The sequence below is a fragment of the Streptomyces sp. ADMS genome (assembly GCF_033441795.1).
Classification (GTDB): domain Bacteria; phylum Actinomycetota; class Actinomycetes; order Streptomycetales; family Streptomycetaceae; genus Streptomyces.
In genome coordinates this window covers 113758-170525 of sequence record NZ_JAVFVX010000004.1, presented here as the reverse complement: position 1 = coordinate 170525, position 56768 = coordinate 113758, and the positions used below count along the sequence as shown (strand labels likewise).

Below are 56768 nucleotides of genomic sequence, written 5' to 3'. Positions count from 1 at the left end.
TCGTACTCACCCAAGAGACTCTCTCAGGCTTTCCTCCGGGCACTTTCCCTTCGGTGTTCCAAACTCTATCAGTGTTTTTCCGTCTCCCTGACCACCGTTCAGCAAACATGCAGAACGAGACCCCGGGATAGGATCTGACAAGTTAGGTACTGCCAGGCGAGGACGCTTGATCGTGTCCCCTCGGCCTCGGGCAGGAGTAAGACTGTACACGGGCACTCGGAGCAGGCGCAAATCCATTGCGTGGCGCCCCATGAGGTCAACCCGCGTCTCTCGCACGGAACCGGCACTTCATATGACATACGCTGCTCAACAGTGTGCCGTCCGGGACAGGCAGTGACGGCTCGTACGAATCTCCACCCCGGGAGGCTTCCCTTGACCACCGTGACGTCCCCTCTAGCAGGGCGTGCCATCGGACTGGCTGCCGTGCCGGACCCTGTTTTCTCCGGGGCCATGGTCGGCCCCGGCACTGCGATCGACCCCGTGCGCGAGCCCGCGGAGGCCGTCGCCCCGGTGGCCGGAGTCATCGTCTCGCTCCACCCGCATGCCTTCGTCGTCGTGGACGACGAAGGCCACGGTGTGCTCACTCACCTTGGTATCGACACCGTGCAGCTCAACGGCGAGGGCTTCGAGTTGCTCGTCAACAAGGGCGACACCGTGACACGTGGGCAGAGCGTGGTGCGCTGGGACCCGGCCGCCGTGGAAGCTGCCGGCAAGTCCCCGGTGTGCCCGATCGTGGCGCTCGAGGCCACGGCCGATTCCCTCTCCGAACTTATCGAAGACGGTGTGGTGAAGGCGGGCGACAGCCTCTTCGGTTGGCAGTGACGTCAGCGCCGGTCCATGACAGCAAGCAGGAAATCCACTGTGGCGGCGAGGCCCGCCGCACTATCGGAGACGGGTGAGATGGAGACAACGCTGCGAGGCGTCGGCGTGAGCCACGGTGTGGCGATCGGCGAAGTTCGGCACATGGGAACGGCAGTGCTCGAACCGCCTGCCAAGCAGATTCCGGCGGAGGAAGCGGAGCGGGAACAGGGGCGCGCCCGCCAGGCCGTGGATGCGGTGGCGGCCGACCTGAACGCGCGTGGCAATCTGGCGGGCGGCGAAGCCCAGGCGGTGCTCGAGGCGCAGGCCATGATGGCCCAGGACCCCGAGCTGATGGCGGACGTGGAGCGGCGTATCGCGGTCGGCAGTACGGCCGAACGCGCTGTGTACGACGCGTTCGCCGCATATCGCGCTCTACTGGCGAATGCCGGTGAGTACCTCGCCGGTCGCGTGGCTGACCTCGACGATGTGCGGAATCGTATCGTCGCGCGGCTGCTCGGGGTGCCCATGCCCGGCGTCCCCGACAGCGACGAGCCGTACGTCCTTATTGCTCGTGACCTCGCGCCCGCAGACACTGCGCTGCTGGACCCGACTCTGGTGCTCGGATTCGTCACCGAGGAAGGCGGGCCGACCAGCCACAGCGCGATCCTGGCGAGGGCTCTCGGTGTCCCGGCTGTGGTGGCGATGCCTGGTGCGTGTGAGCTTGCCGAGGGCACACTGGTCGCCGTGGACGGCAGCAGTGGCGAAATCTTCGTGGAACCCAGTGCGGAGAAGAAGGCGCAGTTGGAAGCGGCAGCGGCCGAACGCAAGGCAGCGCTGGCAGCGTCGACCGGGCCTGGGGTCACCTCTGACGGTCACAAGGTGCCGCTGCTGGCCAACGTCGGCGGTCCCGCAGACGTACCGGCTGCCGTCGAAGCCGGGGCCGAGGGCGTCGGTCTCTTCCGTACCGAGTTCCTTTTCCTCGACGACAGCAAGAACGCGCCGTCCGAGGCAAAGCAGATCGAGGCGTACCGGCAGGTTCTCGAGGCCTTCCCCGAGGGGCGTGTTGTCGTGCGGGTCCTCGATGCGGGCGCGGACAAGCCGTTGGATTTTCTGACGCCGGCCGACGAGCCGAACCCGGCTCTCGGTGTGCGCGGCCTGCGGACCCTGCTCGACCACCCTGATGTGTTGCGTACACAGCTGACGGCGCTCGCGAAAGCCGCAGAGGGCCTTCCGGTCTATCTCGAGGTCATGGCTCCCATGGTTGCGGACCGGGCCGATGCCAAGGCGTTCGCGGATGCGTGCCGTGCGGCCGGGCTGCGGGCGAAGTTCGGTGCCATGGTGGAGATCCCGTCGGCCGCGCTGCGGGCACGCTCGATTCTGCAGGAGGTCGAGTTCCTGTCTCTGGGGACCAACGACCTGGCGCAGTACACCTTCGCCGCAGATCGTCAGGTGGGGGCGGTTTCCCGTCTGCAGGACCCGTGGCAGCCCGCGCTTCTCGACCTGGTCGCGCTGTCCGCCGAGGCGGCGCGGGCCGAGGGCAAGAGCTGTGGTGTCTGTGGTGAGGCGGCATCGGACCCGTTGCTCGCGTGTGTTCTGACCGGTCTGGGTGTCACCTCTCTTTCCATGGGTGCGGCTTCAATTCCGTACGTGCGGGCGTCACTGGCCAAGTACACGCTGGCGCAGTGCGAGAGGGCCGCTGCGGCGGCGCGGGCTGCGGACAGCGCCGAAGAGGCGCGCGACGCCGCTCAGGCAGTGCTGTCGGGAGAGTAGTCGGCCGATCGCCCGGGCCGTCGACCAGACCGGTTCGGTGCAGACCGTTCGTCGGTCGAGGGGCGTTCCACTTCGTGTGGGGCGCCCCTCGACCGTTGCCCGTTCAGTGAGTGTGTCCCCTCGTGGGTTCCTCCCCTCCGAGGTCCGGGGGTGTGCAGTAGTCGACATCCGGTTCCGGGGAGATGAGATCACCTGATTCGGCGTCGGTGCAGTAGGCGTCGAAGACCTCGCCGGCGGTCAACGGATCGAGGCCGTTTCCGCGAACGCGCCAGCCGTAGATGCGGTCGGTGGCGCTGGGGGAAGTGGTGCGCATGACAAGACCGCCGGGGCACTGGGTGGCGATACCCAGAGCCAGGATCGTGGTGAATTCGAGGACTTCGGCCTCGTCGAGATCCGTGGCGCCCTCGCTGTCGTCATCCGCGTGGAGGACGGCGACCAGAGTTTCGGCTGGTGTCATGACGCTGCACACGAGGTGCCTGTTTCCGTGGGGTGCCGTGTCGATGATGCGGTCGAGGAGGTTCGAGGCACGGGTGAAGGCTGAGCGTCCGATGTCCTCCCCGCAGGATGCGCAGGCGCCGATGCGCGCCAGGAGCGTGGCGGCGTACTCCCAGGTCGCCTGGCGAACGGCCTCGTCAACGAGGTCGGGGACCAGTTCGGCGAGAGGTTGGCCGTCGTAGGGAACGGTGGGCCCCGTGGTCGCGAGTTCCGCGGTGAAGCGGGTGCGGCTGGACGGGGCGTCCGGGTCGAGGCCGGTGGCAGTGCAGAACTCGGCGTATTCCTCAGGATCGAATAGGGCGACAGTGGTGTGGCTGCCCTGGGCGGCAAGGCTCTTCAGCAGAGCTTCCACCTCGCGGAGGTAGGCCGTGTGGTTGTCGAAGGTGAAGGTGCGATAGCGCCTCATCGCCCGGAAGTCGTGCTCGTCGGTGAGCAGACCGATGGTGCCCGCGATTTCGCGGCGCAGAACGCGCCGCATGGTCGGGTGCTCGGTGTTCGCCATGATTCCCCCTGTGTGCAGTGGATCAATGCTCACTCACAGTAATCGGAGCCGCTGACAATGGCTCTCGGTTCAGAGCGCGTGCTGACGAGGCCGTGCTGGATTACGAAGGTCACAGCGATGCGACGCCGAAGCCGGTCCAGCCCAGGGGTGGTGGCGGTAGTCGCAGCCACTGCCAGTAGTCCGATGTTGCGCTGGACGGCTTGTGCATGTCCGTGAATCCCGAGGTACGCGCCCTGAGCGGCGTCGGATGCGAGGGCGACTGACAGTTTCCAGGAGGCGATGGCTGGAGCACTCGGCCACGGAGATGCCCGCCAGGGCGAAGGCCGCGGGCGGCGGCAGCAGGAGAGATCGAGCGGCCTTGGTGGTGGCGCCGAAGCGGGCCACGGGTACTTGCGGGGCCATCACCATCACGTTGTTGCGGACTGTCAGCAGCGGTGTGAGACCAGTCGGTGCGTTGCCGGTGTGGGCAGGCCGACCTTTATCAGCGCGTGGTCGGGGAAGAGCACCAGCTCGGTCCTACGCCTGGTGGCCCGCGCTGCTTCCGGAGCGGTCAGGCGCGCTCGCGGGCCAGCTCTTCGTAGAAGCGCAGCAGGTCGAGATTGTCGATGGAGCCGGGGTTGACGGCCTTCTCCAGGGGGCTGCCCTGGAGAAGGCGCTTTACCGGGACCTCGATGCGCTTGCCGGTGAGGGTGTGCGGAACTCCGGGCACCTCGATGACCTCGTCGGGGACGTGGCGCGGGGAGAGCTGTTCGCGGATGGCCTGTTTGATCCGGTTCAGGAGAGCTTGGTCGAGGACGGCTCCGGGCGCGAGGTGGACAAAGAGCGGCATCCAGTAGCCGCCGTCGGGTTGTTCGACGCCGATGACAAGGGATTCCTTGATCTCGGCAAGCCGTTCGACGACTTCGTAGATGTCGGCCGATCCCATGCGTACGCCCTGGCGGTTGAGCGTGGAGTCGGAGCGGCCGTGGATGATCACGGAGCCGCGCGAGGTGACGGTGATCCAGTCACCATGGCGCCAGACACCGGGATAGGTGTCGAAGTAGCTGTCGTGGTAGCGACTGCCGTCGGGGTCGTTCCAGAAGTGGATGGGCATGGAGGGCATCGGATTGGTGACCACGAGTTCGCCGACCTCGTCCACGAGTGGTTTTCCGCTCGGGTCCCAGGACTGGAGATCGGTGCCCAGTCCTGGCGCCTGGAGTTCGCCGATGTATACCGGGAGGGTAGGTACAGCTCCTGCGAAGCAGGAGCACACGTCCGTGCCACCGCTGACCGAGGCGATCCACAGGTCGGCCCCGCTCTCCGCGAACTCGTCGTGCAGCCAGCGGAATCCGTCGGGAGGCAGCGGCGATCCGGTCGTGGCGACGCACTGCACCTTGGACAGGTCGAAATCCCGGGACGGGTGTACGCCGGCCTTGCGGCAGGCCATGACGTACGCCGCCGACGTACCGAAAAGGGTCGCCCCCGTACGTTCGGCGATCCGCCACTGGGCGCCCGTGTCGGGGTACCCGGGGCTGCCGTCGTACAGGACGATCGTCGTACCCGTCAAAAGGCCGGAGACGAGGAAGTTCCACATCATCCAGCCGGTGGACGTGTACCAGAAGAAGCGGTCCTCCGGCCCCAGGTCGCAGTGCAGGCCCAGTTGTTTGAGGTGCTCGACGAGGATGCCGCCCTGGGACTGGACGATGGCTTTGGGGAGACCGGTCGTGCCCGAGGAGTAGAGCACCCACAGAGGGTGGTCGAAAGCGACCTGTTCATAGACGGGGGTCACATCCGCGGAAGTGAGGGCGGACCATTCCACGGCCCCTTCGGGTGCCTCGGTACCCAGCAACGGGATGTGGACGACGGCGCGCAGGGTGGGCAGTTCGCGGCGGAGTTCGGCGACCGTGTCACGGCGGTCGTGCTCCTTGCCGCCGTAGCTGTAGCCGTCGACAGTGAACAACACCACCGGTTCGACCTGCTGGAAGCGATCGAGAACGCTGCGGGCACCGAAGTCGGGGGCGCAGGACGTCCACACGCCGCCCACGGCGGCTGTTGCGAGCAGGGCGACCACGGCTTGTGGAACGTTCGGCAGATAGCCGCTCACTCGGTCTCCTGGCCGTACTCCGAGCGCGCGCAGTTCGGCAGCCAGGGAGCCGACCTGGCGGCGTAGCTCGGACCAGGTCACCGGGCGGGGTTCATGGGTCTCGTCGACGTGAAGGAGTGCCGGTTCGTCCGCGCGGGTGTCGGCGGCGCGCAGGGCGTGCTCGGCGTAATTGAGCCTCGCCCCGGGGAACCATTGCGCGCCGGGCATGGAGCGATCGTCGACCACGCACGCGTAGGGCGTCGAAAAGCCCACGTCGAACCACTCGGTGACGGCTTGCCAGAACGTTGCGAGTCGGTCCACGGACCAGCGGTGCAATGCTGCGTAGCCGCCGTCGGCGGGGGCTCCGTGCCGCTCTGCCGCCCAGGCCTGGAACTTGGTGATCCGCGCCCGGGCAATGCGTTCTCGGTCGGGCTGCCAGAGGGGCGTGGGGTTGTCGGTGGACATGGGGCGGCTCCCGGACTGTGCGCGTGACACGGCTGACACGGACCATGCCATGTGATCGACTCCGGCACCAGGGTGCGCCGCGCGGGGGTCGTGTCGTGGAGATGAAGATGTGATCCCTAGCAGGGTGAACGGCTTCTGAACAGTACGCGCATCGGGCGAACTCAGTGGCAGGCTGAGCAGCATGGAAGGTCGTGACCTGGTGCGTTCGTTGAAGGCAGTCGGTTCGGCGGGGGCTGCCCAGGGGGTGCGTACCGTACGGGCGGCGTGGCGCAGAAGGCGTGCCGATGCCGCCGGGCTGCCGCCCCGGGGTACCGAACGCGCGCGGGTGCCCGGGCCCGTGCGGAACGTGGAGCCGGGACCGGGCGGCGGTGTCGTCCGGTTCGCGAGGTCCGAGCTGCGGATCGCTGTTGCCGTCAATGGGGCGGTCTTCTGGGGCTGGGACGGGGTCGGCCCCGAGCCGTCGTACGCACTGGCCGGCTGTCCTGAGCCGGATCCTCGCGCGTCGCTGGAGCCGGACAAGGACGGTGGCTGGCGGGTCGTGGCAGAGCGGGTGACCGTCGTGGTCTCGCGGCACGGTGCGGTGGAAGTGCTCACTCCGGGAGGGGTGAGCCTGCGACGAGAACTCCCGCCCCGCTGGTGGGAGCCTGTGGGCGGCGGCGGCACGAGCCGCTGGATGCAGCGCTCCGAAGTGGCTGCTGACGCACGGTTCTTCGGGCTCGGCGGGCGTGCTTCGGGGCCCCGGTTGCGCGATGGGGCGTACCGCCTGTGGAACACCGATCCCGGTCGGGCCTTCGGTCCCGGCGACGATCCGCTGTACATCACCATGCCGGTGCAATTGGTGGTGGCCGACGCTGCGACCCATCTGGTGTTCTATGACACCTCCTGGGACGGCACGGTGACTCTGCGGGAGGGTGAGGAGGGCGCGGGTTCCGGGCACGACAGGGCCGGAACGTGCGAGCTGCGCATGGACGGCGGGCCGCTGCGCTGCTGGATGATGGTGGGCACCCCCGCGCGCGTGCTGCACACCTGGGCCACGCTCACGGGTGCGCCCGCGGTGCCGCCTTCGTGGGCGCTGGGCCACCATCATTCGCGCCGGGGCTTCGGCGGCGAGCAGGAGGTGCGGCGGATCGTCGCGGGCTATCAGCAGCACGATCTGCCGCTCGACGCGGTGCACCTGGACATCGACCACCTCGACGCACACGAGGTGTTCACCGTCGACGAGGAGCAGTTCCCCAAGTTGCCGGTCCTCGCCGAGGATCTGCGGCGCGACGGGATCCGGCTGGTGTCAATCATCGATCCGGCGGTCAAGGCCGAGGCGGGGAACGCCGTGTACGGCAGTGGGAGAGCCGAGGACGCTTTCGTACGGGATGCGTCGGGGCAGCTCGTACAAGGGGTCTTGTGGCCTGGGGAGTCGGTCTACCCTGATTTCACGCACGCGCGCGTGCGTGCGTGGTGGGGCCGGATGTACGAGGAGCGGCTCGGGCAGGGATTCGCGGGTTTCTGGCACGGCATGAACGAGCCCACGTCTTTCACCGCCTTCGGGGAGTCGACCCTGCCGCGTTCGGCCCGCCACGCGCTGGAGGGGCTCGGTGGTGACCATCGTGAGGCGCACAACGTCTACGCCCTGTGCATGGCCAGGGCTGCTTACGAGGGGCTGCGTGAACTGGCACCCGAGGAGCGGCCGTTCATATGCTCCCGCTCCGGGTGGGCCGGTTTGCAGCGCTACGGAGGGACGTGGTCCGGGGACGTGGCGACAGGTTGGCCGGGGCTGCGGGCGTCGCTGTCGCTGGTCATGGGTCTCGGGCTGTGCGGGGTGCCCTACTCGGGCCCGGATGTGGGCGGCTTCCACGGGAGTCCGTCGCCTGAGCTGTATCTGCGGTGGTTCCAACTGGGCGCCTATCTGCCGCTGTTCCGCACGCATACGAGTCTGCGGGCGGGGCGCAGGGAGCCCTGGGAGTTCGGTGCGGACGTCCTCGCCCACGCGCGCGTGGTGCTCGTCGAACGTCGGCGCCTGGTGCCGTACTTCATGACGCTGGCGCACCTGGCGCGACGTACGGGGGCGCCCTATGTGCGGCCGTTGTGGTGGGGGGCGCCCGAGGACCGGGCCCTGCGGGGCTGCGAGGACGCCTTTCTGCTGGGTGACTGTCTTCTGGTGGCGCCGGTGCTCGATCCGGGTGCGGACCGGCGTGCGGTGCAGCTGCCTCGCGGGCGCTGGTACGACACGGTGACGGAGCAGGCCTACGAGGGGCCTGGTCAGGTGCTGGTCGACGCGCCTCTGTCGCGGATTCCGGTGCTCGCGCGCGCGGGGGCCGTCGTGCCCGTGCGGGGCGACGACGGCGGCCTGGAATTGGAGGCGTGGGCGCCCGCCCGCGGACGTACCGGGGGCGGGCTGGCGGTGTCGGACGCGGGTGACGGGTGGGCGGAGCCGGAGATCGAGCGGTACGTCACACGCTGGAAGGGGCGGCGGGTGGTCGTGGAGCGGGACGGGGAGGACGGCATGAGCGAGCCGCCCCGCCCCGTACGTGTACGAGGACTCCACGGGCGCTGAGCGGGCTCAGTATCGGCCCTCGAACCAGGCGCGTACGGCCACCGTGTGCAGCGGAAAGGCAAGCTCCTCCGGCCTCCGCAGAAGGTGCCAGCCGTCCGTCTCGTCGGTGGCGGCGGACTGCGGGAGGTGGTCGGCGGGGCGCTCCGGCAGGACTCCGAAGAGCAGCAGGTGCCCGTCGGGTGAGCTCATCGCGTCGACGAGGCGGACGTCGCGGCTCGCCGCCTCGATGCCCGTCTCCTCCCTGAGCTCGCGGACCAGGGCCAGCCGCCAGTCCTCGCGATGGTCGACATACCCCCCGGGCAGGGCGATGCCTCCGCGGGCGGGGGCGATGGTTCGGGTGATGACGACCAGGGCGGTGCCCTTGGTGTCGTACACGGGCTGGAGTGCCACCGCGACGGGCAGCGGGTTGCGGTAGGCCACCGTGCCGCAGGCGGGGCAGGTGCGGGGCCAGCCGGAAACGCCCTCTCCGTAGGGCGCTCCGCAGCTCGAACAGTGAGAATCCGGCGCGGAGTTGTCGGTTGACAGTTGTTTTACGGACACGCGGCGGACTGTATCCGATCATAAGGACGGAGTCCCTCCCGGGGCGCCCCGGGACACCGCCGTACAGCGGGGACGGCCGGAACCACCCCCGTGGGCCCCGGCCGTCCCTACCCATACGACGACGCACGGGGGGCGTGCTCGGTTCTGTGCGACGGCTGCCCAATCCGAAGTGACCGTGCCACACTTCTGACGTTCCGTCAGATTCAGCTTTCTGGAGGGAATGTGGCACATACCCGAACACCCGTGGTCGCCGGGTGGTTCACGGCGGACGAGGACGGCTTCCGACTCCTTGGCACCCGTTGCTCGACCTGCACTTCGGTCTTCTTCCCCCGCGAGGACGTCCACTGCCGTAATCCGGGGTGCCCGGGCGGCGAGTTGGACGAGGTTCCGCTGTCCCGGCGCGGGCGGATCTGGTCGTACACCGACGGCCGGTACCGGCCTCCGTCACCGTATGTGACCGATCCGGAACTTCCATGGAAGCCGTACGCGTTGATCGCTGTGGAGCTGGAGAGCGAGCGGATGGTGATACTCGGACAGGCGGTTCCCGGGGTCACCGTCGCCGATCTGACGGTGGGAATGGAGGTGGAGGCCGTCCCGGGGGTGCTTCACGAGGACACGGAGACGACCTGGACGACCTGGCACTGGCGGCCGACGGGGGTGGTGAAATGACCGGCGAGGTGGCGGTGCTCGGGGTGGGCATGCACCCCTGGGGCAAGTGGGGGCGCGGCTTCGCCGAGTACGGCACGGCCGCCGCGCGCGCGGCACTGGCCGACGCGGGGGTCGACTGGCGGGACGTCGACTCCGTCGTCGGTGCGGACACCGTGCGGGGCGGCTATCCCGGATATGTGGCGGGGGCGACGTTCGCCAAGGCGCTGGGCTGGCAGGGCGCCCGGGTGACCAGCGTGTACGCGGCGTGCGCGTCCGGGGCGCAGGCGGTCGCCGTGGCACGTGCGCAGATCCTCGCCGGGCTCGCCGAGGTGGTGCTCGTCGTGGGGGCGGACTCGGCACCGAAGGGGTTCTTCCGGCCGGCCGGCGGAGACCGGCCCGACGACCCGGACTGGCTGCGGTTCCGGGTCCTGGGGGCGACGAACCCGACGTACTTCGGGCTGTACGCGCGGCGGCGAATGGCCGTGCACGGCGACACCCTGGAGGACTTCGCGCAAGTCAAGGTGAAGAACGCCGCCCTGGGGGCACTCAACCCGAACGCGCGCTACCGCAAACGGGTCACCGCCGACGAGGTGGCCGCCTCCGCGGTGGTCGCCGATCCGCTCCGACTGCTCGACATCTGCGCCACCTCGGACGGCGGGGCCGCACTGGTGCTGACAAGCACGGAGTTCGCGCGCCGGCACGGAGTGGCTGAGCCGGTGCGGATCCGGGCGGTATCGACGGTGACGCCGCGGTACCCCACCACGGTGCTGGACCTGCCGGACATCGCCACGGACTCGGCTGCGACCGTGGAGCCGACGGATGGAACTTTTCGGGCGTCGATCGCACGGGCGGCTTACGAGGAGGCCGGCATCGGACCCGAGGACCTCTCCCTGGCCGAGGTCTACGACCTGTCCACGGCCCTGGAGCTGCAGTGGTACGAGGATCTGGGTCTGTGCGGTGAGGGTGAGGCGGCGAAGTTGCTGAGGGAGGGCGCCACAGCCCCGGGCGGGCGGATACCCGTCAACTCCAGCGGCGGCCTCGCCTCCTTCGGAGAGGCCGTGCCCGCGCAGGCCCTCGCCCAGGTGTGCGAGCTGACCTGGCAGTTGCGGGGGGAGGGCGGTGACCGGCAGGTTGCGAAGGCGCGCGTGGGCATCACGGCCAACCAGGGCCTGTTCGGACACGGCTCGTCGGTGATCGCGGTGCGGTGAGGTGGGACCGAGGGCAGTGCGTATGCCGTGTGCGCCCAGCCGGTATCCCTTCGCGCTGTGTGATCAACCCGGAATCGTGCGTGAACACCTCGTGAACTGCACTCAGGCGTAAGCCTGCAGCGCGATCATGCTGCCGTGCACCCCTGGACGGACGCTCTTCGATTCACCTTCCAGCCGGTCGTCAACCTGACGACCGTCGGAGTCGCGGCGCTGAAGATACTGGCCCGCCCGGAGAGTGGCGACATCCTCGCTCAGGCTCGCCGTGACCCAGAACTCGACGGCCGACTGGTTGCGTTGGCGGTACGCGCGGCGGCCGGCCGGGAGACGCTGCTTCCGCTCCACGTCAACGTCTTCGCCGGTACCCTCGCCGGCCTCGGCGAGCTGACCGCCCTGCACGACGCCCGTGCGTGAGGCGGGGCGACTGCCGTGAGAACTGACTGTCGACGCGGGCCCGCCGTACACGCACGTGCCGCAGCGGGCGCCGCTGGATGCGGTGGCGGCGTTGCGCGGCCAGGGTTTCCGGATCTGCGCGGACGGCGTCGGCGACGTACCGCTGAGGCTGCTCACGGACCTGGCCCGACCTGGTGAAACTGGACTCGTGCCTGCCGGCCCGGCCCGCGGCGTTGCGGGCAATGCGGACACTGTGCGAAGAACTGGGCGCGCTTCTTTCGGTGGAGGGCGTGGAGACCGAACTGCAGTGCGCCGCCGCAATGTCGGCCGGTGCTCAGCCGGCCCAGGGCGAGTTGTTCGCCCCGCCGGCCCGGCTGCCCGTGGCGGACGTATACGTTCCGTCGCTCTCCCCCGGGATGGCTGCCGCGCCTCGTTCCGGACCGTCGGTCCGGCAGTTCGTGCGGCCCGCCGCGCTGCTGTCGGCCACCACGTCCGCAGGCCGAGTGGGGCGCTGCTGACGGGGCCGCCCGACGTGTCCGGGGTGGTGCTCGTCGACGAGGCCGGGGTACCCGTCCGGTCGGTGTACCGGTCCCGCTTCCTGCTGGCGATGTCGGGCCGCTACGGGCACGCCCTGCACTCCGACCGGCCCGCGCCGCCAGGCTGGGCGACCCGCCGCGCACGGTCGGCGTCGACGCGACCGCCTGGGAAGTCGTGGACGTAGTCGCGGACGGCGCACGCGACCGTACGTCGGACGATGTGGTGGTCCTCGACCGGGACTGGCGCTGCGTGGGCGTCGTACGGCCGGCCGATCCCGTACGGGCGCTCGCCGAGAGCCGGGGGGAGGAGGCAGCGGGGCTCAATCCGCTGACGCGGCTGCCCAAATCGGACACGATCGCCGGCGAGGTCGACCGGCGGATCGCGAACGGGCTGACTTGCGCGCTGAGCTGGCCGGATGTCGGCCAATTCGAACAGGTCAACGACGGTGCCGGGTTCGCGGCCGGTGACGAGGTGATCCGGTCGGTGGGGCGGGTGTTGTCGCGCTCGGCGTCCGGTAGCACGCGCGTGGGCCACATCGGCGGGGACGACTTCCTGGTTCTGACGGATCCGGAAGGTCTCGTTCCGCCGGCGTCGGCTGTGCTGGACGCGCCGTGGTCCGCAGGCGGGCACGCCGTCACGCTGTCCCTGGCGACGGTCCTGTGCGTGCCGGGCACAGTCGTGGACCACCGGCAGGCCGCCGCCTGCCTTGCGCCGCTGAAGCAGGCGGCGAAGCCGCTCGACGGGGCGAGTTGGTTGCTCGGACGGGCAGGTCTGCCCGGGCACGAGATCCGGCGGGAGCCGGATGCGGAGCCGGCACAGGCGGGGTGAGGACGGCAGGACGAGCGGCTTCGGCTGAGAGGCCGCTTCACGGGCACCATGGAACGCCTCTACCATTGTCGTCGGCGACCTTGACGCTCACAGGACGTCGGAGAACACTTCCGGTGTCAGTCGGCATCGCCGCACATTCTCGGCGTATTCAGGCAATGGGCCGTGCGGGCCCCTCTGCACCACGGGCCATTCCCATGCGGGCGATTCGGCTGCGACGGCACGCTCGTCACGGATGCCGGGTGGGGCGCGGGAACTCCCTGCTCTCGGCTGAAGTAGCCATGGGAACGCACCCTGCAAGGTCGGCCGGGGCCGGATCATCCCGGGCGAGGGCCTAGGAGCCGCCATGAGCAATGGGGACGTCTTTGTCGACGAGATCATCGGTACAGCGATTCTGATCCTCTTCGGCGCCGGCGTGGTCGCCGCTGTCGTACTGAACCACTCCAAGGCCAAGGGCGCCAGCTGGGTCGTCATCACGTTCGGATGGGGCTTCGGCGTACTGGCCGGGGCGTACGCTGCCGCGCCGCTGTCCGGCGGGCATCTCAACCCCGCGGTGACGATCGGCGTCGCCATCGCCACCGGAGACTGGGATCAGGTGCCCGTCTACATCGCCGGGCAGATGGTCGGCGCCTTTCTCGGCGCGATCCTGTGCTGGCTGGTCTACTTCGCCCAGTTCCAGGCCAACGCGGAGGAAGAAACCGTCCAGCCGACGCTCGGGATCTTCTCCACCACGCCCGCGATCCGCAATCCCGTCGCGAACCTCATCACCGAGATCATCGCGACCATGGGTCTGGTTCTGCCGATCCTGGCCTTCGGCCTGACCAAGGGGCTCGGCGAATCCGGCACGGCGATTCTGATCGTCTCCTGCCTGGTGGTCGGCATCGGTCTGTCGCTCGGCGGTCCCACGGGGTACGCCAGCAATCCGGCCCGTGACCTGGGCCCGCGCATCGCCCACGCCCTGCTCCCGATACGCAACAAGGGCACCTCGGACTGGAGTTACGCGTGGATCCCGGTGGTGGGGCCGCTGATCGGCGGCGCGCCGGCGGGGATCGTCTTCAACGCAGCCTTCTGACGCGCACGCACGCTCTCTGGGGCTGCAGACTTCCGGAGCTTCCCACGAAGGGGACGTCATGACGGACAGGTTCGTCGCCGCGATCGACCAGGGCACCACGTCCAGCCGCTGCATCGTCTTCAACCAGGACGGCGCGATCGTCGCCGTCGACCAGCGCGAGCACCGCCAGATCTTCCCCAAGCCCGGGTGGGTGGAACACGACGCCACCGAGATCTGGTCGAAGGTGCAGGCGGTGGTCGCGGGCGCGCTCGCCAGGGCCGGGCTGCGCGCCGACCAGCTCAGTGCGCTCGGCATCACCAACCAGCGCGAGACGACGGTTCTGTGGGACCGAGCCACGGGCAAGCCGGTCCACAACGCGATCGTCTGGCAGGACACACGTACGGCGGCGATCTGCAACGAACTCGGCGGCAACGACGGGCAGGACCGCTTCCGGGAGCGCACCGGACTGCCCCTGGCCAGCTACTTCTCCGGCCCCAAGGCGGTCTGGCTGCTGGACAACGTGCCGGGGCTGCGCGCCCGCGCCGAACACGGCGAGATCGCCTTCGGCACCATCGACTCCTGGCTGATCTGGAACCTGACGGGCGGTACTGACGGCGGGCGGCATGTCACCGATGTGACCAACGCGGGCCGCACCATGCTGATGGACCTGGAGACTCTCCAGTGGGACGCGACCATCCTGTCCGCGATGAACGTCCCCGAGAAGATCCTCCCCGAGATCAAGTCCTCGTCCGAGGTGTACGGCACCGCGGTGGGCCAACTCGCGGGCGTCCCCGTCGCCTCCGCGCTGGGCGACCAGCAAGCCGCGGTGTTCGGCCAGGCCTGCTACGACGTGGGGACGGCGAAGAACACCTACGGAACCGGCAGTTTCCTGCTGCTCAACACCGGGAACCGGCCCGTTCCCTCGAAAAACGGTCTGCTGACCACGATGGGCTACAAGATCGGCGCCGAGGCCCCCGTCTACTGCCTCGAAGGGTCGATCGCGATCACCGGTGCGCTGGTGCAGTGGTTCCGCGACCAACTCGGCATCATCCGTACCGCCGACGAGATCGAGACGCTCGCGGCGAGCGTCGACGACAACGGCGGCGCGTACATCGTGCCCGCGTTCTCCGGCCTGTTCGCGCCCTACTGGCGCTCCGACGCGCGCGGAGTGGTCACCGGCCTCACGCGGTACGTCACCAAGGGGCATCTGGCCCGCGCGGTGCTGGAGGCGACGAGCTGGCAGACGCGGGAGGTCGTGGACGCCATGTTCCATGACTCCGGGGTGAGCATCACGACCCTGAAGGTGGACGGCGGCATGACGAAGAACAACCTGCTGATGCAGCACCAGGCGGATGTCCTCGGAGTGCCGGTCATCCGTCCGAAGATCTCCGAGACGACATGTCTGGGAGCTGCGTACGCGGCCGGGCTCGCGACCGGTGTGTGGAACGACCTGGACGAGCTGAAGTCGCACTGGCAGAAGGACGTCGAGTGGACGCCCGCCATGGAGGGGTCGGTTCGCGACCGCGAGTACCACAACTGGCGCAAAGCCGTGGAGAAAAGCTTCGGCTGGGAGGATGAGAGCCGGGGCTAGAGCCATGCCGGAGGGCACTCCACGCGCGCGTGCCTGTGGACCGCGGCCCGTACCTCGGTCGGCGGGGGTACGGGCCGTGCGCGTACGGGACGGTGAAGGGCTGTCAGGTGGTGACGGTCGCGCGGCGGCCGGCCGCGTAGGCCATCGCGTGCTGGACGACTCCGATGAGGACATCCTTGACCGACTCCCGGTCGCGCGCGTCGCACAGCACGAGCGGCACACTGGGGTCGAGATCGAGCGCCGCCCGGACGGACTGTGACGGATAACGGGCCGCTCCGTCGAAGCAGTTGACGCCGACCACGAAGGGTATGGAACGCCGCTCGAAGTAGTCGACCGCCGCAAAGCTGTCCTCAAGGCGACGGGTGTCCGCGAGGACGACCGCCCCCAGCGCGCCGGTGGCGAGCTCGTCCCACAGGAACCAGAAACGGTCCTGTCCGGGTGTCCCGAAGAGGTACAGCACCAGGTCCTCGCGGAGCGTGATGCGGCCGAAGTCCATCGCCACGGTGGTGGTGTGCTTGCCCTCCACTCCTCTGGTGTCGTCGACCGGGCGGCCCGCCTCGGTGAGCAACTCCTCGGTGCGCAGCGGCTTGATCTCGCTGACCGCGCCGACGAGGGTCGTCTTGCCCACGCCGAAACCTCCGGCCACGAGGATCTTGAGCGTGACGGGCTCGACCGGGGGCTTGCCGCGTTCAGAACGCCCGAAGATCATCGATCTCTTCTCCTGCTTGTTCGGGGTCGGTCGGCGGTGGGCCGTAGCCCCCGCCGCCGGGGGTTTCGATGACGAGTACATCGCCGGGGCCGACGTCCGCCGAGTCACTGCCGCCGAGCACGGTGACCGTGCCGTCCGCACGCTCCACGCGGTTGGCCCCCAGCGCCCCGGGCTCGCCGCCCGCCATACCGTACGGCGGAACCCGGCGGTGCTGCGACAGCGTGGAGACGGACATCGGCTCGTTGAACCGGAGGCGGCGCACCGCCCCGTCTCCGCCTCGCCATTGTCCCGCACCGCCGCTGCCGCGCCGAATCGCGAACTCGTCGAGCCGGACGGGCAGGCGCCACTCCAGGACCTCGGGGTCGGTGAGCCGCGAATTGGTCATATGTGTCTGGACGACGGACGCGCCGGGAAATCCTTCACCCGCGCCGGACCCGGAGGCAATCGTTTCGTAGTACTGGTACCGCTCGTTGCCGAAGGTGACGTTGTTCATCGTTCCGGAGCCCTCGGCCTGGACACCGAGCGCCCCGTACAGGGCTCCGGTGATGGACTGCGAGGTCTCGACATTGCCCGCGACGACAGCGGCCGGCGGCTCGGGAGCAAGCATCGAAGCGGGCGGTACGACGATGTCGAGCGGGCGCAGACAGCCGTCGTTGAGGGGGATGTCGTCGTCGACCAGCGTGCGGAAGACATACAGGACAGCCGCGTTGACCACCGCGAAGGGAGCGTTGAAATTGCTGCTCAGCTGTGCGGAGGTGCCGGTGAAGTCGACCGTCGCGGAACGTTTTTCGTGGTCCACGGAGACGCGTACCCGGATGACGGCTCCCGCGTCGGTCTCGTAGGCGAACTCGCCCTCTTCCAGAGCGTCGATCACCCGCCGTACCGATTCCTCGGCGTTGTCCTGGACGTGCCCCATGTACGCCTGGACGACGTCGAGGCCGAAGTTGTCGATCATCCGGGCGACTTCGTCGACGCCCTTCTGGTTCGCGGCGATCTGGGCACGCAGGTCGGCGAGGTTGGTCCTCGGGTTGCGGGAGGGGTAGGGCGCTTCGGTGAGCAGACGGAGGGTCTCCTCCTCGCGGAAGCGGCCGTTCTCGGCGAGCAGCCAGTCGTCGAAGAGGATGCCCTCCTCGTCGATGGTGCGGCTGTCCGCCGGCATGGAGCCGGGGGCGATGCCACCGATCTCGGCGTGGTGGCCGCGCGAGGCGACGTAGAAGAGGATCCGGTCACTCTCTGTGTCGCCGTTGCCCGGTGTCGTCCGCTCCGTGCCGAAGACCGGGGTGATCACGGTGACGTCGGGGAGGTGGGTGCCGCCATGGTAGGGATCGTTGACGGCGTACGTGTCGCCTGGGCGCATGCCGACGCCTCGGCGGGCGATGACCTCCTTGACGCTCGTACCCATGGATCCCAGGTGAACGGGGATGTGGGGCGCGTTGGCGACCAGGTTTCCGTCGGGGTCGAAGAGGGCGCAGGAGAAGTCCAGGCGCTCCTTGATGTTGACGGACTGGGCGGTCGATTCCAGCCGAGCGCCCATCTGTTCGGCGATCGCCATGAAGAGGTTGTTGAAGACCTCCAGCAGAACGGGATCCACTTCCGTGCCGAGATCGGAACTCTGCGTGACCGCCGCGCGTTCCATGACCAGATGCCCGTCGTCGGTCGTCGCTGCCTGCCAGCCGGCGTCGACGACGGTCGTGGCACTGGCTTCGGTGATGATCGCCGGGCCGGTGACCGTCTCGCCGGGGGGCAGTTCTTCGCGGCGGTGCAGGGGTACGTCGTGCCAGGCGCCGCCTGTGTGGAGGCTGACCGTCTCGGGGGCGGAGGCGCGGGGGACGAACGTGGCGAGGGCGGAGAGATCGGGGGGTTCGGTGATGCCAGTGGCTTCCACGGAGAGGGCTTCGACGACTACGGGGCGGTCGAGGGTGAAGGAGTACGTGGCGCGATGACGTTCTTCGAAGGCGTGTTTCATCGCGGTGGGTTCGCCGAGCCCGACGGTCAGAGTCGTGTCCGTACCGTCGTAGCGGAGCTGGGCGCGGCAGGTGACCTGGATGCGGTCCTCGGGGACGTCCTCGGCGAGGAGCTCCGCACGGGCGGCACCTTCCAGGTCTTCGGCGGTCTTCAGGACGCGGGGCATGGAGGCGGGTTCCAGGGGTGCCTCGACGGACTGTTCGCGCATGGCCGTGGTGTCGGCGAGTCCGATGCCGAGCGCGGAGAGGACACCGGCCATGGGCGGCACCAGGACGGTCCGGACCCCGAGCGAGTCGGCGACCATGCAGGCGTGCTGCCCACCCGCACCACCGAAGGTGGTGAGAGCGTACCGGGTGATGTCGTGCCCCTTCTGCACGGAGATCCGCTTCACGGCGTTGGCGATGCCTGCCACGGCGATCTGCAGGTAGCCCTCGGCCACCTGTTCGGGGGTGCGGTCGTCGCCGGTCCGCTCGCGGATCTCGTGGGCGAGGGCGGCGAAGCGGTCGCGGACGAGGGTGTCGTCGAGGGACTGGTCGGCGTCGGGGCCGAACACCTGGGGAAAATGGCCGGGTTGGATGCGTCCGAGGGCGACGTTGGCGTCGGTGACGGTGAGCGGACCGCCGCCGCGGTAGCAGGCGGGGCCGGGGTCCGCGCCCGCGGAGTCGGGTCCCACGCGGTAGCGGGAGCCGTCGAAGTGGAGGACGGAGCCGCCGCCGGCGGCGACGGTGTGGATGTCCAGCATGGGCGCGCGCAGGCGCACCCCGGCGATCTGGGTGGTGAAGACGCGTTCGTACTCACCGGCGAAGTGCGAGACGTCGGTGGAGGTACCGCCCATGTCGAAACCGATGACGCGGTCGAACCCGGCGAGCTGGGACAGGCGCGTCATGCCGACGATGCCGCCGGCCGGTCCGGACAGGATGGCGTCCTTGCCGCGGAACTGACCGGCTTCGGTGAGGCCTCCGTTGGACTGCATGAACATCAGCCGGACGTCCTTGAGCTCGTCGGCGACGTGCTGGACGTACCGGTGCAGGACGGGCGACAGGTAGGCGTCGACCACGGCCGTGTCCCCGCGGGGGACGAGTTTCATGAGCGGGCTGACCTCGCTGGACAGCGAGATCTGCGGGAAGCCGATGCGAGCGGCCAGTGCGCCGATGGCCTGTTCGTGGGCGGGGTGGAGGTGGCTGTGCATGCAGACCACGGCGACGGCGCGGATCCCGTCGTCGTAGGCCTCCTGAAGCGGCCCGGCGAGGGTGTCGAGGTCGGGAGCGCGCAGGACGGTGCCGTCGGCGGCGATGCGCTCGTCGGCCTCGACGACCCGTTCATGGAGCAGCCCGGGGAGGTCGATCCGGCGGGCGAAGATTCGGGGGCGGTTCTGGTAGGCGATGCGCAGCGCGTCGCGGAAGCCGCGGGTGACGACGAGGAGGGTGCGTTCGCCCTTGCGTTCCAGGAGTGCGTTGGTGGCGACGGTCGTACCCATCCGGACGACCTCGACGGGCTCCCTGGAATCGCCCAGCAGTTCGCGTACACCTGCGACGGCCGCGTCGGCGTACCGGGTGGGGTTGTCGGACAGCAGCTTGTGGGTGAGCAGGCCGCCGTCGGGGCGCCGCGCGACGATGTCGGTGAAGGTACCGCCTCGGTCGACCCAGAACTGCCAGCCTGTCACGTCTCTACCCCGCTTCCGCGCTGCTCAGAGCGCCCGGAGGCCGTTGATCACGTCGCGCAGAATACTCTCGTCCACCAGTTCTGCGGGGGGTACGGGGCGCGTCACATGGACCATTTCCTCGTCCACGAGATCCCCGATGAGGACCCGCACCACACCGATGGGGAGATTGAGTTCGGCAGCGAGTTCGGCGACCGACTGGGGGGCGTCACGACAGAGTTCGACGATGTCCACGTGTTCCGGGGACAGCGTGTGATCTGCTTCCGGATCGTCCGCGTGCGCCTCCGTGACGACCACCGCGATCAAGTCCAGGCGGTGTTGGGCCGCATGGCTGGTGCGGCCTCGCGTCATGGCGTACGGACGGACGACCGGTCCGGCCTCGTCGTCGAACCAGTGGCTTCTGGGCTGACCGTCTCCGCTCATGTCATTTCACTACCCGCCTGCGGGCAGATCGGTGCGCGGAGCAGCCGCCAGATGCACACCGACGCGCTTCACCAGAAGGGTCATCTCGTAGGCGACCTGACCCACGTCCGAGTCGGCGTCCGACAGCACGGCCAGGCAGCTGCCGTCCCCGGCTGCTGTCACGAACAGAAAGGCGTCGTCGAGTTCGACGACCGTCTGACGGACGTTGCCGGCATCGAAGTGACGACCCACGCCCTTGGCGAGGCTGTGGAATCCGGAGGCTACGGCGGCCAGGTGCTCACTGTCCTCCCGGCTGAGGTCCTTGGAGACCCCCGTGGGAAGTCCGTCACCGGAGAGCACGAGCGCTCTGCGGATGCTGGCGACCCTGTCCACAAGGTCGTCGAGGAGCCAGTTGAGCTCGCCCGACGCCTTGTCGCTCGCGGTCTGGCCGGTCGCCTTCGGTGCGGTCATCGACCGTCCCCCTTTGTCGTTCCTTGTGCTGTGCCGTCCTGGGTGCCGTCGTCCGCGGCGTTCTCGTCACGACCACGCTGCCAGCCGCGCTGCAGCGAGGCCATGCGACTGCGGACCTCGTCGGCGTCACGGTCGAAGAGGTCGGCCCCGTCCTGGGGACGGGACTTCATCCGTTCGGCGCGCCGCTCCGGACCGTCCCTCAGCTGCGGAGCCAGGCTGGCCTGCCGCACGCGGCGGGGCAGCCCTCCCGTACCGGAGGCGGCCGGGTCGCCTGGCGCACCGGGGCGGGAGGCAGTCCCGCCGGAGCCACCGTGCCGCTCACGCTGCGGGAAAGCCGGGGCCTCCGGCGACAGGTCACCGAGGCCGCCTCGGTCGGCCTCCGCTCGGCCGCCGTCGCTACGGGCGGCCAAGTCGGGACGGTCACCGAGGGATCGGTCGCCGAAGCGCGAGGCAGGCGGTTCCGTGCGGTCGGTGAAGCCCCTGGAGACCGCCGGATCCACGCGGCCGTGGCCCCGGCCGATGGCTTCCCCTCTGTTGTCCCAACCACGCACCGAGGATTCCGCGCGGTCACCGAATCCGTCACCCGGGGCGGCTCCGCGGCGGATCGGTGTCTCGCCCCGGCGGCGCGCCGGAAGCGGGGCCAGCGTGTCCGGGTCCGTCGAGCCCACACCCTCCGCCGGCTGTTCGTCGGCCGGGGCCGGTATGCGCCGGGGTGGCTGTTCCGTGACCGGTCGGCCATGGGAGCTGACCAGCTTGGGAGTTCGGCGGCGCGGAAGCGCCACGGCGTCGTCAGGCCGGCCGGCCGTGCCGTGGGGGTCGGGTTCGCCCCGGCCTTCGGAAAGCTGCTGGTGCTGCTCTCTGAGAAGGCCGCTGCCGTCGCCCGTCGCTCCGATGATCGAACGGCGTGGCCTGGAGAGTGCGCCGGGTTCGCTGTCAGTGTCGCCGAAGGTACCGGGAAAGTCGTTGAGGGCGTCCAGGTCGACCGGCGCCTCCAGTTCGACCGGCCCGTCGAGGAGCGAGGAGGGCAGGCCAGGGAGCCGCACGGGCGCCGGGGAGAGCGCGGCCTTGCGACTCTCCCCGAACTCGGCCTCCCTGGAGGGGTGGGCGCGGTCGAGGCGGAAGCCGATGCCGTTGGTGTCCGGGATGTCGTCCGTGAGGAGAGCGTCGGGGACGAAGACGACGGCCGTGGTGCCGCCGTACGGGGACGGTTGGAGGGAGACACGGACGTTCTGCCGCTGGGCGAGCCGGCTGACGACGAACAGGCCGAGCCGGTCCGTGTCGGACAGTTCGAACTCGGGTGTCTCGGCGAGCCGCAGGTTGGCGTCGAGAAGCGCTTCGGCCGCCATGCCCAGGCCCCGGTCATGAATTTCCAGGGTGAACCCGTTGGCGACACGTTCGCCCAGAACCTGGATGGCCGTGTGCGGGGGAGAAAACACCGTGGCGTTCTCCAGGAGTTCGGCCACGAGGTGGGTGAGGTCAGCGACGGCCGGACCGGTGACGGCCATCCGTGGCAGCCTGCGGACCTCGATGCGCTCGTAGTCCTCGACCTCGGCGACGGCGGCGCGTACGACATCCATCAGCTGGACGGGCTTACGCCACTGCCGGGAGGGAGCGGCTCCCGAGAGGATCACCAGGCCTTCGGCATGGCGGCGCATGCGCGTTGTGAGGTGATCGAGGCGGAACAGGTCGGCGAGTTCGTCGGTGTCCTCGGTCCTGCGTTCCATGGTGTCGAGCAGGGTGAGCTGCTTGTGCAGCAGGACCTGGCTGCGCCGGGCGAGGTTGACGAAGACCTCCGAGACTCCCGCGCGGAGTTCGGCCTGTTTGACGGCTGCCTCGACGGCAGCGCGCTGCAGGGTGTTGAGGGCCTGGCCGACCTCGCCGATCTCGTTCTTGTCGTACTCCAGGCGCGGGACCTCGGTCTCCACGTCGACCTGTTCGCCGGCCGACAGACGGCGCATCACGCTGGGCAGCCGCACACCGGATGCCTCGTGGGCCTCGAGGCGGAGTTGGCGCAGGTCGCGGATGAGGGCGCGGCCGATGCGTACGGACAGGAAGAGCGAGAACAGCAGGGCGAGCAGTCCAAGGACGCCTGCGACGACGGCTTTGACGATGACGCCCGTGACGACGGGCCGGACCCGGTCCTGATAGCGGTCGCCCGACTGGTCGTTGAGCTTGCGGAGTTCGTCGAGGACATCGCCGGCAGTGGTGTCCCAGCTCTTCGCCGTGACGCCCCGCGGCCGGCCGGACTCGGCGCCGATGGCGGCCTGTTCGGCCACTCGGAGCGGCGCGGTGGAGGCGTTCTTCCAGAACCGCTCGTAGCGTGCGCGGTCCGACAGCGGGAGCAGCGGCAGGCTGACGTCGTACATGACGGTGCGCTGCGCCACGAGGTCGGAGATGTCGCGGGATTCGTCACGGGAGAGCCTGCCGACGACCAGGGCCGAACCGAGCAGGGCGTCCTCGCGGGAGAGCAGTTCGCGGGCGCGGGCGGTGTTGACGAGGGCGCGGGCCTGCTTGTCCATCTCCAGGTTGTCGATGATGTGCAGGTTGGCGAGCAGGACGTAACAGGGGTCGACCAGGCGGTTGTAGAGGTCGAGGGCCTGGGTCCGGGTGACGGTGCCCTCCTCGACGCTGCGTCGCAGCGGCTCGATGCCGTCGAACGCCTCCAGGACGGCGGTGAGGCGTTCGCCGTCGCTCTCACTGATCGAGTTGCGCACATCGGATTTGGCGGCGTTGTCACGGATCTTGTCGACGACGTCGTCGGTGGCGGTGCGGCTGCGCCGGAGGGCCGCCAGCGCATCGGAGGCACGGGGATCGGCGAGGTAGACGAGAGTCTGGCGGCGCTCCTGCTGGAGCACGCGCACGGCGTCCTCTGTGGGGTAGCTGACCTTCTCCACGATCGAGGACACATTGAACAGCTCGGCCGCCTCACGACCCGTGAGCACGGTGGCGAAGCCCCAGATCGCGGTCAGAGACACCAGCGGCACGAGAAGCAGCGCCACGATCTTCCGGCGGATGGACTTCCCGCGAAAGCGCATGGCCTCCCCCAGCTCACCCCCGCCAGCGCGGGGGTACACATGTGCGTCAATAATCGGCGTGAGCCTACTACTGACCCACGGATAACTCGAAGACCTGTCCGGAGGCTGAACTTCCGTGCCCCCGGCGAGACATGGCGAGTTGTCCGATCATTGCGGGAGATTGCCTCCTCGAATCCGGCATCGACCACGGGATGGCACCCTTCGGCCAACTTGGCCATTTGGCTGGATTCTTGCGTTTGATGGGAATCTTCCAGACACGCCGTTCGTCTTTGTACATAGGAATTGGGCAGCGGAACCCCTGACAGGGGCCGCATCCCGCATCCAGGCGGCGTAAGACAGCGTAAGCCGGGCAACCACTGGGGAACCGGTGTCCAGCGACACCGGGACGGACGGTCTGCTGGGCGGTGGGGAGTGACACGTGATGGGCACGGCGGAACGACGCGAAGCACCCGATAACGGCGTTGTGGCGCCCTTGGCGGTGATCCGGGGTTCCAGGGCGCGGGATGACGACCTTTCGATGGACGGCCACAACGACATAGGCGACGGCAGGGGGGTCGGTGGCGCCGAAGGACCCTGCGCCTCCGCCGGGCAACTCCCGGCTTCAGCCAGGGCAGAGACACAGCACTCCTACCGACAGCTATGGGTGGAGGAGCCCGCCCGTCGGCGCCGCCTGCCGGATCCGGTGCGTACGGCGGCCGTGCGGGCGGTGCTCGTCATTGCCGTGACGCTGATTCAGGCGATGGTGGCTTTCCTGTCCACGCTGGCCGGTTCCTGGCTGGCCTTCCCCATGGTGCTCAGCAGCGTGGCCAGTACGGTGCTGGCGACCTGGGCCGCGCTCGACGTGTGGGTGACACGCCAGGTCTGGAACCAGCGCAACGGCGTGGTGTCAACCCCGAGCAGCACAGCTCGGGCGCTGCGACGCGAGCGCCGCACAGCTCGGCGACAGGCCCGGGCAGCCGCCCGGACCCAGGAGCGGATACGCAGGCAGGGTGGCGGGTCGGGGCAGTTGTCGCACCCCTGAGGACTCCAGGAGTCACGGCACCCAGGGCCGGGAACGACCCAGGCGTTCGGAGGGCCAGTGACGACCGATCCCCTCCCGCGCCACCACGGCGCTCTCCTGACGCCTCGCCCGGGCGAGGCGTCAGGAGAGCGCCTGCCCCCGCCACCCCACCCATCTGCACTCGCCACCGCACCTGAACCCGTCGGCCTTCGCAAACGCGGCCCCGATCCATGCCACCTCCACCGCACATGCCTCTCGCTGTCGAGGTGACCGAGCCCGGAGTACTGCCACAGGCATGGAGTCGAACAGGCTCCTGATTCCTGGCGGAAGACCCAGTCCGTGATGCCATCGCGGTCACGCCGGAAGGGTGGTGTGCTGGTTCCGGACGAGGGGATCGCAGACTGAGGCACTCCCCTCCCAACCAGGCGCGCCGGCAGCCCCATCTGGCGTGTCGAAGATCACATTCCGCATGAACTGCCGACGGCCGGGGAGGCGCTCAGCCGCAAGGGCGCCTTCGGTACGGCGTCGACCAGGAGGAACGAGAGCATGCCCGAACTCTTCATCGGCGGCGCGTGGAAATCCGCGCTCGACGAACGTACCCGCGAGATCCGCTGTCCCGCTGACGGCTCCCTGGTCGGCGTCGTCGACGAAGCCGGCCCGAAGGACACGGCGGAGGCCATCGCCGCCGCCCGCCGTGCCTTCGACGAGGGCCCGTGGCCGGGCACACCGGCGAGCGAACGCGGTGACCTGCTGCTGCGCGTCGCCGACCTCATGGTCCGCGACAAAGACGTGCTTGCCCGCGCGGAGTCCCTCGACACCGGAAAACGCCTGGTGGAGAGCGCCTACGACATCGACGACATCGTCAACTGCTTCCGCTACTTCGGTCGGCTCGTGGCAGGCGAGTCCGGGCGGGTCATCGACACCGGCTCACCGCGTGTGGACAGCCGGGTCGTCTACGAACCGGTCGGCGTCTGCGCGCTGATCACCCCATGGAACTATCCGCTCCTCCAGACGGCGTGGAAGGTCGCTCCTGCGCTCGCGGCCGGCAACACCTTCGTCCTCAAACCGAGCGAGCTGACCCCACACACCGCGATCCACCTGATGCGGCTCCTGGAGGAGGCGGGACTGCCTGCGGGCGTGGCCAACCTCGTCCTCGGCGCGGGTCCGGAGGCGGGCGCGCCGCTCGGCGACCATCCGGACGTCGACCTCCTCTCGTTCACGGGCGGACTCCAGACCGGCCGTCGCCTGATGGCCGCGGCGGCCGGAACCGTGAAGAAGGTCGCGCTCGAACTCGGCGGCAAGAACCCCAACATCGTGTTCGCCGACGCCGACTTCGACACAGCCGTCGACATGGCGCTCACCGCCGTGTTCCTGCACTCCGGGCAGGTCTGCTCGGCCGGAGCCCGGCTCCTGGTGGAGGACTCGCTGCACGACCGGTTCGTCGACGAGGTCGTCCGCCGGGCCCAGCTGATCCGGCTCGGCGGGCCCTTCGACGAACAGGCACAGACCGGCCCGCTGATCTCCGAGGCACATCGCGCGAAGGTCGAGGCATATGTCGCCCAGGGCCTCGCCGAGGGCGCGGTGCTGCGCTGCGGCGGCGCGCGCCCCCAAGGGCTCGACGACGGCTTCTACTACCCGCCGACGGTGCTCGACGAGTGCAACGCCCGGATGACCGTCGTACAGGAGGAGTCGTTCGGTCCGGTGCTCACCGTGGAGCGGTTCACGGACGAGGCGGAGGCCGTCCGGCTCGCCAACGACACCGTGTACGGACTCGCCGGAGGCGTCTTCACCGCCGACGAGGCCAGGGCACAGCGGGTCGCGGCTCGGCTGCGGATCGGCACGGTGTGGATCAACGACTACCACCCGTACGTCCCTCAGGCGGAGTGGGGCGGCTTCAAGCAGTCCGGATTCGGCCGCGAACTCGGGCCTTCGGGGCTTGCCGAGTACCGCGAGGCGAAGCACATCTGGCGGAACACCGATCCTTCGCCGCAGGGCTGGTTCTCCTAGCTGCCCGGTGGGTCACTCCCCTCGTTCGTCTGGAATGCGCGCCCCCGTTCACCGCATTCCCCTGGCCCCGCACTCATAGATCCCGGCACCCGCATCGAGCCGCTCCCTCCCCCTCCCCAGGCCCACCAGGAGTCCGCTCATGACAACAACCGAGAAACCACCAGGCCCAGGGCACACGGACGACGCCGAACTCGCCGAGTTCGGAGCCCGAGCTCAAGCGCACCCTCGGCAACTTCCACACCTTCGCGGCCGGGATCAGCGCGCCGGTGTTGCCTGCCGTGATCGTCGGTGTCCTGGCGCTGGCGATCCTGGTCGTCAACATCCGTCAGCCGCAGATCGTCACCGTCGTCACCAGCATCGGCATCATCGTGATCTACCTCGCCTATCTGGGCGTCACCGGACCCATGCTGGTGGCACGCCTGCGCGGCAGGTGGCAGCCGGCCGGCGACGGCAGGTTCTCGCTGGGCCGCTGGGGCCTGCTCGTCAACATAGGGGCCGTCGTCTGGGGCGCCGCCATGACGACCAACCTGATCTGGCCGCGTGCCTCGGTCTACAACGCGACCGCCCCCTTCCACTGGTACCTCCAGTGGGGCGCGGTGCTGTTCGTCGCGGTCATCGCGGGCGGCGGCTTCGCCTACTACTGGTTCGTCCAGCGGCACCGGACGGGTGTGCTCGCCGGAAACCGTCCTGAGGAATCCCCGGCCGCGCCGGCCGCTCCCCTCGCCGCTCCCGCGGCCGACTGAAGGAGATCAACCACTTATGAACACCGATGAGTTCGACTATGTGGTCGTGGGCGGTGGCACCGCAGGCAACGTGGTGGCGGCGCGGCTCTCGGAGGACCCGTCCGTCACCGTGTGTGTGCTGGAGGCGGGCCCGAGCGACGTCGGCGACGACGACGTCCTCAAACTGGAGCGCTGGATGGGCCTGTTGGAATCCGGCTACGACTGGGACTACCCGGTCGAACCGCAGTCCAGCGGCAACAGTTTCATGCGCCACGCCCGTGCGAAGGTGCTCGGCGGCTGTTCGTCCCACAACTCCTGCATCGCCTTCTGGGCTCCGGCCGAGGATCTCGACGACTGGGCGGCGGCGGGCTGTAAGGGCTGGAGCGCGGCCGACCTCTTCCCGCTCTACCAGCGCCTGGAGAACAACGACGCCCCCGGCGACCACCACGGCCGCACCGGCCCGGTGAAGCTTCGTACGCTGAAGAGCGAGGACCCTTGCGGCAGCGCCCTGCTGGAGGCGTGCGCGCAGGCGGGCATCCCGACCACGCCGTTCAACAACGGTGACACCGTGGTCCGCGGGGCCAACTGGTTCCAGATCAACTCCGACGAGAACAACATCCGCCAGTCGTCCTCCGTCGCCTATCTCCACCCGGTCATGGGCAAGCGGCCGAACCTGGAGGTACGGACGGGGGTGCGGGCGAAGCGACTGGTACTGGACGGGCGCCGGTGCGTGGGCGCCGAGTACCTCGACCCGGATCTCATCCACACCAGGACCGTACGGGCGCGTCGCGAGGTCATCGTTTCATGCGGCGCGATCGACACCCCGAAGCTGCTGATGCTGTCCGGTATCGGGCCGCCCGAGCAGCTGCGCGAGGTCGGCGTCGAGGTGGTCGTGGACTCGGCGGGCGTCGGCGAGAACCTGCAGGACCACCCCGAAGGGGTCATCATGTGGGACGCCAGACAGCCGATGACCACGACGTCCAGTCAGTGGTGGGAGGCGGGCATCTTCTACGACACCGAACCGGGCCTTGACCGGCCCGACCTGATGTTCCACTACGGCTCGGTGCCGTTCGACATGAACACGGCGCGTTGGGGCTATCCGACCTCGGAGAACGCGTTCTGTCTCACACCCAACGTGACCCGGGCGAAGTCTCGCGGCACTGTGAGGCTGCGCACCCGCGACTACCGGGACAAGCCGATGGTCGATCCGCGGTACTTCAGCCACGAGCACGACGCGCGCGTGATGACGTACGGACTGAAGCTGGCACGCCGGATTGCCGCCCAGCCCGCGCTGAGCGGCTGGGCGGGGGCGGAACTGGCCCCCGGGCCGGATGTCCGGACGGACGACGAGCTGCTGGACTACATCCACAAGACCCACAACACCGTCTACCACCCGGCCTGCACGGTGAAGATGGGTGCGGACGACGACGCCTCGGCGCCGCTGGACGCGCGGCTGCGCGTCAAGGGGATCTCGGGACTGCGGGTTGCTGACGGGTCGGTGATGCCGGATCTGGTGACGGTGAATCCATGTATTACGACAATGATGATCGGGGAGAAGTGCGCTGACCTTCTGAAAGAGGATGCGTAGAAAGTCCACCGGCAGGGGCAACTGCGGGCGTATGTGGCTGGTCACGCCCACGCGGCGGAGCCGCACATGTCACAGCCCCGCGCCCTCAGGGGGGTGGCCCTGAAGGAGTCGCCTGTGCCGGGCGCTTGAACATCCTGGTCGCCGTGATCTCGCTGTGCACCGCGTCCCCCTCCCCGGCCGTGGCCTGCTGAGGCAGCCCCGGCCGGAGGTGTTCCTCCACGCTGATGTACTTCAGGCCCGCGCGGAGGTCGGCATCGTTGCGGAGACGGATGACGAGGGGAAACTCGGCGAGGGCAGTCGTGTCGAACAGGCCGGTGGTGTAGAGGAGTTGGACGCCGAGCGCGTCCGACACGGCTCGCTGGAGTTCCAGCAGGTACGTCGCGTTGGCACGCCCGATGGGATTGTCCAGGAACAGCGTGCCGGCGTGCCGGTGCTTGTCCCGGCCCCGGTCATTGCTGCGCAGCGCGGCCATCGTGCAGTACAGGGCGATGGCCGCGGTGAGCAGCTGACCACCCGAGAACACGTCGCCCATCTGTCCCACGGGCACGCGCTCGGCACGCAGTACGGCGTCGGGCTTGAGGATCTCGACAGCGATGCCCTTGGGCTGGAGGGCGGCGCCGACTCCCCTCAGGAGCAGGGACATTCCGTCCCGGCGCAGGTCGGAATTCTTTTTCACGGCCGCCCGGGTCGCCTCGTCGATGACCTCGCCGAGGCGCTCGGTGAGCGTCGCCTGGTCGGGCTCCTCGAACCGGATGCGCAGGAACTCCTGCCCGGACCACTCACCCAGCCCCTCGGGCAGCCGGGACAGCCGCTGCGCGGACCGCAGGGTGGCCAGCGCCGACTCCACGAGTCCGCGCAACCGGTCGACGATCGAGTCGCGGTTCCGCTCCAGTTGCGCCAACTCGTCGGTCAGGACCCGGAGTCGGGGCGCGAAGGCGTCCGCCCACTTCTGCGCGTGCTCGGGCAGCGCGGACGCTGGCAGTTCACGGATCTGCTGGCGGGCGGGGGTGCGCACCGCCTCGTACCGCGTGGAGTTGGCGTGCCGTACGAGGATGTCGCTCGCCTCGCGCACGGCGCCCTCGGCAGCGGACAGGTCGGCGGCGCAGCCGCGCAGGGAGCGGCGGGCCTCGGCGGCCGCCTGCCGTGCCTCCTCGGGGCTGCCGGGGTAGGGCTCGGAGGCTTCCTGCTCCTCGTCGGAGGAATGCTCGCGCAAGAGATCACGGAGCATGGCGGCGATCTCGTCGAACCCGGAAGCGGCGTCCTCGGCTGCCCGGTGCGCTTCGAGCAGCTCCGCGTGCGCCTCCCTGGCCCGGGTCAACGCCTCGGTGCGGGAGGCGAGTTCGGCGGTGGCGGTGCGCAGCAGGGCCTGGGCCTGCTCGGCGTCGCGAGGGACGAGTTCCTCGGCCAGCTCGGTGTGCGCCTCGCCGTCCTCGGGCGCGTGCCGCTCGGCCTCGCCGCGCAGCCGGCCGAGCTGTTCGCTGGCCGTGGACACCCGGGTCTCAAGGAGCTGCACCAGTTCCTCGGCCCGCGCGGAGGCGGCCTGCCGGGACGGTCCGTCGGAACCCTCGGGCAGTTGCAGCAGCTGCTCGGCGCGCGTTCTCACCTTGTTGCTCAGGCGGTCCAGTTCCGCGCGGGCGACGCTCTCGTCGCTCTCGGACCGCGCCTGCTCGGCTCGAAGGTCGGCGCCGACGCCGACCTTCTCGTAGAGCTGGGAGGCGGCCCGGTAGGCCTCTCGGAGGGCGGGCAGCGACGACCTGGCGGCGTCCTCGTCGGCTTCCGGTACGTCATCGGGGGCGCCCGCGATCTCCGCGCGCTCGGCACGCAGGGCGCGGGCCGTGCGGCGCGCGTCGTCGGCGGAGCGCTGGGCGGCGCGGCGGTCCTCGTCGGCGGACCGGGCCCGCTCCAGGCAGACCTGGGCGCGGGTTTCCGACTCGACGGCCTCGTCCGCCAGTTCACGCACCTTCACCTGCCAGCCGGCGCGTTCGCGCAGCCGGAACGCCAGTCCGGCGAGCGCGTCGGCGGCGCGCCGGGCCCGCTGGGCGGCCTCCTGCCGCTCGTCCCGCACCCGGGACGCCTCGATCGCCACCTCGTCGGCCTCGGCCCGCACGGTTCGCGCCTCGGCCAGTTCGGCCTCGGCCTCCTCGGCGAAGGCCCGCGCGTCGTGCGCGCCCCGGGCCAGCTCGACGAGCCGCCCGGCCGGACAGCCCGTCCGCCAGGAGGCGAGTCGCGCGGACAGCTCCCGGTCCTTCCCGAGCCGCGCCGCGAGCGCGCGGATCTCTTCCTCCCGCGCACCCGCCCGGGCCCGTAGCGCCTGCCGCTCCTCGTCGGCGGCGTGCTCGTCGTGCATCGCCGGGTTCGGCGGTACGAGGAACACGTCGCTGTCGCCCGGTCCGGGGGCCGGAGTCGGGGCGAGCAGGGCCGCTGCCGTACCGACCGCCACGGCCGAGCGTGGCAGCAGGGCGGCGCCGGCGAGGGTCTCGCGGGCACGCGCGTGCGCGCCGGGGTCGGTGATGATGACGCCGTCGACCAGTTCGGGGCGGGCCGCCAGCACGCGCGCGTGGTCGGCGGGGTCGACGGCCTGCGCGAGATAGCGCCAGCCGGGCAGCGCGGGGATGCCGTGCTCGCCGAGGAACTCGACGGTGGCCAGCACATCGGGGCCGGGCGGCAGCAGTCCGCCGTCACCGAGCGCGCCGAGGATCCGGGCGTCGTCGGCTGCGGCGGTCCGCAGGTCGAAGAGCTGGCGCTCGGCGGAGGTGACCCCGTCGTCGAGCAGCTCTCGGAGTTCGTCGGCGAAACGGTCCAGCTCCTCCGGGGTCAGGAAACCCTCGTCGCGGGCACGGGGGGCGCCCGCTTCCGCACCGGTACCGGCCCGCACGTCAGGCGTCCCGCCATCGCCCTCGCCCTGGTCCGCACCGTGCTGGCGCGGCAGCGCGGCCCGGCCTCGCTGCCGCCCGCCGCCCGCGGAAGGCAGACTCAGCAGCTCGGCGAGCCTCTCCTCGACGGCCAGGCCCTCGGCGGTGCGCCGCTCGGCGTCGTACGCGCGCTCGGCCGCTGTGGCGGCGTCCGCCGCGCGGGCCGCCGTCAGCTCCGCGCGGGACTCGGTGGACGTCGCGTCACGCGCGTGCTCGGAGGACCGCCTGGAGGCCTCGCGGGCGGTGTCCCATGCCTCGACGGCCGATTTCTCGGCGTCGCTGGCGGCGAGCGCGGCCCGTGCCGGATCCGCGCCGGGTGCGCTGTCGTCGAGCCAGCCCGCACGCACCGCCTCGGCGGTCTCCTGCTCGACCTCGCTCAGCCGCTGCCGCAGATGCCCGACCTCACTGCGGGCGCGCTGCGCCTCGGTGGCGGCGCCTGTGGAGTCGCGGTGCGCGGCCTCGCCGACCTCCTGAAGGGCGGCGGACCGCTCCTCCTCCTCGTTGGCGAGCGCCTCCGCGCCTTCCGCCGCCGACTGCAGGGCACGTACGAGGTCGACGGCGGCCTTGGCTCGGGCGGCGAGCGCCGGGGCCGCGTCCCGCTCGGCCTCGCGGATCGCGACGGCCACGCGCGCCGAGCGGTCGGCGGCGGCGCGGTGCCGCAGGACGACCTCTGCTGCCTGCCAGGCGGAGTGCATGGTGCGCGCGTCGGCGAGTTCCCGCTTCTGCGCGGCTGCCGTCTTCTCCGCCGCCGCGAGTGCCAGGGAGGCGTGCCGGAAGGCTAGTTCGGCGGCGATCAGCGCGCTGCGCTCCCGCCCGCCCTCCGAATGGGTGACGGTGTACGCCGCGGCGGTGACCCGCTGAGCGAGATCGCCGGCCCGGACGCGCTCCTGGACGCCCCGCGCGGACAGCCGCCGGGCGAGTGTGCGCGTACGCCGCTCCGCGCCCGAGTGGACGTCCCGCGCGCGGGACCGCGTTTCCGCGGCCTCGACGATCCGCCCGAGCAGGTCCACGGACCCGGCGGTGAAGTCCCGTTCGGCGATCAGTTCGGACCGCCGCCCCAGCTTGTTGCCGAAGCCGCCGACCAGGTCGGCGAGCCCGTCCGTGTCCCGGGTGTCGGTGACCGCGCGCAGCAGCAGGTCGGTGAAGTCGGAGTCCTTCTTGACCGCGAAGAGGCCGGCGGCCTCACCCTCGTCGGCGTTCATCTCCCGCTGGTAGCGGAAGAGTTCCGGGTCGAGACCCAGCTCCCCCAGATGCTCGTTCCAGCGGTCGTGGATCTCCTCCCAGTGCACTTCGAGGTGCGGATACACCTTGCCCGCCTCGGTGATCGCGTCCCGGAAGCCCTTCATCGTCCGGCGCCGCCCCTTGGCACCGGAGGCACCCTCGACCGGCGGACGTACGGCGGTGGACTCGGCGACGGGAAGGTTGTCGAGGCTCAGCCCCGGGCCGGGCCGGAAGGAGTACCAGGCCTCGGCGAACTTCCGCGGGTCGTTGGAGACCTGCCGGCCCCGCCATTCGCTCGCCTTGCCGACCACCACCAGCTCGCCGGTGAGCGTGTGCTGCCACTCCAGGACCACATGCCCGCAGTCGTCGGCGAGCAAAAACTTGCGCAGCACGCCGGAACTGGCTCCACCGAGCGTGTTGCGGTGCCCCGGCAGCATGACGGAGAAGATCAGCTTGAGGAGTACGGACTTGCCGCCGCCGTTCTCCAGGAAGAGCACGCCCGCGGGCGCGGGCCGGCGCGGCGGTCCGACGGGCTCGTCCTCGAAGAACTCCGCCTGGGTCGGCGCGGGGTCGGGCACCGGCTCGCCGACACCCCGCAGGTCAAGCACGGTGTCGGCGTAGCGCGCACCGGCAGGACCGATGGAGTAGAGGCGGACCCGGGACAGCTCGTACATGGCGGACTCTCGTAGTCGTGAAGGAGTAGTCGGGTTGGGTGTGAGGCGATGTGTGCGAAGGGCGTCGGGACGGCGGTCAGGAGTGGTGGAAGGGCAGCCCTGCGTCCGCAACCAGCTCCAGATCGTCGGATTCCTCGGCGGGCAGCAGCGTCGGTGTCCCGTCGGTGACCGGTACGACGCCCAGCTCCAGCAGTTCGGCCATGGCGGCGCTGCCTGCCATGTCCCGCACCTGTAGCTGGTACCGGGCCGTCGTGCGATAGGTACCGCCGTTGTCGTCGCCCGTGCGCTGCAGGAAGCCGGAGTCGGTGAGAAACGCGACGGCCTTACCGACGATCCCGGTCGTCGAACTGGCCGGTCTCCGCGCGTCCTTGGTGGCCCCCGTCGCGCTCCGCCTCGTCCAGATCCGCCAGGCAGCCTCCAGTTCAGGGGCGTCGCTGGGCGGGTCGGTGTTCACGCCCTGTGCCTCGGCCCGCTCCTCCAGCCGCCGGCAGGCCTGCCGGACGAAGGCCTCGACCCCGTTGACGGTGACGCGTCCGATGTAGCCGTCGTCGGCGAGATCCTCGGGCCGCGGAAACGCCATGGCGGCAACGGCGAGATGGGCGAGCCCGTGCAGAAATCGGTCCGAGCCATCGGCGGACGTACGACGTGCGTAGTCCCCCATCCGCACGGCGAAAACGGAGTCCTCGGCGGCGGTGACGGCCATCCCCGCGCGCGGGGACACCTCCAGCACGACCAGCCCGAGCCCCGCGGCCACCGCGTCGGCGAGCCGGGCAAAGGCCGGGTCCTCGCGATACCGCCGCAACAACTCGGCGTACTCCTGGTCCCGAGCAGCCTGCAGCTTGGGCTGAAGCCCGAAGGCCACCAGCCGAGCGGCATCGGCGGCATCGCCAGGAGTAATGACGGCAGCGGCGGCCGGCGCGGCAACAGCCTCCGGCTCACTCCAGTCGACCTGCTCGCTCACGACTGAGACTCCTTGTGGATCTTGTAAACAGGGGCATGGGCAGGCGCCCCTAAAGGGGCGCGGGGAACTGCGCGACAAGCCTCCACCGGCCGCAGGACGAAGAACGACCCACAAAACATCACGCCGCCTCCGACCGGCCCGCGGCCATCCCCACCGCATCCAGCAACGCCATCCCCACGATCAAGTCGGCGCCCCCGAACTCCGGATCGTCCAGCTCCGTCCCGTCATCGACAGCGAACAGCAACTTCCTCTCGCCCTGGCGATAAGCCGTCCCCACTGGCGGACTGGCCGCGTGCACGGCCAACAGGGCCACCAGATAAGGAAGTTCCGCATCCCGAAGACGAGCCTCGGCAAGCAGCCCCGACAGTCGCCGAGGAGCGTCCGCGGGCAGATCCAGCAACTCCATCGCCGCCGCCAACTGTTCCTCGCTGAACCGGCTGTCGTCCGGCGTGGCGATCAGGTCCGGCTCCGGCATCTCCGCCCCGAGATGCTCCCGCTCCTGCGGCGGCGTCAGCAGGATGTCCACGAGGTCACCGATCCGGACCGACACCGGCGTACGAAGCCCCGTCCCGCGCGCGAAGAACGCGTCCGTGACCCGAACCGCCCGCTCAAGGGGCAACGGCAGCACAGGGGCGACCAGATGGCCGTACAGGTCTATCCCCGACGACGTCATCGGCGTCGCGAACGCCTGCCGGTCCTGCTCCGCGCGGAACAGCGGCCCCGCCTCCAGGAGCCGGGACTGGAGCTGCGTGTGCCGGCGGATACAGTCCTTGACGATGTCGACGAGTTCGGCCGCGCGCCGCTTCTGCTCGGGGTCCTCGGACTCGTCGCGGGCCTTGCGGATGTTGGTCAGGATCGCGTTCTCATGGCGGTACCGGTCGGCGACATGGTCGAGCGCTTCGGCGATCATGTCGGGAACGGTCTGGAGCCAGTCCACCGCGCGTACGTTCCGCCGGGTAGCGTCCAGCGCCCTGCGCAGGGTCTCCGAGTACTGCACGGTCCGGTACCGGGCCTGCTCCGCGGCGAGCTGGGCGTCGGCCAGCCGGCCGCGGCTGATCAGCACCTCCAGCTTGACCTCGGCGGCGATCTGGGCGCTGGTGACGTCGGTGTCGAGGGCGCCGACGAGTACGTTGACCGCTTCGTCCGTCGTACGGAGGTAGACGCTTCCGTCGTACCCCGGGAGTTCTTCGATCAGCTTGAAGTCGTAGTCACGGCGTACATACGTACCGTCCGGGGCGAACGTGCCGTATACGGCCCGGAAGCCGCGGTCGACGCTGCCGACGTTGATCAGGTTCTCCAGGACCCAGCGGGCGACGCGCTCGTGCTCGGTGACGGGCCGCCGCGGGGCCTGGGCGGCGATGCGCGGGATGAGACGGGCGACGATCTGGTCGTGGTCGGCGCCCGTGTCGAAGTCCATGTTCAGGGTGACCAGATCGATGGCCGCGAGGGCGACCTCCGCCATGCCGTACACCGAGTACTCGCCCGCGAGATTCGCCTTGCGCGCGTCCAGGTCGTGGAGCGGGGCCGTGCAGGCGAGCGCGCGCAGGCGCCGCGCCAGTCCCTCGTCGGCGGCCGGGCCCGGAGCGGGGCGCGGCCCCGCGCTGAGCTGGGGCGGAACGCTGTCCGTCGATGCAGGCGAAGTCACGGTGCACAGACTAGGTCCTCGGTCTGACAACGGCCCAAACGACTCAGAAGCGACCCGCTGTCACCCCGCCACCGTGTGGCCCGCACCCTGTGGAACGCCGCAGGTCCCGAACCCAGTACCGGCTACCCGTCCTCGCCCACCCGACGCCGGTAGACCTCGACAACCCGTTTGAGGGAGTCGTCGAGATAGACCGAAAGCAGCCCCTCGGCCCGCCCCCGGTCGCCCGCCTGGAGGGTCCGCAGTATCTGCTGGTTGCGCGCGAGATAGGGCTCGTGCAGGCGTCGCGGGTCGTCCACGACGTGGAAGGCGAGGCGCAGTTCGGCGAAGACGCTGCGCATCAGCTCGTCGGTGCGTGCGCTGTCGGCCAGCGCGACGAGTTCGCGGTGGAAGTGGATGTTGGCCGTACCCAGCACTTTCCAGTCACCGTCGCGCGCCGCCTGCTGCCCCTCCTCGACGGCCGCGGCAAGGTTCTCCAGGGCGTACGGCGGCTCACCGAGCCCGCGGACCACGGCGCATTCGACGAGAGCACGGGTGCGGTAGATGTCCTCGACGTCCTCGACCGTGAGGACCCGTACGAAGACACCTCGGTTGAGTTCGTGGATCAGCAGGCGTTCATGCGTGAGCAGCCGGAACGCCTCGCGCAGCGTGTTGCGGGAGACGCCGAGGGCGCCGCCGATGCTGTCCTCGGAGAGCCGGGTCCCGGGCGGGAAGTACCCGTCGGCGATACGGCTCCTGAGAATGTCCGACACCCGCTCGGCGGTACTGGTGCGCCCGAGGAGCGCGCGGTCGTCGGCCAGTCCCGTCAACTGCTCTGCCATGCCCGGAATTCAATCGCAGATACAAGAACGAAACAACACGGGTATTGAAGGATCGTTCAACGATCCTCTACCTTGCTGGACAGGCACCGCCGGATCCGCGCGGTGCCGACAGCTTCCGCACCGCTCATTCCTCAAGCACCCTCCGTCCCTCAACTGCGAGGTGCACATGAGCACAACCCCTCCACCGCAGGCCCTGCCCGCCGACACCCGCCCCGGAGCGAGTGAACCCGCCGTCGACGAAGGCGCGTTCGCCTGGCTGCGGGCGCTGGGCCCGCGGGGCCGCCGCGCCTTCGGTGGCGCTTTCGGCGGCTATGCCCTGGACTCGTACGACTACTTCACGCTGCCGCTGAGCATGGTGGCGCTGTCCGCGTACTTCGGCCTGAACAGCGGCCAGACCGGCCTGTTCACCACCGTCACCCTGGTCGTCTCCGCGGTCGGCGGCGCCGGCGCCGGGGTGCTCGCGGACCGGATCGGCCGGGTCAGGGCACTGATGATCACGGTGATCACGTACGCGGTCTTCACCGTCGCCTGCGGTTTCGCGCCCAACTACGAGACGTTGCTGGTGTTCCGCGCCCTCCAGGGCCTCGGTTTCGGTGGCGAGTGGGCAGTGGGCGCGATCCTGGTGGCCGAGTACGCGAGCCCGAAGCACCGCGGCCGTACGCTCGGCGCGATCCAGAGCTCCTGGGCCGTGGGCTGGGGACTGGCCGTGATCGTCTACACCATGGTCTTCTCGTTCCTCGACGACGACCTGGCCTGGCGCGTGATGTTCTGGACGGGCGCTCTGCCCGCGCTGCTGGTCGTCTGGATGCGACGCTCGGTGCAGGACGCGCCCCAGGCGGTCGCCGAGCGCGAGAAGAACCCGAAGAAGGGCTCGTTCGCGGAGATCTTCAGGCCCGGCACGGCCGAGGCACCCGGACTGCTCCGCATCACGATCTTCGCGGTCCTGCTGTCCACCGGTGTCCAGGGCGGCTACTACACCCTGGCGACCTGGGTGCCCACCTATCTGAAGACGGAACGCGGACTGTCGGTCGTCGGCACCGGTTCGTATCTCACGTTCCTGATCTCCGGAGCCTTCATCGGCTATCTGACCGGCGGTTACCTCACCGACCGGCTCGGCCGCAGGCGCAACATCTGGCTGTTCGCGGTCCTCTCGGCGCTGTGCATCCTCGCCTACGCGAACATCCCGGACGGCGCCAACACCCTTCTCCTGGTGCTCGGTTTCCCGCTCGGGTTCTGCATGTCGGCGATCTTCAGCGGCTTCGGTTCCTATCTGAGCGAGCTGTACCCGACCGCTGTACGCGGCACGGGCCAGGGCTTCACCTACAACACCGGCCGGGCCGTCGGCGCCGTCTTCCCCACCACCGTCGGCTTCCTGGCCGACAGCTGGGGCGTGGGCGGCGCGCTGGTCTTCGGCGCGATCGGATACGGCATCGCCGCCCTGGCACTGCTGGGGCTGCCGGAGACCCGCGGGAAGGAACTTCAGTGAACCGTACGGAAGACCGCCCTCTGTCCCTCGTCGACGAGCACGCGCACGCGTGGAGCCCGAAATCCGCCCGAGCCCGGTTCCGCGCGGGCCTGACAGGCCCCACCGCAGGCGTCGCGGCCGGCCACACCCAGGTCAACCTGATCTCGGTGCCCGCCGACTGGGCGTACGACATGCTGCTGTTCTGCCAGCGCAACCAGAAGCCCTGCCCTGTCCTGGACGTCACGGACGCCGGTTCCTGGACCACCGTCCTGGCCGAGGGCGCGGACCTGCGCACCGACCTGCCGCGCTACCGGGTCTGGCGGGACGGCGAGCTGGTGGAGGAGCCCACGGACGTGCTCGCCCACTGGCGCGACGACCTCGTGACGTTCCTCATCGGATGCAGCTTCACCTTCGAGTGGGCGCTCGCCGATGCGGGCGTCCCGATCCGGCACATCGAGCAGGGCCGCAACGTCCCGATGTACGTGACCAACCGCCAGTGCCGTCCCGCCGGGCGGCTGCACGGCCCCCTGGTGGTGTCCATGCGTCCGGTACCACCGCAGCACCTGGCGGCCGCGATCCGGGAGAGCAGTCTGCTCCCGGCGGTGCACGGCAGCCCCGTACACTGCGGCGACCCGTCGGGGCTCGGCATCGACGACCTCGGCCGTCCGGACTTCGGCGATCCGGTGGACCTCGCACCGGACGACATCCCGGTGTTCTGGGCCTGCGGAGTGACCCCGCAGGCCGCGGTGACGGCGTCCCGCCCGCCCTTCGCCGTCACGCACGCGCCGGGCCAGATGTTCCTCACCGACACCCGCGACGAGCAGTACCGCGTCGCCTGACCGGAGCGTGACAGGAGTCCCGGATGATCGACCTCAACGCCGACCTCGGCGAGGGCTTCGGCCGCTGGCGGCTGACCGACGACGAACAGCTGTTGTCCGTCGTCACCAGTGCCAACGTGGCCTGCGGCTTCCACGCCGGGGACGCGGCCACCATGCGGCGGGTGTGCGAACTGGCGGCCGAGCGCGGTGTACGGATCGGCGCCCAGGTCTCCTACCGCGACCTCGCGGGCTTCGGGCGGCGCGCGATGGACGTGCCGCCCGACGAACTGACGGCCGAGGTGGCCTACCAGATCGGCGCCCTGGAGGTCTTCGCACGCGCGGCGGGCACGCGCGTGTCGTACGTCAAGCCGCACGGCGCGCTCTACAACCGCGTCGTGCACGACAAGGAGCAGGCGGAGGCGGTGATCGACGGCGTGCTCCTGGCGGACCAGGGGCTGCCGGTGCTCGGGCTGCCGGGCTCGCGGCTGCTGGAGCTGGCCGAAGCGGCAGGGCTCCCTGCCGTCCCTGAGGCGTTCGCGGACCGGGCGTACACCGAGGAGGGCACGCTCGTGCCGCGTGGCCAGGACGGGGCCGTGGTGACCGACCCGTACGCCGTCGTGGCACGATCCGTGACCCTCGCCCGGACCGGGGTGGTCGCGTCGCACTCCGGAACACCCCTCGCGGTCCGCGCCCGCTCCCTGTGCGTCCACGGCGACACGCCCGGCGCGGTGGATCTGGCCCGCCGGGTCCGCGAGCGCCTTGAGGCGTCGGGCGTCCGCGTGGAGGCCTTCGCACGCGCGGAACGAACGGCATGAGGGCGCTGTCCGTCGGCGACGACGCGCTGCTGGTCGAGGTTTCCTCCGGAGAGCAGGCCCAGGCCCTGCACGCGGAACTGCTGCGCCGACGCGCGGAAGGCACCCTGTCCGTACGGGAGATCGTTCCCGCGGCCCGTACGGTCCTCCTCGACGGGCTCGCCGACCCCGTCCGGCTGGCTTCCGAACTGACCGCCTCCGACGTGTCCCCGGCACTCCCCCGCACCCAGGAGATCATCGAACTCCCGGTCCGCTACGACGGCCCGGACCTCGCCGACGTCGCCACCCTGTGGGACGTGTCCGAGGAAGCGGTGGCGCGCATCCACGCGGACACCGAGTTCCGGGTCGCCTTCTGCGGTTTCGCGCCCGGCTTCGGCTACCTCACCGGTCTCCCGGCACGCTACGACGTGCCCCGCCGGGCGACCCCGCGGACGTCCGTCCCGGCCGGTGCGGTGGCGCTGGCGGGCCCGTACACGGGTGTGTACCCGCGTTCGTCGCCGGGCGGCTGGCAGCTGATCGGTACGACGGACGCGGTCCTGTGGGACCACGCGCGCGTGCCGGCCGCCCTGCTGTCCCCGGGCACCCGGGTCCGTTTCGTCCCGCCGGGGCGCCCATGACGGATCGCGCGCTCGCCGTCGTACGGGCGGGGGCGCTGACCACCGTGCAGGACCTGGGACGTCCCGGGTACGCCCATCTCGGGGTGCCCCGCTCCGGCGCCCTGGACGCGCCCGCGGCGGCGCTCGTCAACCGGCTGGTCGGCAACCCGTCCGACGCGGCCGTCCTGGAGACCACCCTCAACGGCTGCGCCCTGCGCCCCCGCTGCCCGGTCACCGTCGCGGTCGGAGGCGCCCCGTGCCCGGTCACGGTGGACGGCCGCCCGGTGGCCTGGGGCGCGCCGGCGCAGGTGCCCGCCGGCGCGCTGCTGGACGTCGGGACGGCCCTGTCCGGAGTACGCGGTTACGTGGCCGTCTCCGGCGGAGTCGCCGTGGAGCCGGTGCTGAGCAGCCGCTCCACCGACCTGCTGTCCGGTCTGGGCCCGCCGCCCCTGACCGACGGCGCGGTGCTGCCCCTGGGCCGGGTGACAGGCGGGCACGCGCGCGTGGACGTCGTTCCACAGCCGGCGCCCCCGGCCGAACTCGTGCTCCGGGTGACCGTCGGGCCGCGCGACGACTGGTTCACCCCCGCCGCGCTACGGACCTTCGCCACGTCCACGTACCAGGTGTCCTCCGCGAGCAACCGCATCGGGCTGCGCACGGAAGGTCCCTCCCTGGAGCGGGCCTTCGCCGGTGAACTCCCCAGTGAGGGCATGGTCCTGGGCGCGGTCCAGGTGCCCCCGGACGGCAGGCCGGTGGTCTTCCTCGCCGACCATCCGACCACCGGGGGCTATCCGGTGATCGCCGTCGTGCGCACCGCCGACCTGCCGGCCGCCGCCCAGGCGACACCGGGCACCCCGGTCAGGTTCGTGCCCGTGCGCCGCCGCTGAACCGCCCAGGGAGTCTCCGGTGGACCACGCCGGAGGCGTGGGTCTCAACACGCCCTCCCCCAGGGGACCCCAGCGGCGTTGCCGATGCTCGGCATCGCTCGCGCGGGGCGCGTTCACTCCGGCGCTCTCCTCCTCGCAGCCGGACTCGCCCCCGACCTGCTCCGCCGGCCGGGTCCTACGCCACGTCCGGCTCGGCCCGGTGTTCCGCGACCGACAGGGCTGCGAGGGCCGCCGCCACGGCGTGGGCCGCCCCCAGGTCGAGGCGGGCGCTGGTGCCTCGGGCGCGGTGGCGGACCTCCTGGGCAGCCAGCCGGAGGAGCTGCGGCAGCAGGTCGGTGCAGCGCCGCGCCACCCAGCCCGTGCCCGCGGTGGCCAGCCAGCGCAGATTGGCCGACCGGGTGGGCGCGGGCTGCTGCGGCCCGGCCGACGGACCCGCCCCGCCCGTGACCCCCCTCTCCGCGAGCAGCGCGTGGAAGCGGACCGCGAGCTGCCGGTGCCCCCGCTCGCCGGGGTGCAGCCGGTCCGCGCTCCACATCTCCCGCCCGCAGAGCCACTCGCCCCCGGCGGCGTGCAGATGCACGGCCCCGTAACGCTCGGAGAGGGCGTGCACGACCGCGTTGACCGCCCGCTGCCGCCGGGCCAGCGGGTTCGCCAGGGCGCCGGGCAGCCCCAGCATCGCCCCCGGGTCGGGCAGGCACGCCGTGAGCAGGAGCGCACCCCGCTCGGTGAAGGCCGCGTACACCTCGTCCAGCCGGGTGGCCACCGCGTGAATGTCGAAGGTGCGGCGCAGGGTGTCGTTCACCCCGATGACGACGGACACGATGTCCGGCTCCAGGTCGAGTCCGGTTGGCGTCTGCCGTTCCAGTACGTCGCGTGTCTGTGCCCCGCTGACCGCGAGGTTGCTGAACTCGATGGGTGTGTCGCCGAACCCGTCGGCGAGCAGGGCGGCCCAGCCGCGCCACCCGCCGTCCACGGGATCGCCCACGCCCTCGGTCAGCGAGTCACCGAGCGCCACGAACCGCAGCGGTCTCATCCGACACCCTCCGGTACGACGGGCCGCGCGGGCGCCTCTCCGGTGGACGGCACCACCACGTCGTGTGCCGCGAGGAACGCTTCGACCGCGGCAGGCCAGCCGAAGCACTCCGCACGCGCGCGTGCGTTCTCGCGGCGCTCGTGCTCGGGCCGCCCCAGCAGCAGCCGTACGGCGTCCGCGAAGGCCTCTCCGTCGTCGGCCGCGACGGCCCCGGTGGACCCGATCACCTCGGGCAGCGCGGAGGAGGCGCTGACGACCACGGGTGTCCCGCAGGCCATCGCCTCCAGCGCGGCGAGCCCGAACGTCTCCGCGGGCCCGGGCGCCAGGCACACGTCGGCGGATGCCTGGAGCCTGCCCAGCAGTGCCCGGTCCGCGACGTGCCCGAGGAAGGTGACCGGCAGTCCGCGCGCCCGCGCCCGCTGCTCAAGGCGGGCCCGCAGCGGCCCGTCCCCGGCCACCACCAGCCTTGTCCGCTGTCCGCGACGCAGCAGCGCCTCCACGGCGTCCAGTGCCGTGCTGGGCCGCTTCTCGACGGACAGCCGTGAGCACATCGCCAGCAGCACCTCGTCCCCGCGCGCGTGCAGGGCCCGCAGTTCCGGGTCCCGCAGCGACGGGTGCCGCCGTAGCAGGTCGACACCCAGGGGAGCCCGTACGACATTGCGCGCGCCGATCCGCACGAACTCCCGCTCGGCGAACTCGGTGGTGCACACCACTCGCGCGTAGGTGTGTGCCGTACGGACGTTGAGGGCGTCGGCGGCGCGCCGGGAGAGGTACTCCGACAGACCCCAGGTGCGCAGGACGCCGTCGGCGGTCTCGTGGGAGACCATCACAGCGGGGACGCGGGCCCGGCGCGCCCACCTGCCGGTCCACCTGAGAGTCGTCCGGTCGGACACCTCCAGGCGGTCCGGAGCCAGTTCCTCCAGGAGGGCGGATACGCGCCGTTTGTCCGTGAGGACGCGGTAGCCGCCGGTGCCGGGCAGCAGCGGGCCGGGCAGGGTGATCACGCGCCCCTGGTCGGTGTCGCGGTCGCTCGCCCGCTCACCGGGCACGATCAGGACGGGCTCGTGCCCGGCGGCCCGGTAACCGGCGCCCAGTTCGCGCAGCGCGGTGCGCAGCCCGCCCGAGGCGGGGGCGACGAAGTTCGCCAGCCGGACGATGCGCAGCGGCCCGCTCGTCCTGCGCGGTGTCTCGCCGTTCATGCGGCCACCACCGTCCGCGCGGTGAGGATGTCGGCGTAGTGCCCGACGAGTTGGTCGCCGACGGCCGCCCAGGTGCGGCCCTCGACCGTCGCCCGGGCGGCGGCGCCGTAGGCGGCCCGCAGGCCCGGGTCACGGGCCAGGGACCAGACCGCGTCCCGTACGGCGGGCGCGTCGCGCGGCGGGACCAGCAGGCCGGTGCGCCCGTGGGCGACCAGGTCCAGCGGTCCGCCGGCGGCGGGGGCGACGACGGGCACACCGCTCGCCATGGCCTCCTGCACGGTCTGGCAGAAGGTCTCGAAGGGGCCGGTGTGCGCGAAGACGTCCAGCGAGGCGAAGATCCGGGCGAGTTCGTCCCCGGTGCGGCGGCCCAGGAAGACCGCGCCCGGCAGCTGCTCGCGCAGTCCCGGTTCGCTGGGCCCGTCACCCACGACTACGACCCGTACACCGTCCAGGCCACAGACCCCGGAGAGGAGTTCGACCTGCTTCTCGGGGGCGAGCCGGCCGACGTAGCCCACGATCAGCTCGCCGTTGGGGGCGAGTTCGCGGCGGATGGCCTCCTCCCGGAGTTCGGGGCGGAAGCGCACGGTGTCCACCCCGCGCTGCCACAGCTTCACCCGGGGCACTCCGTGCGACTCCAGGTCGTGCAGGGCCGCGCTGGAGGGTGCGAGGGTGAGGTCGGCGGCGGCATGGACGGAGCGGATGCGCCGCCAGGCGGCCGCCTCACCAGCGTGCACATATGTGCGAGCGTATCCGGCCAGGTCGGTCTGGTAGACGGCCACGGCGGGGATGCCGAGCCGGGCGGCGGCGGCCATGCCGCGCACCCCGAGGATGAAGGGGCTGGCCAGGTGGACGATGTCCGCGCGGTGCTCGGTGATCGCGGCGGCGACGCGTCGGCTGGGGAGGGCGACACGGACCTGGGGGTAGCCCGGGAGCGGTAGGGAGGGGACACGGACGACGGGGCACGGCGCCGAGGCGTCGGGCCCGTTCCCGGCGGCGGTGGCCGGGGCGACGACGAGGGGAACGTGACCGCGATCGACGAGGTGCCGGGCGGTCTGGAGCGCGCAGTGGGCCACGCCGTTCACATCAGGGGGAAAGGATTCGGTCACGATGACGACACGCATAAGGGTGTTGTCGCCGTACTGGACGTGCCCGCGTCAACGTCGATCTTTCCGGACGGGGAACGTCCCATGAGCGTTGCGCACCGCTCCCTCGCGGGTCGGCGCGCGTCCACGCGCTCCTGATCCCCGGGTCATCCCCCGTTCATACGGCGGTGCTGTCGGGCCCGATCCGGCTTCGTACCGCCGTCTGGACCTCGGCCTCCTCGGCCGGGTCGGCGGCGAGTCGCCGCAGCTGGTCGACGACCCTGGCGTCACCGGTCTCGGCGTGCCGGGCGGCGACCTCGCGGGTGGTCTCCTCGCAGTCCCACAGGCATTCGACGGCGAAGCCGGCGGCGAAGGACGGGTCGGTGGCGGCGAGGGCCCGGGCGGCCCGGCCGCGCAGATGGGACGAGGCGGTCTCTCGGTAGACGTGCCGCAGCACGGGGGCGGCGCAGACGATGCCGAGCCGTCCCGCGCCGTCCACCAGGGTCCACAGGGTGGGCGCGTCGGGCCCTTCACCCCGTACGGCCTCCCGCAGTGCGCCGAGGACGAGGTCGCTGTCCCGGGTGCCGCCCAGACAGGCCAGCATCCGTCCGGCGGCGGCGCCCAGGGGGTCGGGCCGGTGGACCCACCCGCGCGCGTGGTCGACGGCAGCGATACTGCGCATACGTTCGAATGCATCGACGGCAGCCTCCACAACGGCCGTCGTGCCGTCGGTGACCGCACCCTCGATCAGGTCGAGGGCATCGGGATCATTGCCGTCCGCGAGATAGCGCAGGGCCGTACAGCGGGCACCGTCGCCACCACTGCGGGCCGCCTCCAGGATCTGCGGACGGTCCTCCGGGCCCGCCACAGCCGTCAGGCAGCGCGCGGCGGGCACATGGAGCACGGCGCCGCGGTCGATTCCCTGCTGGGCCCACTCGAAGACCGCCTGCACGCTCCAGCCCGGGCGGGGCCCGGACGGTCGCATCTGGCGTTGCCAGCGGTCGAAGCAGCCGGTCTCCTGCGCGGCACGCACGCGTGTGGAGATCGATTGGCGCGGATCCTCGGCCCACAGCCGCCATGGCCGCGGCTCGAAGGCGTCGCGCACGACCACGGCGAGCTCGGCCTCGCCCTCCGCGTCGGTGCCGAAGCGTGCCAGCACGGGGGCGGCGAGGGCGCGCAGCCCCGCGTCGTCGTCCCTGAGCGCCAGTTCGTCCAGCGCCCAGGCCCAGCTGGTGCCGGTCGCGGCGTACCTGCGCAGCAGGTCGAGTGCGTCCCGCCTGCCGTACGAGGCGAGGTGCCCGAGGACCGCGAGGGCGAGTCCGGTGCGGGACTCGTCGGTATCGAGGACGTCCTCGACGTCGAAGAGATGGGCCTCGATCTCGTCGAGCTCGCCGTGGAGGTCGACATAGAGACGGGCGTAGTAAAGGGAGCGGTTCTCCACCTGCCAGTCGTGGCGGGGGTCGTGGAGCACGCACTGGTTCAGTGCCGCGAGCGCCTCGGCCCGCGGTGCGGTGAGCGCGTGCAGCGTGCCGTCGCCGCGGCCCCTCTGGAGCAGGCCGAGCAGCGTACCGCTGGGCGCTATGACCGGATCGAACATGGGAAACAGCCTCACATCAAGCGTCGACGCAACCGGGATCCTGCTTTACCTGGCCGCGTGACAACACGTCGGAGCGCCCGCCGTTTCCTGCTTGCTGTAGACCATCTTCCTCTGCCTCTCGTAGGTGGGCCCATGCGGACCGCATCACGGCCCGCGCGGTGCGGCAACACCTGCCCAGCCATCGCGTCCGTGAATCACGACGTCATGATGACCCGGCTGTTCAAGCTGCCGCGACCGTATTTCCGGCGGCCCCGTTCCGCCTCCCCCGTTTTCCTTGTCGTAGCTGGTCAGTGTGTACGGCTCAATGCGCGCCGAACAGCTCCAGCACTTCCGTCTTGCCGAACATCCGGGCGGTGTCGACGGCCGAGGGCATGCCCTCGGCCGGGTTGGCGCCACCCTCCAGGAGTGCCTGGATGACGTCCTGCGCACCCTTGAATACGGCCCCGGCGAGCGGGGTCTGGCCCCGGTCGTTCACCCGGTCCCCGTCGGCACCACGCGTGAGGAGCGCCCGGACCGCGCCGGCGTGGCCGTGGTAGGCGGCGAGCATCACCAGGGAGTCGCCGCGGTCGTTGGTGAGGTCGGCCGGGACGCCAGCGTCGACGTACGCCACGAGCGCCTCGGTCTGCCCCTGCCGGGCCAGATCGAAGATCTTCGTCGCCAGCTCCACGACCTCGGGGTCGGGGGCTTCACTCATCGGCCGGACCACCTCTCATGACAACCGTACGGGTGAATCGTCAGAGTACTGGCTCAACAGGCACATGACCCGACACCTCCGCCGCAGAGATCAGCACCCCCGGATGGCACCGAACAGGTCCGCCAACAGGGTGAAATATGCGGAACTTCACTCGATTGCACCTTTTATCGTATGGATACATGCGGTGATCCTGGAAGAACTCATGGTGACTGTCCCCCACCACACCAGGAGATCTCTCATGATCCTCTCCATCTCAGGCGTCGTTCTGCTCGGCATCATCGTCTTCCTCTTCTTCAAGAAGGACGGGCTCAAGGCGTCCCACGCCTTCGTGGCCGCGCTGTTCGGCTTCTATCTCGCGAGCACCGCCATCGCACCGAGCATCAAGGCCGGCGGCGAGAGCCTGGCGGGCCTGCTCGGCGGAATCAAGTTCTGACGCCCCTACCGCCCGCACGTACCTCCAGGAGACAGCAGTGGCCCGGCGCCCCCTTCCCCGCATCCTGAGCAACGGCAGTGCACAGATCGCCCGGAGCCGGGAGCTGGCCCGGACCGCAGCCGACAGCGCCACCGACGTCCTCCATCCGCTGATCACGATCAGCCGTGGTCTTCGCCGGCTGGCTGCGGCGGGGCTGCACAAGTGGGCCGACACGCCCAAGGACAAGCGCGGGCCACTGCTGTTCCTGGTGGCCTCGGTGGTTCTGGTCGTGGCCCTCGTGCCGTACGGGCCGCTGCTCGCCGTCATCTCGGTGATGGCGGCAGCGGCCTGGCACGGCCGGGACCGTGCCCCGGCGGAACCCGAGGGGCCCGACGAGTCCCAGGCCCAGCGCCTCCTGTCCCTGTACGAGGCGCTGGTCCCCTACTTCTCCACCCCCGAAGACCCCGATCCCCTCTATGCCCACGGCGGCGACTGGGCGAAGACCTTTCCGGCGTACGAGTTCGACGGCACCGGCCGCGTCTCGCACCTGGTCGTGCGCTACCCGGCGTACTTCACCGACGGCGAGACAGACTCCCGCGCGCGGATCGAGCAGTTGCTGCACGCCAAGTCGGGCCGGGGCCGCGAGTACCACTTCGCGTGGGACGAGGAGAGCAACCAGCTCACGGTCACGGTCCTGCCGCCCCTCCCCACCGACATCGCCGCGCAACGCTTCGTCACGTCCCCGGGCGAAACGGTGCTCGGCTTCACGGACCCCACCCAGGTGCAGCGCACGCTCCCCCTCAGCCACGGCGAGGAGCAGCGTGACGTACCGCCGGTCGTCTGGCGCACGGGCGCCCGCTCCACCGAGCCGCACCTCCTGGTGTTGGGCGAGCCGGGCAGCGGCACCACGACACTCCTGCGCTCGATCGCCCTCCAGGCCCTCCAGTACGGCGACATCCTGATCGTCGACGGCAGCGGCACCGGCGAGTACGCGTGCCTGACCGGCCGGGACGGCGTCCTGGCCGTCGAGTGCGCCCCGACCGGAGCCCTGGCAAGCCTCGAATGGGCCGCCCAGGAAACAGAACGCCGGCTGATCGCGGCCAACCGCGCCCGCCAGGCCGGTCAACCGCTCCCCGAAGACACCCGACGCCCCCTTTGGCTCCTCCTCGACCGCCCCGGCGCCCTCGCCCACCTGGCCGCCGCCGACGGCCGCCGCGACCTCCAGTCCCTGCTCCAGGTACCCCTTCGACACGGCCGGGCGGCGAACGTGACGGTGGTGCTGGCGGAAGAGTCCGACAGCGCGGACACCCTGAGCGACGCCGTACGACAGCACACACGCGCGCGTGTCGTCCTCGGCCCGGTGTCCCCCGGTCAGCTGGAAGCGGTCCTGGGCGCACCCCCGAACACGACACCGGTCCCGGTCATGCCCCCGGGCCGCGGCTACGCCCGCCTGGGCACGGGCCCGGTCCACCGCCTTCAGGTCCCGGCCACCCCGGACCCCCACGACGACGCGACGAGCGACGCACAGCGCCAGGCGGTACTGGAACTGCTGCCCCCGCGGACAAGTCCGGTGACCCTGGAACCGGTGCCCGTCGAGGCGGCGGTGGCGGCGGAGACTTCCTGAGCTGTCCCCGGATTCCGCGCCGGGGCAGCCACCGCTCTCCGCACTTGCGAGGCGCCGCTACGCCACGAACGTACGGGGAGACTCGGCTCCCCCGGAGCCCCCGCGCGCCACGATCCGCGCCGCCGCAGCCAACCGGACCGCCGCCTCGTCGGCCACCGCTCCCCCCACGGTGAACGGCAACCGCACATATCCCTCGAAGGCGCCGTCGACCCCGAAGCGCGGCCCCGAGGGCACCCGCACCCCCACCCGCTCCCCCGCCTCGGCGAGCCGTGACCCCGACAGCCCCCCCGTACGGACCCACAACGTCAGTCCACCCCTGGGCACCGCGAACTCCCAGTCCGGCAGCTCCCGTCGTACCGCCGCGACCAGTGCGTCCCGGTTGCCCCGGGCCTGTTCGCGCCGCATCGCGACCGCCCGCTCCCAACCACCCGTGCTCAGCAACCAGTTGATGGCCAGCTGTTCGAGCACAGGCGTGCCCAGGTCGGCGTAGGCGCGCGCGGCGACGAGGCTGCGGATGATGTCCGGAGCCGCCCGCACCCAGCCGATGCGCATCCCGGCCCAGAATGCCTTGCTGGCGGAACCCACCGTGATGACCGTCGACCCGGCGGGGTCGAAGCCGCACACCGGGCGGGGCATCTCGACATCCGGTTCGAGCCACAGCTCGGTCATCGTCTCGTCGGCGACGAGCACCGTCCCCGCCGACCGGGCCGCGTCCACGAGTTGGCGTCGCTGGTCCTCGTCGGCGAGCGCACCTGTGGGGTTGTGGAAGTCGGCCACGACGTACGCGATCCGGGGCGCGGCCTCGCGCAGTACCTGGCGCCAGCGGTCCAGGTCCCAGCCGGCGAGCCCCTCGGCCATCGCGACGGGCACGAGCCGGGCGCCCGCCTCCCGCATGAGCTGAAGGATGTTGGCGTACGAGGGCGATTCCACGGCGATGCGCTCGCCCCGGCCGGAGAACAGATGGCAGATGGCGTCTATGGCACCCATCGCGCCGGTCGTCACCATGATCTGTTCGGGCATGGTGGGGATCCCGCGCCCGGTGTAGCGCTCGGCGATCATCGCGCGCAGCGCGGGCAGCCCGGCCGGGTAGTCGCCGTGCGTGTGCGCGTACGGGGGCAGTTCTTCCAGTGCGCCCTGGACGGCACGGGTGAGCCAGGGCTCGGGCGCTGGCAGGGCAGCCGTACCGAGGTCGATCACCGAGCCGAGTGCCTCGGGCGGCAGGGGTTCGAGCCCGCGCGCGGGCAGTGGGTTACCCGCGGGTACAGCGGTCCAGCTGCCCGCGCCGCGCCGGGACTCCAGGAAGCCCTCGGCGCGGAGCGCCTCGTAGGCGGCGGCGACGGTGGTGCGGCTGACGGAGAGGGAGAGGGCCAGTTCCCGTTCGGCGGGAAGACGGGCGGCGACCGGCACCCGGCCTTCCAGCACCAGCAGCCGGATGCCGTCGGCGAGTGAGCGGTAGGCGGGCGGACGGCGGGTGCCGGGACCCGCGGGGCGGTCCTGCTGCGAGGTGAGCAGCCGGGCGAGCTGCGCGGTACCCACCGCCGAAGTCCACTGCACCATGCAGATCAGTCCACCTCTCCAAAATTGGCCATGGATGAGATCCGATGCCAAGCCACAGGGTTTCATGTGCCAGGCCACTACCACCACAGGGGGCAGCTCGTGAGTTCGTTGTCGGCACAGAACCGTTTCGTGCGACGGCTGGTCCAGCTGTACGCCGGCCTCGCGCTGTACGGGGCCAGCTCGGCCCTGCTCGTCGAGTCCGGCCTCGGCCTGGAGCCCTGGGGCGTGCTGCACCAGGGGCTGGCCGAGCTGACCGGGCTGACGATCGGCGTCGTGTCGATCTTCGTGGGCGCGGCCGTGCTGCTCCTGTGGATTCCGCTGCGCCAGCGCCCAGGCCTGGGCACGGTCTCGAACGTCTTCGCGGTCGGCCTCGCCATGGACGCCACCCTCGCCCTGGTCCCCGACGCGGACGCCCTCAGCGCCCGCGTTCCGCTCCTGGCAGCGGGCATCGTCCTCAACGGTGTGGCCACCGGCCTGTACATCGCGGCGAGCTTCGGCCCGGGCCCGCGTGACGGCCTGATGACCGGTCTGCACCGGCGCACGGGCCGCTCGATCCGCCTTGTCCGTACGGCGATCGAGCTGGCGGTGGTGGCGACGGGCTTCGCCCTCGGGGGCACGGTGGGAATCGGTACGGTGCTGTACGCGCTGACGATCGGCCCCCTGGCGCAGTCGTTCCTGCGTGTGTTCGCCACCCCGGCGGCATCGGACGGCAGCACCGTCGTTGCCGCCGGTCAACCGGCAGAGGCGATACTGCGACCGTGACCACGCGGATACCCCATCCCTATCTCGACCATCCCGGACCGATCCCCTTCGCCCACCGGGGCGGGGCTGCGGAGGGGCTGGAGAACACGATGCTCCAGTTCCGGCGGGCGGTCGACGCGGGCTACCGCTATCTGGAGACCGACGTGCACTGCACGGCGGACGGCAGACTCGTCGCCTTCCACGACTCGACGCTGGACCGGGTGACGGACGGCGGCGGCCTGATCGCGGACCTCCCCTGGTCCGACGTACGGCACGCGCGCGTGGCGGGCACCGAACCGGTGCCCCTCTTCGAGGACCTCCTCGAAGCCTTCCCCGAAGCGCGCTGGAACGTCGACGTCAAGGCCGAGGCCGCGCTGCGCCCGCTCCTGGACCTGATCGAGCGCACCGGCTGCTGGGACCGGATCTGTGTCGGTTCCTTCTCCGAGGCGCGGGTGGTGCGCGCCCAGCGGCTGGCCGGTCCGCGTCTGGCGACCTCGTACGGCATCCGTGGCGTCCTCAATCTGCGGCTGCGCTCGTGGGGCATGCCCGTGGGAGTGCGCCGGTCCGCGATCGCGGCCCAGGTGCCGGAGGCCCAGTCCGGCATCCCGGTGGTCGACCGGAGCTTCGTGCGTACCGCCCACGCACGCGGGCTGCACGTCCATGTGTGGACGGTCAATGATCCCGACCGCATGCACCGGCTCCTGGAATGGGGAGTCGATGGCATCATGACCGATCACATCGACACGTTGCGCAAGGTTCTGGAGGACCGGGGCACCTGGTTCTGACGCCCCGCGCGCACCGCCTTCACGGGGAAAGCGAGGGGCACGGGTGGGCACCGACACCGTGCAGAGCGAGGCGGCCGACGAGGCCGCGGGGCGCCGGCGCGAGCAGCGCGGCTGGTATTTCTACGACTGGGCGTGCTCCGTCTACTCGACGAGCGTGCTCACCGTGTTCCTGGGCCCCTATCTGACGTCGGTCGCCAAGGAGGCGGCCGACGCGGACGGGTTCGTACATCCACTGGGCATACCGGTCCGCGCAGGTTCGTTCTTCGCGTACTCGGTGTCCCTGTCGGTCATCGTGGCCGTGCTGATCATGCCCCTCGTGGGCGCCGCCGCCGACCGCACCGGTCGCAAGAAGCCGCTCCTGGGAATCGCCGCCTACGTGGGCGCCACGGCGACCGCGGGCATGTTCTTCCTCGAAGGCGACCGCTATCTGCTCGGCGGGCTGCTGCTGGTCGTCGCCAACGCGGCCCAGTCCGTCTCGATGATGCTCTACAACTCCTACCTCCCCCAGATCGCCCCGGTCGAGGAGCGCGACGCGGTCTCCTCGCGGGGCTGGGCGTTCGGCTACGCGGCGGGCTCGCTGGTCCTCGTCGTCAACCTGGTGCTGTACACGGCCCACGACTCCTTCGGGATCTCGGAGGGCATGGCCGTCCGTATCTGTCTGGCCTCTGCGGGCCTGTGGTGGGGCGCATTCACCCTTGTACCGCTGCGCAGGCTTCGCGACCGCCGGGCCGGCACGGAGGAAGCCGTCGCGAAGGAGGCCACGGCCACCTCTCCGGGGCTGCGGCAGCTCGCGGCGACGGTCCGCGACATGCGCCGCCACCCGCTCACGCTGGCCTTTCTGCTCGCCTACCTCGTTTACAACGACGGCATCCAGACCGTGATCTCGCAGGCCTCGGTGTACGGCTCGGAGGAACTGGGGCTCGACCAGTCGACCCTCATCGGGGCGGTGCTGCTGGTGCAGGTGCTGGCGGTGGCCGGGGCACTCGGGATGGGCCGGCTGGCCCGGGTCTACGGGGCCAAGCGGACAATTCTCGGATCGCTGGTGGCGTGGACGGTGACGCTGGCGGCGGGGTACTTCCTGCCGGCCGGCGCGCCGGTGTGGTTCTTCGTGCTGGCCGCCGGGATCGGCCTGGTCCTCGGCGGCAGCCAGGCCCTGTCCCGGTCACTGTTCTCACATCTGGTACCACCCGGCAAAGAAGCCGAATACTTCTCCGCGTACGAGATGAGCGACCGCGGAATGAGCTGGCTCGGCCCGCTTCTGTTCGGGATCACCTACCAGCTGACGGGAAGCTATCGGGACGCGATCATCTCGCTCGTGATCTTCTTCGTCCTCGGGTTCGCGCTGCTCGCACGGGTGCCGGTGGGACGGGCGATCCGCGAGGCGGGCAATCCCGTTCCCGAAAGGATTTAGCATCGGCGGCCAAAGAGCGGTAGTGTACGCCGTTGGCCTGCCAGGCGGACCGTTACTGCGCGTCAAAGATGACGAAACGCTGGGTGATATCTGCTTGCAGATGTGACAAACCGGGCGCTGGTGGGTACAACAAGGGCGGCTACGACGGCGACGCATGACCCGAAACGGGACACGGGACGGGAATCTTTACCGCCGACCGGACGTTGACCGGATGACGACGACAGCGACACCTGTCCTGTGGGCGACAAGCCCGGGAGGCACGATTCATGAGTGAGCGAGCTCTTCGCGGCACGCGCCTCGTGGTGACCAGCTACGAGACGGACCGCGGCATCGACCTGGCCCCGCGCCAGGCCGTGGAGTACGCATGCGAGAAGGGACATCGTTTTGAGATGCCCTTCTCGGTCGAGGCGGAGATCCCGCCGGAGTGGGAGTGCAAGGTCTGCGGGGCCCAGGCACTCCTCGTGGACGGCGACGGCCCTGAGGAGAAGAAGGCCAAGCCCGCGCGTACGCATTGGGACATGCTGATGGAGCGGCGCACCCGCGAGGAACTCGAAGAGGTCCTCGCGGAGCGACTGGCCGTACTCCGCTCCGGAGCGATGAACATCGCGGTACATCCGCGGGACAGCCGCAAGTCCGCGTAGTCCCTCCGGGGACTGAGCGGCATACAACGCACGCGTGACACCGCGGGTGCCGTACGTGAGTCTGCGTACGGTGCCTGCGGTTTTGCGTTTTTCGGGCTGTGAGTGGGGGCTGCGATGCCTGGGGGTGCACCCCCAGGCATCCGCCGCTCCGCCGGGCTCGTCCTCGAACGCCGGACGGGTCAAGTATTCGTGCCCTCATCCCTGATGACCTCGCCCTGGACCACCTGGCCGTCCGGGCGGTGCATCCTCGCCTGCTGGAAGGCATCACCCAAGGTTCCCTGGGATGCCTCCCTCAGTTTGCGCTCGAAGGTGCGTTCCGCGTAGCGGCTGATCGCCTTCTGGAGCGGGGGGATCAGCAGGAGCAGGCCCACCGCGTCCGAGATCAGGCCGGGCAGCATCAGCAGCAGACCGCCGAGCATCATCAGGCCGTTGCCCTCGCTGCCGCCGGGGCGAGCCGCGCCCGCGGGCGGCATCATGCCGCCCTGCTGCTGTTGCAGCGTCTCCGTGAGGTTGCGGAAGGCCCGGCGGCCGGCCCGTTTGATGACCACGGAGCCGAGCACGAAACCGGCGGCCAGAAGCAGGAAGACCGTGAAGCCGCTTGCGGCGCCGGCGACCACGGTCAGCAGCCAGATCTCCAGCACCAGCCAGGCGGCGATGCCCAGCGGCAGGAACGTGCGCAGCCGGGAACGCCGCGGCCGGGCGGGGTATACGGGGGTCGGTGCGCCAGTCGTCATACGTCCAGTGTGCCTGGGCCGGGCTCAGCACAGGATAAGAGGATGATCAACAGCGCCTGTGAAGTCGTACGGTGTCCCCGGCCGGGGCCGTCAGGGCTTCTGCGTCTTGCCCAGGGCCTTGTTCAGCCGCTCCCCCACGCCCCACGTCGTGACCCGCCACAGCGCCTCGACCAGGATGTCGCGGCTCATCTTCGAGTCGCCGTGTTCGCGCTCGACGAAGGTGATGGGCACCTCGACCACGTGGTAGCCGGCTCTGATCGCGCGGCGGGCCAGGTCGACCTGGAAGCAGTAGCCCTGCGAGGCGACCTCGTCGAGGCCGAGGCCTTCGAGGGTCTCGCGGCGGAAGGCACGGTAGCCGCCGGTGACGTCCCGGATGGGTACGTCGAGCAGGACGCGGGAGTAGAGGCTGCCGCCGCGTGAGATGAGCTCGCGGGTCTTGGGCCAGTTGACCACTCGGCCGCCGGGCACCCAGCGGGAGCCGAGAACCAGGTCGGCGCCCTTGAGGGCGGTCAGCAGACGGGGCAGTTCCTCGGGCTGGTGGGAGCCGTCGGCGTCCATCTCGATCAGGATGCCGTAGCCGTTGTCCATGCCCCAGTGGAAGCCCGCGAGGTAGGCGGCGCCGAGGCCCTCCTTGCCCTTGCGGTGCAGCACCTGGACCTGGTCGTCCTCGGCGGCCAGCTCGTCGGCGAGCTTGCCGGTGCCATCGGGGCTGTTGTCGTCGGCCACGAGAACGTGGGCGTCCGGGACCGCCTCGCGCACCCGGCCGACGATCTTCTTGATGTTCTCCGCCTCGTTGTAGGTCGGAATGATCACCAAGGCCGTGCCGAGCGGGCCGAACCGCCGTCCCTGGGCTTCTGCCGCGAGGGTCCCGTCGCCGTCGTTCACTGCTGCCCCTTCAAGTCCGTACGCAGAGGTCCACCATAGTGGCCGCAGCCTGCACCGACGTGTCGTCACGTTCGTACAGGGGTGTCTATTCGGCAAGAGCCGAGTAGGGGAGTCCGCTTCGTCACCTGTGCCCGCTGCGGATCGGGGCCCGGCGCCCTTCGGGCCGACCTGGGACCCGCTGGCTGCGGGTCGACCGAAAGCCGTTGTCTACTGGACGTCCGGGCCCCACCCGGGTCACACCTTGCCGACCGGGTGGAACGTTCCGTCGCCGTGGCGCGGACGCTGAGCCTGGCTGCCAGTGGTGGTGCGCCGGTGCGGCACACCATCCCTGACCCAGCGGCGCTGCGGCGACTGCGCGGAGGTTCCCCGGTCGGGCGTCCGGTGGTGGACCCGGCCGAACCTACCGGCCAGCTGCCATCGGGTGTCAACACCTGTTTGAACTGCGGTTCTTTCCTCAATCGCCTGGTAGACGACGAGGATGCGCAGGTCGCGCGACGGCGTTTCCGCCCGCGATCCGTACCGCGCCACCCCGGGAGATCACTCGCCCGGCCGTACGAACACCGTCCGCCCGC

General features: G+C 70.5%; 42 protein-coding genes and 2 pseudogenes (1 of these 44 running past the window's edge). 23 read left to right on the top strand and 21 right to left on the bottom strand.

All coding sequences use genetic code 11. The features are described from left to right. The first annotated feature begins 372 nt into the window (after positions 1-372). Positions 373-822 carry a PTS glucose transporter subunit IIA gene (locus tag RB628_RS03265; RefSeq protein WP_318318709.1) on the top strand — a complete coding sequence of 150 codons (450 nt, stop codon included), beginning with the start codon at positions 373-375 and terminating at the stop codon, positions 820-822. A 78-nt stretch (positions 823-900) separates the two neighbouring features. Next, positions 901-2571 (top strand): phosphoenolpyruvate--protein phosphotransferase, encoded by a 1671-nt coding sequence (gene ptsP / locus RB628_RS03260; protein WP_318318708.1) that lies wholly within the window; start codon positions 901-903, stop codon positions 2569-2571. Between the two features lie 103 nt (positions 2572-2674). On the opposite strand, the gene RB628_RS03255 is transcribed toward ptsP, so the two are convergent. Both RB628_RS03255 and RB628_RS03250 read right to left on the bottom strand, forming a co-directional pair. Further along, on the bottom strand, positions 2675-3568 hold the full coding sequence (locus RB628_RS03255; RefSeq protein ID WP_318318707.1) for a hypothetical protein: 894 nt from the start codon (positions 3566-3568) through the stop codon (positions 2675-2677). Positions 3569-4118: 550 nt separating this feature from the next. Continuing rightward, complete coding sequence (locus RB628_RS03250) at positions 4119-6095, bottom strand: acetoacetate--CoA ligase (protein ID WP_318318706.1); 1977 nt, start codon at positions 6093-6095, stop codon at positions 4119-4121. A 181-nt stretch (positions 6096-6276) separates the two neighbouring features. On the opposite strand from RB628_RS03250, the gene RB628_RS03245 reads away from it, so the two are divergent. Further along, positions 6277-8643: a TIM-barrel domain-containing protein gene (locus RB628_RS03245; RefSeq protein WP_318318705.1), complete on the top strand. Its 2367-nt coding sequence runs from the start codon at positions 6277-6279 to the stop codon at positions 8641-8643. Between the two features lie 6 nt (positions 8644-8649). Here RB628_RS03245 and RB628_RS03240 read toward each other — a convergent pair whose 3' ends face one another. Next, on the bottom strand, positions 8650-9183 hold the full coding sequence (locus RB628_RS03240) for an NUDIX domain-containing protein (protein ID WP_318318704.1): 534 nt from the start codon (positions 9181-9183) through the stop codon (positions 8650-8652). A gap of 243 nt (positions 9184-9426) precedes the next feature. Between RB628_RS03240 and RB628_RS03235 the strand changes: the two genes are divergently transcribed. The 5 genes and pseudogenes from RB628_RS03235 (at position 9427) to glpK (ending at position 15433) form a co-directional block, all read left to right on the top strand. Next, positions 9427-9852: a Zn-ribbon domain-containing OB-fold protein gene (locus RB628_RS03235; protein ID WP_318318719.1), complete on the top strand. Its 426-nt coding sequence runs from the start codon at positions 9427-9429 to the stop codon at positions 9850-9852. Further along, positions 9849-11039: a lipid-transfer protein gene (locus tag RB628_RS03230; protein WP_318318703.1), complete on the top strand. Its 1191-nt coding sequence runs from the start codon at positions 9849-9851 to the stop codon at positions 11037-11039. The genes RB628_RS03235 and RB628_RS03230 overlap by 4 nt, the downstream gene beginning before the upstream one ends. 135 nt (positions 11040-11174) lie before the next feature. Then, positions 11175-12794 (top strand): annotated as a pseudogene (locus tag RB628_RS03225) (EAL domain-containing protein). A 343-nt stretch (positions 12795-13137) separates the two neighbouring features. Beyond that, a complete protein-coding gene (locus RB628_RS03220) occupies positions 13138-13863 on the top strand; it encodes an MIP/aquaporin family protein (protein ID WP_318318702.1) in 726 nt (241 codons plus the stop codon). 58 nt (positions 13864-13921) lie between these two features. Further along, positions 13922-15433 (top strand): glycerol kinase GlpK, encoded by a 1512-nt coding sequence (glpK, locus tag RB628_RS03215; protein WP_318318701.1) that lies wholly within the window; start codon positions 13922-13924, stop codon positions 15431-15433. Positions 15434-15536: 103 nt separating this feature from the next. Here the strand turns inward: glpK and RB628_RS03210 are convergent, their stop codons facing one another. Genes RB628_RS03210 through RB628_RS03190 form a run of 5 tightly spaced genes read right to left on the bottom strand, consistent with a single transcriptional unit; the run spans position 15537 to position 23675 of the window. Further along, positions 15537-16142, bottom strand: coding sequence for an ATP/GTP-binding protein (locus RB628_RS03210; RefSeq protein WP_318318700.1), 606 nt, complete (start codon positions 16140-16142; stop codon positions 15537-15539). Continuing rightward, positions 16123-19770 carry a hydantoinase B/oxoprolinase family protein gene (locus RB628_RS03205; RefSeq protein WP_318318699.1) on the bottom strand — a complete coding sequence of 1216 codons (3648 nt, stop codon included), beginning with the start codon at positions 19768-19770 and terminating at the stop codon, positions 16123-16125. Before RB628_RS03205 ends, RB628_RS03210 begins: the two co-directional genes overlap by 20 nt. A gap of 24 nt (positions 19771-19794) precedes the next feature. Then, positions 19795-20190, bottom strand: a complete 396-nt coding sequence (locus tag RB628_RS03200; protein ID WP_318318698.1) for a DUF742 domain-containing protein — start codon at positions 20188-20190, stop codon at positions 19795-19797. Positions 20191-20199: 9 nt separating this feature from the next. Beyond that, a complete protein-coding gene (locus RB628_RS03195) occupies positions 20200-20640 on the bottom strand; it encodes a roadblock/LC7 domain-containing protein (protein ID WP_318318697.1) in 441 nt (146 codons plus the stop codon). After that, positions 20637-23675, bottom strand: coding sequence for a nitrate- and nitrite sensing domain-containing protein (locus RB628_RS03190; RefSeq protein ID WP_318318696.1), 3039 nt, complete (start codon positions 23673-23675; stop codon positions 20637-20639). Before RB628_RS03190 ends, RB628_RS03195 begins: the two co-directional genes overlap by 4 nt. Positions 23676-24192: 517 nt before the next feature. On the opposite strand from RB628_RS03190, the gene RB628_RS03185 reads away from it, so the two are divergent. The 4 genes and pseudogenes from RB628_RS03185 to RB628_RS03170 all read left to right on the top strand — a co-directional run bounded on the left by RB628_RS03185 (position 24193) and on the right by RB628_RS03170 (position 28992). Next, positions 24193-24696 (top strand): hypothetical protein, encoded by a 504-nt coding sequence (locus RB628_RS03185; RefSeq protein ID WP_412180584.1) that lies wholly within the window; start codon positions 24193-24195, stop codon positions 24694-24696. A 525-nt stretch (positions 24697-25221) separates the two neighbouring features. Then, entirely contained in the window at positions 25222-26682 is a 1461-nt protein-coding gene (locus RB628_RS03180; RefSeq protein ID WP_318318694.1) for an aldehyde dehydrogenase family protein, read from the top strand. A 263-nt stretch (positions 26683-26945) separates the two neighbouring features. Beyond that, positions 26946-27425 (top strand): annotated as a pseudogene (locus RB628_RS03175) (amino acid permease); the annotation flags it as partial. Positions 27426-27441: 16 nt separating this feature from the next. Beyond that, positions 27442-28992, top strand: a complete 1551-nt coding sequence (locus RB628_RS03170) for a GMC family oxidoreductase (protein WP_318318693.1) — start codon at positions 27442-27444, stop codon at positions 28990-28992. A gap of 85 nt (positions 28993-29077) precedes the next feature. On the opposite strand, the gene RB628_RS03165 is transcribed toward RB628_RS03170, so the two are convergent. From RB628_RS03165 to RB628_RS03150, 4 genes are all read right to left on the bottom strand, one after another. Continuing rightward, complete coding sequence (locus RB628_RS03165; RefSeq protein ID WP_318318692.1) at positions 29078-33799, bottom strand: hypothetical protein; 4722 nt, start codon at positions 33797-33799, stop codon at positions 29078-29080. A gap of 76 nt (positions 33800-33875) precedes the next feature. Continuing rightward, positions 33876-34760, bottom strand: a complete 885-nt coding sequence (locus RB628_RS03160; protein WP_318318691.1) for a hypothetical protein — start codon at positions 34758-34760, stop codon at positions 33876-33878. 118 nt (positions 34761-34878) lie between these two features. Further along, positions 34879-36405, bottom strand: coding sequence for a hypothetical protein (locus RB628_RS03155; RefSeq protein ID WP_318318690.1), 1527 nt, complete (start codon positions 36403-36405; stop codon positions 34879-34881). Between the two features lie 122 nt (positions 36406-36527). Further along, positions 36528-37223 (bottom strand): GntR family transcriptional regulator, encoded by a 696-nt coding sequence (locus RB628_RS03150; protein ID WP_318318689.1) that lies wholly within the window; start codon positions 37221-37223, stop codon positions 36528-36530. Between the two features lie 166 nt (positions 37224-37389). Between RB628_RS03150 and RB628_RS03145 the strand changes: the two genes are divergently transcribed. The 5 genes from RB628_RS03145 to RB628_RS03125 are packed head-to-tail and all read left to right on the top strand — an operon-like array spanning position 37390 to position 41801. Further along, the gene (locus RB628_RS03145) at positions 37390-38709 is read left to right on the top strand and encodes an MFS transporter (RefSeq protein ID WP_318318688.1); all 1320 of its coding nucleotides are present in this window, start codon (positions 37390-37392) and stop codon (positions 38707-38709) included. Then, on the top strand, positions 38706-39527 hold the full coding sequence (locus tag RB628_RS03140; RefSeq protein WP_318318687.1) for a putative hydro-lyase: 822 nt from the start codon (positions 38706-38708) through the stop codon (positions 39525-39527). Before RB628_RS03145 ends, RB628_RS03140 begins: the two co-directional genes overlap by 4 nt. Positions 39528-39550: 23 nt before the next feature. Beyond that, complete coding sequence (locus RB628_RS03135; RefSeq protein WP_318318686.1) at positions 39551-40321, top strand: 5-oxoprolinase subunit PxpA; 771 nt, start codon at positions 39551-39553, stop codon at positions 40319-40321. Continuing rightward, complete coding sequence (pxpB, locus tag RB628_RS03130) at positions 40318-40935, top strand: 5-oxoprolinase subunit PxpB (protein ID WP_318318685.1); 618 nt, start codon at positions 40318-40320, stop codon at positions 40933-40935. Before RB628_RS03135 ends, pxpB begins: the two co-directional genes overlap by 4 nt. After that, a complete protein-coding gene (locus tag RB628_RS03125; RefSeq protein WP_318318684.1) occupies positions 40932-41801 on the top strand; it encodes a biotin-dependent carboxyltransferase family protein in 870 nt (289 codons plus the stop codon). The genes pxpB and RB628_RS03125 overlap by 4 nt, the downstream gene beginning before the upstream one ends. A 175-nt stretch (positions 41802-41976) precedes the next feature. On the opposite strand, the gene RB628_RS03120 is transcribed toward RB628_RS03125, so the two are convergent. From RB628_RS03120 to RB628_RS03100, 5 genes are all read right to left on the bottom strand, one after another. Then, positions 41977-42834 (bottom strand): SGNH/GDSL hydrolase family protein, encoded by an 858-nt coding sequence (locus RB628_RS03120; protein ID WP_318318683.1) that lies wholly within the window; start codon positions 42832-42834, stop codon positions 41977-41979. After that, entirely contained in the window at positions 42831-44033 is a 1203-nt protein-coding gene (locus RB628_RS03115; RefSeq protein WP_318318682.1) for a glycosyltransferase, read from the bottom strand. The genes RB628_RS03120 and RB628_RS03115 overlap by 4 nt, the downstream gene beginning before the upstream one ends. Continuing rightward, positions 44030-45154, bottom strand: a complete 1125-nt coding sequence (locus tag RB628_RS03110; RefSeq protein WP_318318681.1) for a glycosyltransferase family 1 protein — start codon at positions 45152-45154, stop codon at positions 44030-44032. The genes RB628_RS03115 and RB628_RS03110 overlap by 4 nt, the downstream gene beginning before the upstream one ends. Positions 45155-45293: 139 nt before the next feature. Beyond that, positions 45294-46712, bottom strand: coding sequence for a HEAT repeat domain-containing protein (locus RB628_RS03105; protein ID WP_318318680.1), 1419 nt, complete (start codon positions 46710-46712; stop codon positions 45294-45296). Positions 46713-47013: 301 nt separating this feature from the next. After that, positions 47014-47406, bottom strand: coding sequence for an ankyrin repeat domain-containing protein (locus RB628_RS03100; protein ID WP_318318679.1), 393 nt, complete (start codon positions 47404-47406; stop codon positions 47014-47016). Between the two features lie 238 nt (positions 47407-47644). Here RB628_RS03100 and RB628_RS03095 point away from each other — a divergent pair, with 238 nt between their 5' ends. Further along, positions 47645-47839, top strand: coding sequence for a hypothetical protein (locus tag RB628_RS03095; protein WP_318318678.1), 195 nt, complete (start codon positions 47645-47647; stop codon positions 47837-47839). Between the two features lie 37 nt (positions 47840-47876). Then, a complete protein-coding gene (locus RB628_RS03090; RefSeq protein ID WP_318318677.1) occupies positions 47877-49442 on the top strand; it encodes an ATP-binding protein in 1566 nt (521 codons plus the stop codon). Positions 49443-49499: 57 nt separating this feature from the next. On the opposite strand, the gene RB628_RS03085 is transcribed toward RB628_RS03090, so the two are convergent. Then, entirely contained in the window at positions 49500-50999 is a 1500-nt protein-coding gene (locus RB628_RS03085) for a PLP-dependent aminotransferase family protein (protein ID WP_318318676.1), read from the bottom strand. A gap of 108 nt (positions 51000-51107) precedes the next feature. Here RB628_RS03085 and RB628_RS03080 point away from each other — a divergent pair, with 108 nt between their 5' ends. The 4 genes from RB628_RS03080 to RB628_RS03065 all read left to right on the top strand — a co-directional run bounded on the left by RB628_RS03080 (position 51108) and on the right by RB628_RS03065 (position 54577). Beyond that, complete coding sequence (locus RB628_RS03080) at positions 51108-51761, top strand: hypothetical protein (protein WP_318318718.1); 654 nt, start codon at positions 51108-51110, stop codon at positions 51759-51761. Beyond that, positions 51758-52525, top strand: coding sequence for a glycerophosphodiester phosphodiesterase (locus RB628_RS03075; protein WP_318318675.1), 768 nt, complete (start codon positions 51758-51760; stop codon positions 52523-52525). The genes RB628_RS03080 and RB628_RS03075 overlap by 4 nt, the downstream gene beginning before the upstream one ends. A gap of 43 nt (positions 52526-52568) precedes the next feature. Continuing rightward, entirely contained in the window at positions 52569-53936 is a 1368-nt protein-coding gene (locus RB628_RS03070) for an MFS transporter (RefSeq protein ID WP_318318674.1), read from the top strand. 266 nt (positions 53937-54202) lie between these two features. After that, positions 54203-54577: an RNA polymerase-binding protein RbpA gene (locus tag RB628_RS03065; RefSeq protein ID WP_030677841.1), complete on the top strand. Its 375-nt coding sequence runs from the start codon at positions 54203-54205 to the stop codon at positions 54575-54577. Between the two features lie 179 nt (positions 54578-54756). On the opposite strand, the gene fxsA is transcribed toward RB628_RS03065, so the two are convergent. The 3 genes from fxsA to RB628_RS03050 all read right to left on the bottom strand — a co-directional run. Next, positions 54757-55311, bottom strand: coding sequence for an FxsA family membrane protein (gene fxsA / locus RB628_RS03060; RefSeq protein WP_318318673.1), 555 nt, complete (start codon positions 55309-55311; stop codon positions 54757-54759). Between the two features lie 90 nt (positions 55312-55401). Further along, a complete protein-coding gene (locus tag RB628_RS03055; RefSeq protein ID WP_318318672.1) occupies positions 55402-56196 on the bottom strand; it encodes a polyprenol monophosphomannose synthase in 795 nt (264 codons plus the stop codon). A gap of 537 nt (positions 56197-56733) precedes the next feature. Then, positions 56734-56768, bottom strand: partial view of an amidohydrolase gene (locus tag RB628_RS03050; protein ID WP_318318671.1) — the end only. Its footprint extends 1582 nt past the window's final position; 35 of the gene's 1617 nt are visible here — the last part of the coding sequence; its start codon lies off the right edge, out of view — the gene reads right to left on this strand; its stop codon occupies positions 56734-56736.

Coding starts and splice junctions, on each gene's coding strand:
- RB628_RS03180 (WP_318318694.1), top strand. CDS start 25,222: ATGCCCGAACTCTTCATCGGCGGCGCGTGGAAATCCGCGCTCGACGAA.
- RB628_RS03245 (WP_318318705.1), top strand. CDS start 6,277: ATGGAAGGTCGTGACCTGGTGCGTTCGTTGAAGGCAGTCGGTTCGGCG.
- RB628_RS03065 (WP_030677841.1), top strand. CDS start 54,203: ATGAGTGAGCGAGCTCTTCGCGGCACGCGCCTCGTGGTGACCAGCTAC.
- RB628_RS03135 (WP_318318686.1), top strand. CDS start 39,551: ATGATCGACCTCAACGCCGACCTCGGCGAGGGCTTCGGCCGCTGGCGG.
- RB628_RS03125 (WP_318318684.1), top strand. CDS start 40,932: ATGACGGATCGCGCGCTCGCCGTCGTACGGGCGGGGGCGCTGACCACC.
- ptsP (WP_318318708.1), top strand. CDS start 901: ATGGAGACAACGCTGCGAGGCGTCGGCGTGAGCCACGGTGTGGCGATC.
- RB628_RS03255 (WP_318318707.1), bottom strand. CDS start 3,568: ATGGCGAACACCGAGCACCCGACCATGCGGCGCGTTCTGCGCCGCGAA.
- RB628_RS03095 (WP_318318678.1), top strand. CDS start 47,645: ATGATCCTCTCCATCTCAGGCGTCGTTCTGCTCGGCATCATCGTCTTC.
- RB628_RS03220 (WP_318318702.1), top strand. CDS start 13,138: ATGAGCAATGGGGACGTCTTTGTCGACGAGATCATCGGTACAGCGATT.
- RB628_RS03105 (WP_318318680.1), bottom strand. CDS start 46,712: ATGTTCGATCCGGTCATAGCGCCCAGCGGTACGCTGCTCGGCCTGCTC.
- RB628_RS03115 (WP_318318682.1), bottom strand. CDS start 44,033: ATGAACGGCGAGACACCGCGCAGGACGAGCGGGCCGCTGCGCATCGTC.
- glpK (WP_318318701.1), top strand. CDS start 13,922: ATGACGGACAGGTTCGTCGCCGCGATCGACCAGGGCACCACGTCCAGC.
- RB628_RS03190 (WP_318318696.1), bottom strand. CDS start 23,675: ATGCGCTTTCGCGGGAAGTCCATCCGCCGGAAGATCGTGGCGCTGCTT.
- RB628_RS03150 (WP_318318689.1), bottom strand. CDS start 37,223: ATGGCAGAGCAGTTGACGGGACTGGCCGACGACCGCGCGCTCCTCGGG.
- RB628_RS03230 (WP_318318703.1), top strand. CDS start 9,849: ATGACCGGCGAGGTGGCGGTGCTCGGGGTGGGCATGCACCCCTGGGGC.
- RB628_RS03110 (WP_318318681.1), bottom strand. CDS start 45,154: ATGCGTGTCGTCATCGTGACCGAATCCTTTCCCCCTGATGTGAACGGC.
- RB628_RS03100 (WP_318318679.1), bottom strand. CDS start 47,406: ATGAGTGAAGCCCCCGACCCCGAGGTCGTGGAGCTGGCGACGAAGATC.
- fxsA (WP_318318673.1), bottom strand. CDS start 55,311: ATGACGACTGGCGCACCGACCCCCGTATACCCCGCCCGGCCGCGGCGT.
- RB628_RS03120 (WP_318318683.1), bottom strand. CDS start 42,834: ATGAGACCGCTGCGGTTCGTGGCGCTCGGTGACTCGCTGACCGAGGGC.
- RB628_RS03145 (WP_318318688.1), top strand. CDS start 37,390: ATGAGCACAACCCCTCCACCGCAGGCCCTGCCCGCCGACACCCGCCCC.
- RB628_RS03165 (WP_318318692.1), bottom strand. CDS start 33,799: ATGTACGAGCTGTCCCGGGTCCGCCTCTACTCCATCGGTCCTGCCGGT.
- RB628_RS03185 (WP_412180584.1), top strand. CDS start 24,193: ATGGACGGCCACAACGACATAGGCGACGGCAGGGGGGTCGGTGGCGCC.
- RB628_RS03170 (WP_318318693.1), top strand. CDS start 27,442: ATGAACACCGATGAGTTCGACTATGTGGTCGTGGGCGGTGGCACCGCA.
- pxpB (WP_318318685.1), top strand. CDS start 40,318: ATGAGGGCGCTGTCCGTCGGCGACGACGCGCTGCTGGTCGAGGTTTCC.
- RB628_RS03250 (WP_318318706.1), bottom strand. CDS start 6,095: ATGTCCACCGACAACCCCACGCCCCTCTGGCAGCCCGACCGAGAACGC.
- RB628_RS03085 (WP_318318676.1), bottom strand. CDS start 50,999: ATGGTGCAGTGGACTTCGGCGGTGGGTACCGCGCAGCTCGCCCGGCTG.
- RB628_RS03195 (WP_318318697.1), bottom strand. CDS start 20,640: ATGACCGCACCGAAGGCGACCGGCCAGACCGCGAGCGACAAGGCGTCG.
- RB628_RS03210 (WP_318318700.1), bottom strand. CDS start 16,142: ATGATCTTCGGGCGTTCTGAACGCGGCAAGCCCCCGGTCGAGCCCGTC.
- RB628_RS03200 (WP_318318698.1), bottom strand. CDS start 20,190: ATGAGCGGAGACGGTCAGCCCAGAAGCCACTGGTTCGACGACGAGGCC.